We start from the raw sequence: 57671 nt of genomic DNA, 5'->3' as shown, positions 1-57671 counted from the left end.
CAGCTGCGACAAGCTGGGTTCCTGGTATCAAGGAAGCACATTTTATACGGGCATGGACGGGAATCAGACCATCGACTCCGGATGGATTGCCGTATATAGGGGCTTGTGAAAGTGTTCCTGGCCTATTCGCTGCCTTTGGGCATTATCGAAATGGAATACTGCTTAGTGCGATAACGGGTAGTTTAATGGCTGACCTGATTGATGGTAAAACTTCGGAAGAGTTAGGAGTTCAGGAGCTTTGTCCAGAACGTATGAACAGAAAGGAGATGCTGCAGTGAACATCATTGTCAACGGGCAAAACATGCACATTGAAGACAGCTTAAATCGTGTGGACAAATTGCTCCATTCCTTTAATCTGCAAGTGAAGACCGTAGTGGTTGAATTGAATCGACAAATTTTAACGCGTGAATATCATGAGACAACGGCGTTAAGAGACGGAGATCGTATTGAGATTGTACATTTTGTGGGAGGCGGTTAAAACATGTTGCAGATTGGAAAATATACGTTTGAATCAAGATTGTTGCTGGGTACTGGGAAATTTTCGGATTTGGACGTGCAAAGTCAGGCTGTTGAAGCATCTGGAACGGAGGTGCTAACGTTTGCTGTTAGGCGTTTAAATCTGGAAGATCGAAATAAACAGCACTTTTTGGACACGTTGGATCTGAAGAGGTATACCCTGCTTCCTAACACGGCAGGTGCTTCGACTGCAGAAGAGGCTGTGCGGATCGCCGAACTTGCTCGGGCTTCAGGACTTTGTGATATGATAAAAGTGGAAGTCATCGGAGATGGAATCACATTGCTTCCTGATCCGATCGAAACGTTCAAGGCATGCGAGATCTTACTTGAAAAAGGTTTTATAGTACTGCCTTATATTTCAGATGATGTTATTCTGGCCAAAAGATTGCAACTGCTCGGCGTACATGCCGTAATGCCGGGAGCTTCACCTATAGGAGCGGGTAGAGGAATCATCAACCCTTATAATCTGGAGATCATTATTGAGCAAGCCGTGGTTCCTGTCATTGTGGATGCAGGTCTTCGTGCACCAAAGGATGCTGCCCATGCCATGGAACTGGGGGCGGACGGTGTATTGTTAAACACGGCTGTATCTGGATCGGGTGATCCGGTGAAGATGGCCATCGCGATGCGAATGGGTGTTGAAGCAGGCAGATTGGCTTATGAGGCAGGCATGATTCCCATGAAGCGCTATGCAGCAGCAAGTAGTCCGGTGGAAGGAATGGTTCATACATGACGACAGATCAGATACGTGCCTCCGAACAGGAGGAACGCTACTCAAGGCAGGAACGATACGCACCGCTTGGCAAGGAAGGCCAACAAAGATTGAGTAACAGCAGAGTGGTCATTGTTGGAGCGGGCGCGCTTGGAACCGGAATTGCAGAGACATTGGTTCGTTCAGGAATCGGACATATCTCCATCGCGGATCGTGATTATGTGGAATGGAGCAATCTGCAGCGGCAACAGTTATATGTGGAACAGGATGCGATTCAACGTATGCCCAAGGCGATGGCTGCTGAGAAACGGTTATCAGCCATTAACTCCACCGTTCAAGTGGAAGGCAAGGTAATGGACGTCAGGGTGGATGAACTGGAGGATCTAATCGGAAACGCAGACTTGATTATGGACGCAACGGATAATTTTGATACCCGACTGCTGATTAATGATATGGCACAGAAATATCGCATTCCCTGGATTTATGGTGGATGTGTGGGGAGTTATGGCATTACCTACACGTTCTTGCCTGGAGATACGCCTTGTTTGAACTGTTTACTGGGTGAGGTTCCTCTGGGCGGGGACACCTGTGATACGTCAGGCATTATTCCTCAGGCGGTGCAGATGGTTACAGCTAACCAGACAGCAGAAGCCATGAAGCTTCTCAGCGGGAATTCAGGTGCATTGAGACGCAAGTTGTTATCATTTGATGTGTGGAGAAATGAATACATATCCATTAATGTTGATGGTGCCAAAAAAGCAGACTGTGCTTCTTGCGGAGAAACGGCAACGTATCCATATTTGAAGGCCTCTAACCTGGAAAAAACAGACGTTTTATGCGGTAGGGATACGGTACAGATTCGTCCTTCTAAGCGCATGAATCTGGATTTGCAGCAGACAGCTGATCGTCTCAGGAAGCTGGGGGATGGCAAAGTAGAGGCTAATCCTTTTCTGGTCTCATATACGACTGGAGCGCACAGAATGGTCATTTTTCAGGATGGCCGCATCCTTGTTCATGGAACGAAAGACACAGCAGAGGCTCGTACTCTGGTTCACCGATACTTTGGATAAAAAATGAATATTCCCAGTCTGTTCCTTCCAGGAATGGACTTTTTCATTTTACGGCATGATAAACATACAACAATGCTGCTATGCAGAATGGTATCAAGCATGTGCAAACGTTATAACTTCATAGCAGCGGTACAGAGACAGGCCGGGTGACAAAATGAAAACATCCATATTGCTGGTTGGTGCAGGAGAGCGGGTTACATTCATACAGGAAGTTTTATGTGCTGAAGGGTATCATGTTGAACGGATGAAGTTGGCCCATCTGACCATGGAATCTGAGTTTACCATACCGCATATCAACATGATCATACTTATCAATCAAGATTGTCAGGAAAATGAACTGAAAGCTGGACTTGTGTCCTTGGTACAAATGGGTGTTACTTGCCCACTACTTGTGATAACCCCCAAGATCTCTGCAGAATTAATGGTGGAATGGTTGGATTATGGCGCTAATGATGTGATGGAAGACCCCATTCACTGCAACATTATGATGGCCAGAATACGAAATCTGTTGCGTGTGTTTGCGCACACATCACAGGAAGAGGAGGAAGTCATTGTTGTGCATGACCTGAAGGTGAATCTGCGTTCACGTCGAGTAAGTCGTGCAGGTGAATATCTCGTGTTGACTCCTAAAGAGTACGAATTGCTTGAGTTTCTGGCCCGCCATGTTAACGAGGCATGTGCCCGTAGCGTCATTTTGAGGGAAGTATGGGGGTATGATTTTGCGATGGATACCAACGTGGTAGATGTGTACATTAAACATTTGCGGGTAAAGGTAGATAAGGGAAGAGACGTCAAATTAATTCATACTGTGCGTGGAATCGGCTATATGCTTCATACAAAATAAAGAGTTCGCGAATCCAACTCCATTCACCGATTTCCACATAACGACAGTTTGGCAGTGGGAATTAGCGGGTAAATATAAAAGGACCGGATCAAAAGATCCGGTCCACTCGCTTTACTATTAAAATGGAGTACTAACTACAGTACACGGCGAGCTTTGATATATGTCTTTTTCCAATTTCCCGAGTTCATATCGGAGAGGGTTACACCTGGTGATCCGTAAGTGTGCAGAACTTTACCGTTACCTGCATATACACCAACATGTGTAATGTTGGACCCTGTGGAACGACTACCACTGGAGAAGAAAACAAGATCTCCCACTTGCAGATTTGCTTTGGATACGGCTTTACCTTTTTTGGACTGGCTAACGGACGTACGCGGCAAGTCTACACCATACTTTTTGAAAATATACTTCATAAAAGAAGAGCAGTCAAAATTCTTGGTAGTTGTAGTTGAAGCGCCAAATTTATATGGTGTTCCTGTAAAGGTTTTGCCATAGTTTACAATTTGTTGTCCTGTGGATACAGACGCGCTTGCCGCCTGCGCTACAGGTGCATTAGTCATTAATACAGCTCCAAAACCTAGTGTAGCGCACAACCCGACGGTTACGGCCTTTTGGACAAAGATGTTTGTTTTCATTTGAGTACCTCCAAAATTCGTTTTCGTTTAGTTGCTAGAGCGAGTATAACAGCTTTGTAATAGCCTATAAATTGGATGGATGCCATTAATCCCTTGGGGCACAACGCTTTGGGTTTGTTTATTAAAATACCATTAAAAATGTCAAAAAATTAATCATTGACGAATGTGGAATGTTAGGGACAGAGAAAAGACCCTTGATCATCAAGGGTCTTCGTTGTATAACAAGATTGTTTTCAAGATGAATCATAGTTACAAAAACGTAATAAGTATCTGCGAAGGTTTAATCTTTGCTCTGAATGATGAGTAATAACCCGCTATCGATCAGGACGGTGCCGGACTGTCCAAGCAGTTTGTTGCTTATTCCCAGTGATTGTCCCATACGTATCGTGGCTTGATCCAATGGATACATGAAGCCCTCCAGAGTAATACCTGTTACTTCATTCGTTAGTGGCAGCAAGGAGATGTATTCATAACCACGATCTTCTACAAAAGCTTTGGATGTGGTTAGCATCATATAATTGTGTTCATCTTGAAGGGTACAGGAAATATGGTGCTGCATAGCCCGAACCATGATATGTACATTAGCCAGTGTATGATCCATACGCGTGCCTGTCGCACCCAGCATCAGAATGTGGGTAGGCTCAAGATCCAGTGCCGTTTCAAAAGCCATCTCGGTATCTGTCAAATCTTTCAGGATAGGGTCGCAGATGATCATCCGTTCGCTGTTCTCTCTTACAATCTCTCGTTCATGCTCAGTAATAGAATCAAAATCTCCCACAGCGATATGAGGCTGAATGCCATGCTCAATGAGAAATAATGCTCCACGATCAGCGGCGATAATGATGTCATTCTGACCAATTTCTTTGAGAAACTCAGCAGAGAGGTTTCCACCTGTAAAAATAACAACCCTTTTCATAGTCATTCTATTTCATCCTTCCTTATTAATGAGAAAAAAATCTACATCTTAATATTGTGATGGAATTATACGAATTTCATTCACCAAACCAGTATAATCCACAAAATGTGGTTGCACAATTTCAGTCCTCGCGGATACAATGGGTAGAGCGACATGGAGATGACTTAAAAAGTGAGGTTTGAACAGGTTGGACTTACACATTTTTGAAGTATTCAGCATTATAGGCACCATAGCGTTTGCGATGTCCGGTGCTTTCGTGGCAATGGAAGAGGAATATGATATTCTAGGCGTGCTTGTGCTGGGACTCGTGACCGCATTTGGAGGCGGCATTATTCGCAATGTGCTCATAGGTGTACCTGTAACCACGCTGTGGAGTCAGAGCGGACTTATTATGCTAGCCCTTGCTTCTGTTGCGATTGCGTTTGTATTGCCTCTCAAGTGGATTGATCACTGGAAGCGTACAGAAGCGCTGTTTGATGCGATCGGGCTTGCAGCATTTGCTATTCAAGGGGCGTTGTACGCGGCAAATATGGGACATCCGATTAGTGCGGTTATCGTTGCGGCAGTGATGACCGGTATAGGCGGAGGGATTATCCGTGATCTGCTGGCTGGCCGAAAGCCGCTTGTCCTGCGCGACGAAATCTATGCCGTGTGGGCGATGACAGCTGGTTTTGCGATCGGCATGGGGTGGTTCACCACCAATGTCGGGCTACTGTTATGTTTCGCCGCAGTGGTGTTCTTTCGGATGTGTTCTGTACATTATAAATGGAAGTTGCCACGTCGCTCGTTGGTGCACTCGGAGAATGTTAAGCCGCAGGCATCACAGCCGGCACTTCATGTTACTTTAAGCAGCAAGGGGGATTAACATGATTCACGTTTTGTTTGTATGTCTGGGCAATATTTGCCGATCACCAATGGCTGAAGCCGTTCTTCGTCATAAAATTGTTGAGAAGGGTCTGGAGGGTCAGATTCGCGTGGACTCGGCAGGAACGGGCGACTGGCATGTTGGCAAACCACCGCACGAGGGAACCCGTAAGTTGCTGGATTCATATCAAATTTCATACGCCAATATGGCGGCAAGACAATTCGCAAGTGCAGACTTCACTCAGTTTGATTACATTGTTTGTATGGACGATTCGAATGCAGCCAACGTGCGAAACATTCCAGGTGGAGCCGAAGCGGAAATCATCAAGCTGATGGATCTGCTCCCGGATGAGAAACTCAGGGAAGTGCCAGACCCGTACCATACAGGGGATTTTGAAGAAGTGTACGAGCTGGTTAATGCAGGTTGCGATGTGTTGCTGGAACAGATCCAAAGGGAACATGTATTAACGTAATTATAGTGAAGGTTTCCAAGAAGTTAGCCTCGCTGATACAGAAGAAGAAGCGGAACGTACAAAGCAGGAAATCCTGCTTCTTTTTTGAATAATCATGTAAGCGATATCATTATGTTGCAAAACAATAGCGGCCTTTCAGCCGCTTATTAGCTTGCTATTGGAAGTTTTAGTTTTCCTGAAGAAAATAAAGCAATGCCTCGGGCAGTTCCTTCTGCCAGAAGCCCCATTGGTGATTCCCGTCCTTCTCCTGATAGGAGACGAGAGCACCACGTTTTTCCAGCAAATCACGGGTATCCCGGTTCAGTTGCACAAAATCATACGTACCGGTATCTGCTTCAAAGGCAGTCTCCTGCAAACCAACAATCATCCAGATCGATAGCCAGGACAAGTCCTCAGCAGCCGCATAAATTTCTTGGGAAGCGGAGTAGTAAGCTCCGGACATGCTGATCACTCGTGTGAAAAGATCAGGGTAGAGTAGGGCAAGATGGAGTGAGACGCTGCCACCCAGTGAGTCACCTGCAAGAATGCGCTCCTGGGAAGAGCGGCGTACAGGATATTTCTCTTCTATATAGGGAATAATCTCTTCAGCGAAGCATGCGGTATAGGCCTTGAACCGATCGCCGAAGGGGGCATATTCCTGAGTCCTTACTGACACGTCAACTTGAACCCCTACTATAATGAAAGGTTCAGCACCTTCGTCCAGAATAATTCGGTTAGCCGTTGTGGCAATTCGTCCAAAATTGAAAAACTCTTCTCCGTCCTGGCAATAAACGACAGGGTAGCTTAACAATTCGTTATAGCCTGGGGGAAGATAGATACGCAGTGTGCGTTTCTCTCCGAGATAACGACTCTCGATCTCTTCTTTTACAATCGTACGTTTCAAATAGCGGGAATCCGTCATAAAACGTCACCTTTCTCGGTTTATTTTTGCATTCGACCGCGCAATACGGTAAGATTACCCTTGTACGGGGATAGGTCAAACACGCAAAGATGTATTATGCTGTTATACCAATATTAAGCCCCTGTTATACATACAATCCGGAAGGAAACATAAAAAAATTACGGATATCTTTGACGTATGCAGTGAAACAGGTGTATAATAATATTATAACAGCGGAACTTGATATTCAAATTTTTTGTTGAGGTGAAGAAAAAAATGAGCAAGGTTCCTTATGAAGTGTATACAGAGGATGTAGAAGCTCTGTCCGTGCTGTCTCCTGACGGCGAAATTGTTAATAAAGACATGATGCCTAAACTTTCCGATGATCAATTAAAAGAAATTATGTACCGCATGGTATTTACCCGTACTTGGGATGACCGTGCAGTAAACCTGGGCCGTCAAGGTCGTCTTGGTTTCTATGCTCCAGTATCTGGTCAAGAAGCTACAATGGTTGGTAGTGAATTTGCAATTGAAAAAGAAGACTTTGTATGTCCTGGCTATCGTGACATTCCGCAACTCGTATGGCATGGACTTCCTCTTTATCAAGCATTCCTGTACTCCCGTGGACACCAGCATGGTGGACAAATTCCGGATGGCGTTAATGTATTGATGCCACAAATCATCATTGGTGCACAAATTCTGCACGCAATGGGTATTGCAATGGGTTATAAATTGAAGAAACAAAAACAAGTTGTTATTACGTACACAGGTGATGGTGGTTCTTCTGAAGGTGACTTCTATGAAGGTCTGAACTACGCTGGTGTTTACAAACTGCCTGTTATTTTCTTCGTGCAAAACAATGGTTATGCCATCACAACTCCTTTTGCCAAACAAACGGCAGCTCTGTCCATCGCTCATAAAGCGGTAGCAGCAGGTATCAAAGGTGTTAAAGTTGACGGTATGGATATCTTTGCTGTAATCAAAGCGGTTCAGGAAGCTGCTGAACGTGGTCGTAATGGCGAAGGCGCAACATTGATCGAAGCAGTAACTTACCGTTTCCGTCCGCACTCCCTTTCTGACGATGCTTCCAAGTATCGTACAAAAGAAGAAGAGGCAGAATGGAATGCTAAAGATCCAATCGCACGTTTTGCTAAATATCTGGAGAAAAAAGGTCTTTGGACTGAAGAAGATACAGCACGTGTGAAAGAGGAAGCAAAAGCAAAAGTAAACGAAGAGATCAAAAAAGCGGAAAAAACCGAGAAAATGACGATTTCAGGCTTGATCGACAGCATGTTCGAACAAACGCCTAAGCACTTGGAAGAGCAAAAAGCAGACTTCCAATAAGTTTTTTCCGATAAAGCATAAACATCCGGGGCGGATTCCGGTGTCCTGGTATACATGTATGAATCATTTTAATGTGAACTGTCAATGTTTAAGGAGGAAATGAAGCAAATGGCACAAATGAACATGAAAGAAGCAATCCGTGATGCGCTTCGCGTTGAATTGAAACGCGACCCTAACGTTCTGCTTTTCGGTGAAGATGTAGGTAACGTGGGCGGCGTTTTCCGTGTAACTGAAGGTTTGCAAAAAGAATTTGGCGAAGAGCGTGTATTTGATACTCCACTCGCTGAGTCCGCTATTGGTGGTCTGGCTGTAGGTCTGGGTGTGCAAGGCTTCCGTCCGGTTGCTGAGATCCAATTCATTGGTTTTATCTTTGAAGCTCTTGACCAAATGGTAGTGCAAGCTGCTCGTATGCGTTTCCGCTCCGGCGGAAAATACAATTCTCCAATCGTATTCCGTACACCATTCGGTGGTGGAGTTAAAGCTGCAGAATTGCATACAGATTCCCTGGAAGGTCTGCTTACGCAAACACCAGGTATCAAAGTGGTAGTTCCTTCTAACCCTTACGATGCAAAAGGTCTGATGATCGCTTCGATTCGCGATAACGACCCTGTATTCTTCATGGAGCACTTGAACCTGTACCATGCTTTCCGTGCAGAAGTACCTGAAGAAGACTACGTTGTTGAGTTGGGTAAAGCGAACGTTGTTCGTGAAGGTTCTGACGTAACTATCATTACTTACGGTATGATGGTTCACACTTCTGTGAAAGCTGCAGATGAGCTTGAAAAACAAGGAATCAAAGTTGAAGTTATCGACCTTCGTACGGTTAGTCCTATCGACATCGATACGATCGTTGCTTCCATTAAGAAAACAAACCGTGCAATTGTTGTACAGGAAGCTCAAAAGAGCGCAGGTGTTGCAGCTGAAGTCATTGCACAAATCAATGAAAAAGCAATCCTGCACTTGGAAGCTCCGGTTCTGCGTGTAGCTGGTCCGGATACTGTATATCCTTTTGCACAAATCGAAGATTCATGGCTGCCTAACCCGGCGCGTATCGTTGCTGCGGTTAATAAAGTCGTAAATTTCTAATTTAATCATCTGACATGCCGCAAGGCGCAGTATGGTGATTCACACCGCAGCGCAAGCTGCACTGTAAACAGCCATTAGCCCCTTGAGTAACCGTTATTTGCATTTGCAGTAACAGTTGTTTTATGGAGTTAAGGGTTGTTTTCAGGATTGAGCAGATAATCAAGGAGGTTTTTCAGTTGGCTAAATTTGAATATAAATTCCCTGAACTAGGCGAAGGCCTACACGAAGGCGAAATCATCAAAATGCACATCAAAGTCGGTGACAAAGTAACTGACGACGATATCATCATGGAAGTACAGAACGACAAAGCGGTTGTTGAAGTACCTTGTCCGGTTAACGGAACAATTACTGAAGTGTTCGCAAAAGACGGTCAAATCTGCCACGTAGGCGAAGTTGTAGCGATCATCGATGCTGAAGGCGAACTTCCTGAACAAGACGACGCACCTGCTGGCGATCAAGGCGAGCAAGAAAAAGATGCAGCTCAAGGTGGAGCTGATACAAGTGGTTCTTCTGCAGCAGCATCCAGCTCGGATTCAGCTAAAGAAGGCGGCAACAACAGCGTTCCGGCAGTACCTGCCAAAGACGTTTTGGCAACACCAAGCGTGCGTAAATTCGCTCGCGAACAAGGTGTAGACATCGCTCAGGTTAACGGTACTGGCAACAACGGTAAAGTAACCAAAGAAGATGTTGAATCCTTCAAAAACGGTGGCGGTTCATCCGCAGCGCCCTCTTCCGAAGCTCCAGCTCAAGAAGAGAAAAAATCCGCGGCACCAGCAGCGGCTGCAGCTGATCAACGTGTTGAAGAAGAGCGCGTACCATTCAAAGGTATCCGTAAAGCAATCTCCAACGCAATGGTTAAATCGGCTTACACAGCACCTCACGTTACAATCATGGACGAAGTGGACGTAACTGAACTGGTTGCTTTCCGTACTCGCATGAAACCAATTGCAGAGAAAAAAGGTACAAAAGTAACTTATCTGCCATTCATCGTTAAAGCACTGGTTGCGGCTTCCCGTGAGTTCCCAGCTTTGAACGCTATGATTGATGAAGAAGCTAACGAAATTGTATACAAAAAATACTACAACATCGGTATCGCTACAGATACAGACAACGGCCTGATCGTTCCTGTTATCAAAGATGCTGATCGTAAATCCATCTGGATGATCGCTGATTCCATTCGTGACCTGGCTGCTCGTGGCCGCGAAGGCAAATTGAGCGCAAACGAGATGAGAGGAAGCACAATCTCAATCAGTAACATCGGTTCTGCTGGCGGTATGTTCTTCACTCCGATCATCAACTTCCCTGAAGTTGCAATCCTCGGAACAGGACGTATCAGCGAAAAAGCGGTTGTTAAAAACGGCGAAATCGTTGCTGCACCTGTAATGGCTCTTTCCCTGAGCTTTGACCACCGTATCATCGATGGCGCAACTGCACAAAACTTTATGAATTACATTAAACAGCTGCTTGCTAACCCTGAGCTGCTTGTTATGGAGGTGTAAGATATGGTAGTAGGCGACGCTTCTCTAGATATCGACACATTAGTAATTGGTGCAGGACCTGGCGGCTATGTAGCTGCCATCCGTGCTGCTCAACTGGGCCAAAGCGTATTGATCGTAGATAAATCCGAACTGGGCGGCGTATGTTTGAACCGCGGATGTATTCCATCCAAAGCCCTGATCTCGGCTGCACACCAATATGAGTCTGCACTTCACGGTGAAGCTTTTGGTATCTCTGCAGAGAACGTAAAAGTGGACTTCAGCAAAACTCAAGAATTCAAAAACGGTGTTGTTAAGAAAATGACTGGCGGCGTAGCTGGTTTGCTCAAAGGAAACAAAGTTGAAGTTTTCAACGGTGAGTGCATGTTCATCAATGAAAACGAAGCGCGTGTATTCAATGATCACGAATCTCCGCGTTACCGTTTCAAAAACTGCATCATTGCAACAGGTTCCCGTCCAATCGAACTGAAACCTTTCCCGTTTGGCGGACGCATTCTGTCTTCGACAGAAGCACTGAACTTGCCTGAAGTTCCAAAAAGCATGATCGTTATCGGTGGCGGTTATATCGGTGCCGAGCTTGGCCAAATGTACTCCAAATTCGGTTCTAAAGTAACAATTATCGAAGGTTTGGATACAGTACTGCCAGGTTTCGATAAAGACATGACTAGCCTCGTAGCTAAAAACATGAAGAAAACAGGCATCGAAATCGTAACGGGTGCAAAAGCAGAAAGTGCTGAGCAAACGGACAAAGACGTAACTGTTAAATATTCCGTAAATGGTGAATCCAAAGAAGTAACTGCAGATTACCTGCTCGTAACTGTTGGACGTCGCCCTAATACGGACGGAGAGCTTGGTTTGGATATGATTGGTGTTGACGTTGACGAGCGTGGATTTGTCAAAGTTGATCACCAAGGCCGTACCAGCATTCCACACATCTTCGCAATTGGTGATATCGTATCTGGTCTGGCTCTGGCACACAAAGCTTCTTACGAAGGTAAAGTGGCTGCTGAAGCAATCGCAGGTCAACCATCTGTAGTTGACTACAAATGTATGCCTGCAGTTGTATTCACAGATCCTGAGTGCTCCAGCGTAGGTTACACTGAAAAAGAAGCGAAAGAAAAAGGCCACAAAGTTAAAGCTGGCAAATTCCCTTATGCGGGTAATGGTCGTGCTGTATCTTTGAACCATGCTGAAGGCTTCGTGAAAATCGTAGCTGACGAAGAAAGCGGCCTGGTATTGGGTTGCCAAATCGTAGGTCTGGAAGCTTCCAACCTGATTGCTGAGCTTGGCTTGGCAATTGAGATGGGCGCTACTTTGGAAGATCTGGCTCTGACTATTCACGCTCACCCTACTTTGGGCGAAATCGTGATGGAAGCTGCGGAATTGGTTATGGGTCACCCGATCCACATCATTTCCCGTTAAGATTGTCTAAGCTTCGGATTCGTCCGGCATTATACGTAAATCAAGAAGGGATGAATAACGCTAATGCGTTATTCGTCTCTTTTTTTGAGTGGAAATTGAAAAAATCAGGATACCGGTGTACATGATATGCGTAACGTTACACTCACCAAATTGTTCAACACGTTTTATCCCGATGCTCAGTGTGGTAAACTGATATAATGATCAGTCATGATGTGGCTTCAAGCCAATCACGGTCTATGTATGAAATTAAGAAGTGTGAGGAGACACCAACATGAAAAACTATCTCGATTTATTACAGGATGTCCTGGACACGGGTGTGCATAAGGGAGATCGCACCGGAACCGGAACTCAGTCCGTTTTTGGCAGACAGCTGCGTTATGATCTCTCCGAAGGATTTCCGCTTGTGACAACCAAACGAATCCATTTAAAATCGGTTATTCATGAGCTGTTATGGTTTTTGAGTGGCGATACAAATATCTCCTACCTGAAGGAAAATGGTGTGAAGATTTGGGATGATTGGGCCGATGAAAATGGGGATTTGGGTCCGGTCTATGGTTCTCAGTGGCGTACATGGGAAGCACCAAGCGGAGAAAAAATCGATCAGATCGCTGCTGTTATTGACTCCATCAAAAACAATCCGGATTCACGCCGCCATCTGGTTAGTGCATGGAACGTGGCTGAGATTAATAATATGAAGCTGCCACCATGTCATTTCGCGTTTCAGTTTTACGTATCTGAGGGTAAGTTATCTTGTATGCTTACGATGCGTTCCGTGGATACATTCCTCGGCTTGCCATTTAACATTGCCAGCTATGCGTTGCTAACACATATGATTGCTCAGCAGTGTGACCTTGAAGTGGGCGATTTCATCTGGTCTGGAGGCGATGTACACATCTACTCGAACCATGTGGAACAAGTGAAAACCCAGCTGGAGCGCGAACCTTATGCGTTGCCTAAATTGGTGATTAAGCGTAAGCCGGATTCCATTTTTGATTATAAGTTTGAAGATTTCGAGTTTGAGAACTATCAGCATCATCCGGGCATCAAAGCGCCGATTGCGGTGTGAACAGATACGGATTAAAGACGGATTGAAGGAGTGTTTATCTTTGAGTATTGAACTTGTATGGGCGATGGGTGAGAACGGCGTAATTGGACTGAACAATTCAATTCCATGGCGATTGCCTAAGGATATGGCTTTTTTCAAGCAACGTACATTGAACAAAACGATTATTATGGGACGAAATACATGGGAATCCTTCGGTGGTAAACCGCTTCCTCAGCGTCGCAATATTGTAGTAACAAGGGATTTGAATTACACAGCAGAGCAGGCTGAAGTCGTGCACACGATTGAAGAGGGGCTTAAGGTTACCAAAGGTGAGGAACTTTGCGTCATTGGCGGTTCCCAAGTGTATCTTGAGTTTTTGCCACTGGCAGATCGTCTGGTAGTGACCCGAATTCATGAGAATTTCGAGGGAGACACTTTTTTCCCTGAAGTGGATTGGTCAGAATGGGAACTGAAAGAACAGATTGAAGGCGAGCAGGATGAGAAAAATGTTTATGCGTATACCTTTGAATTCTATGAGCGCAAGCGCTAAAATTCATATATGTTGATATAAAAGAGCTCAATCATATTATACTACGAATCGAAATAGTGAGACGCTGATTACGAGTTATTCGTGAACAACGTCTTTTTTTTATGGAAATTAAACCATGTGTAAAATAAACAAAGCATAATTAACATAAATATAACATTAATTAGGCCCATGATGAATATTATACATAGATTGAATTACATTTTAGTGAAAAAGTATAAGTGATATTGGAATTCACCGTTATAAAGCCCTAAATCAAACGCAATATTCGGAAATGACGGCATGAAGTAGGGCAATATGTTGTATACAATGATAATTTATCTGACATTTACATAACGTTTAAGTTTTTTGTTTTATGATTGAACGTCTAATATTGTATATCTCAGCTTGTTAAAGGACCAAATTAAGGGTATTGACCATGGGTAGACTTGAACGATATGATGTATAAAATACAAAGAATTATGCGGATAATCCATTTAATATTTAACAGGCAAAGTGCTACTATTATTGAAATATCTTCGAGAAGATTTTGTGATACAATAGACAAAAACTCTATGATGAGTAATCCATTTCATATAGAACCATGCAGATGAAGGGATTAAGACAAGAACGGATGGGGGAAAACGTAAGATGTCTACACCTACTGGATTTATGGAATACAAACGGCAACTGCCTGCGGACCGCCAGCCAGCGGAGCGAGTTAAGGATTGGGAAGAGTTTCATAAACATATGGCTGAAGAAGAGCTCAGAACACAAGGTGCACGATGCATGGATTGTGGTACACCGTATTGCCATACAGGTATAGATATGATTGGCGGAACATCGGGTTGCCCTGTGCATAACCTGATTCCAGAATGGAATAACCTCGTATATCGCGGATTGTGGAGAGAGGCTCTGGATCGTCTGCACAAAACGAATAATTTCCCTGAATTTACAGGTCGCGTCTGTCCTGCTCCTTGTGAAGGATCATGTACTGTTGGACTTATCGGTGAGCCTGTAACGATCAAAACGATTGAAGAAGCTATAATTGAAAAGGGCTTTGAAGAAGGATGGGTTGTTCCCCAACCTCCAGAGAAGCGGACGGGTAAACGTGTAGCGGTTGTAGGTTCAGGTCCTGCGGGACTGGCTACAGCGGCTCAGCTGAACAAAGCAGGTCACTCGGTAACGGTATACGAGCGTTCTGATCGTGTTGGCGGTTTGTTGATGTACGGTATACCGACGATGAAATTGGATAAAAACGTGGTTCAGCGTCGTGTGGATTTGCTTGAAGCAGAAGGCATTCAATTTGTAACAAACACGGAGATCGGCAAAGATATTGCTGCGCAGCAACTGGTAGACGAGTATGATGCAGTTGTCCTGTGCGGCGGTGCAACTAAACCGCGTGAATTTAACATTGAAGGCAGCGACTTGAAAGGCGTTCATTACGCAATGGATTTCCTGAATGGCAGCATCAAAAGTTACCTGGATTCCAATCTGGAGGATGGCAACTATCTTTCTGCACAGGACAAGGATGTTATCGTTATTGGTGGTGGCGATACAGGTTCTGACTGTGTGGCTACATCGCTCCGTCACGGTTGTCGTACGATAACTCAATTTGGTACACATACACAAGCGCCTATGGAGCGTGATCGTATGAACAACCCTTGGCCGCAATTCCCTAATGTGTATACGCTTGATTATGCACAAGAGGAAGCCAAAGCACTGTTCGGTCAAGATCCGCGTGAATTCTCCATCATGACGACCAAATTTGTCGGTGACGATGAGGGGAACCTCAAAGAATTACACACAGTGCAAATCGAGCGTATTGTGGATGAGACAGGACGTAAGATCTATCAGCCTATCCCGGGGACGGAGCGTATATTCCCAGCGCAAATGGCGATGATTGCTATTGGTTTTAATGGACCAGAGCAGACATTGGTGGAACAACTGGGACTGGCAACAGACCGTCGTACCAACGTTAAAGCGCGTTATGGTAAGTACAACACCAATGTGGATAAAGTATTTGCAGCAGGCGACATGCGTCGTGGTCAAAGTCTGGTTGTGTGGGCAATCAATGAAGGTCGTGAGGCTGCCCGTGAAGTGGACAAATATTTGATGGGTGCTACAGTTCTGGCGTAACGTGTCGAACAAGCATGATGGGATTAATGTTATCCATAATCCATAAATAGTTGTATAAGATAAACAAACAACTCTCACGACTAGCGGGGGTTGTTTGTTTTTTTATCATGTTAAGAATGGAGTCAGGTCGTGTAGCCTACAGTTAATTATTTTATGCAAGTGTGATGTATAGCATTGCTTTTTCCTCCATAAAGATTTACTATTATATTATAATCATTCTAAATAAGAAGCATAAAGACACTCAATTAAAATTAAACGAATAGACAATATAATAAAATCCGGAGGTGCAACCTTATGGCAAGTGACCGGGGCAAATCCATATCAGAACAGATTTATCACATTAAAAATCAATTGGTTGAAAAAGGTTATAAGTTGACACAGCAACGAGAAGTTACTGTACGTGTTTTACTAGAGCATGAGAAGGATCATTTTAGTGCAGAGGAAGTATTTCTGCTGGTTAAGGAACAGTTTCCCGAGATTGGATTGGCTACGGTCTATCGTACGCTTGAGCTGCTCAGTGACCTTCAGGTGGTAGAAAAGATTAACTTTGGAGACGGCGCTGCGCGCTTCGATCTGCGAAGTACGGATGGCTCGCATCACCATCATCATCTAATCTGCACAGATTGTGGTCGTGTGGAAGAGATCATGGAGGACGGTTTGCTTCGTCTGGAACAACAAATTGAGCGGCAATATGGTTTTGCTGTAACGGATCATCGCCTTGATTTTCAAGGTGTGTGCAAAGAGTGCAGGGCAAAGCAGGCATTGAATGAACAGGCAGCTGGTTAAATGATCTGGAGGATGCTCCAGGAATCAAAATCTGATATAATAAGTTTCAGAAGCAAGGGGCTTCCGTGGGCGGAAGGCCCCTTTTTGCCGTCATGCGGACGGTGAAGGAGGAGAGATGGACGGATGAAGACACTGGTTATAGCGGAAAAGCCCGACATGGGACGAACCATTGCCGCCGTCATAGAACCAAGGGCCAAGAACAATCGCAATTATTTGGAAGGTGAGCATTACATTATCACTTGGGCGATTGGTCATCTATTGGGACTTGCAGAACCGGATGCCTATGATACGAAATATAAGCGCTGGAATATAGGTGACCTGCCGATTATTCCAGATCAGTTCAAAATTGTGCCCAATCCGAGAACGAAAGACCAACTGAAAATGATCGGAGAACTTGCCAAACGGGCGTCAGCTATCGTTAATGCTTGTGATGCGGGGCGTGAGGGGCAATATATCTTTGCCTTAATTCAACAACAGCTGAAGCTGCGTCAGCCCGTGAAGCGTCTGTGGATATCGGATTTGACCGCAGAAAGTATTAAACGTGGTTTCGACGGATTGAAGGATGCCTCGGAATTTGAAAATTTGACCCATGCTGCCAGGGCACGAAGTGAAGCGGACTGGCTAATTGGCATGAATGCATCACGGGCGTTTACCACGCGTCATAACGCTTTGCTGTCTGTAGGACGAGTCCAGACTCCGGTATTGGCCTTGATCTATGACCGGGAAATCGAGATTGAAGCGTTCCAATCCCAGACCTTTTATGAAGTGGCTGCATGGTTTCGTCAGGAAGGGGTGGAATACAGGGGATTACGTCAAGGGGACAAGCTGACCGGCCCCGCAGTAGCAGAATCTATTGCTGCCAGTGTGAAGGGGAAGACGGGGCAGATTGCCAAGTACGAAGCAAAAAATACCAAGGAGTATCCATACCGATTGTATGATCTGACCCTTTTGCAGCGAGAAGCGAATGCCAAGTTCGGTTATGGGGCGAAGAAAACGTTGGATATTGCTCAGGCTTTGTACGAGAAACATAAAGTAATCTCTTATCCACGGACCAATTCAAACTATGTTACGGAACAGAATATCGAAGGCATGCACAAGACGCTGAATTTGCTCAAAAATGGATCTTACAGTGAACTTGCGCAGGGGGCAAAGTCTGAGCTTGTACACAAGAATAACAAGGGCGTATGTAACCCCTCCAAAGTCGAAGATCACCATGCCATTCTTCCTACATTGAAGCGACCAGGGACGTTATCGAAGGATGAACAGAACATCTATGATCTGATCGTAAGACGTTTCTTGTCTCATTTCTATCCGCCAGCCGAGTATAAGCAGCATACTGTGCTCACAGAAGTGGAGAAACACCAGTTCAAGACCTCTGTAAAAGAACTGTTATCGCTGGGATGGAAAGTGGTACTGGGTTCCGGAGATCAAGAACAAGGTAGCTCAGGCAAAAAAAAGACGAAGAAAAACAGCAATGAAGAAGAGGAAGCGGAGGAATGGACGGACAAAGCATTCTCCGTACAGCCTGAATTGCCTGTTCAATGTACGAAGAGTGAGTTCAAGGAGAAGGCGACCCAGCCTCCCAAAAGTTATACGGAGGGAACATTGCTGAAGGCGATGGAAAGTGCAGGTAAGCAGATTGAAAATGAAGAGTTGCGTGATGCGATGAAAGACAGTGGGCTGGGAACACCGGCTACACGCGCAGCAACGATTGAACGTCTCAAAAATGTGGGTTACATTACAATGCAGGGTAAAAAAATGCAACTGACGTTGAAGGGCCGAACTGCCATCGAATTGATCCGCCGAGCGGGTGTAGATCTCTTAACTTCCCCTGAGATGACGGGCCAATGGGAGAGAAGATTGGTTCAGATTTCCAAAGGCGAAGCAGAACAGGAAAAGTTTATGGAGAACGTCAAAAAATTCACCATGTCCATTATTGATAAAGTACGTGTTCAAGCCCCGGCGCCAGCGGATGCTTTTGGTGAAGATAAACGTGGGGGACGTGGCAAAGGCAAGGGAGCTAGAGCCCAGACATCCAGTACAAGAACTTCCACCAAGGCATCAGGTACAGGTTCAAATGGGGGGACAAAAACGTTACGTCAACCATCTGCAACTTCGTCCAGGACTGGCGGTATCACAAGCTCCAATGCAAAAGCACAATCTGCGAATTCGAGCCAAACGGGAGTCCGTGAAACATTGGCATCCTGTCCATCTCCGGGTTGTTCCGGTCAGATTATTGAAGGTAAGAAGGGGTATGGCTGTACACGTTTCAAGGAAGGCTGCGGATTTGTCATCTGGAAAGAATACGTTGGCAAAAAGATTACCAGTACAATGTTGAAATCGTTGATTGAAAAGGGGAGTACTCAGGTACTGTCTTTCAAGCGAAAAGACGGGAGTACAGTAAAGGCACGTATTATTCTGCAAGATGTGGCAACAGGCAAGCTGTCTGCCGAGAAACAAGAAGCTTAAGCTCTCCTGATTGGAAAGAACGAAATCGTGACACGTTGTAGCGACGCTGTAACATACGAGACAACTAAGAGTAACCGTAAAATAAGTGTAACAATAAGAAAAGGACCCTTTAACCTAGGGTCCTTTTTTGTTGATGTTGTTGTATATTTTCGTGTATGACCTTCGGTACCTCTTCCAGTGCAGTGATGGTGTACATCGATGTTTCGGGATTAGGCTGAAGCTCTACAATATTGTACTGCCACTCATTCGGCTGTTTGATATATATGCTATGGATTCCAGCCGTCACTGCTGGCATGATATCTGTTCGTAACGAATTTCCAATCATCCATGTTGCACGACGCTCAAACGGGCCATTAGACAATATACCTTCAAGCGCCTCAACGTTCTTGTGTTGACGGATGTAGATCCGGTCATCGAAATAAGCGGAAAGCTTCATCTGATCAATCTTCCGTTGCTGGATTACGGTTTCACCACCCGTATACAGGTAGAGGGAATGTCCAGCCGATTTAAGATTCTCTAGTGTTTCAACCATGTGAGGATATGGCTCAACTTCTTTGTCATACACGCTCATTCCCAACTTGCTTAGATAGGACTCTTCCTGAGCAGAGGTGGATTTTGCGAATTTTTGAGAGAAGTAGCGGTAGGTATCAATTAGGGATTGTGGGAAGTGATGACTTGCAAATCCCAATTTGTTCACTCCGGTGACATCGATCTCAAGCTGTTTCTCGCGAATCTGTTGAATCGTCAGGGCATGTCCATCAAACCATTCTTGCATACTCTCGAAGAATTCACCCAGAACCAGGTTGAAATATTTATTACAATAAACGAGTGTATCATCAAGATCAAACAAAATATGTTGTTTTATAATTTTCATATTGAAATCACTCCTTGCAGCCGGCAAGTATACAGTTAGTCACATTTTTATATGCGAATATAGGATTCAAGAAACATGTTCAATTCAGACACGCCATCCGGCCGGATACTGTATTTCTCTTTGCGGTTACTGCCGAGCAGATGGGTCCGTAACAGACCAGCGATACGCAGAGCCATGACCTGATCTTTAACCATATCCTCGTCCTTACCCAGTTCTTCACACATCTCGGCAAGAGACTTAGGCTCACCAGATACATAACGCAGAAGACGAAGTCTTTCCGGGTCAGCCAGAGCATGTGTGAAACGAAGCAGACAGGTTGGCGGCTGGTCTTCATCTTCTTCAGGTGTATCCACGGGATACTGCATAATCATCATGCCCTCATAGAAGCAGTACATATTAATGGGGCGGTTGTGAACCGTTGGAAAGAGGATGACCTCATCCAGTCCAGGCATAGGTTCAACCAGCACGCCAGCGGTAGCATACTCAATGAGTAGCTCAGATCCCATTTTCTCAAGCAATATGCGTTTCTCTTCAGCGTCCTCTTCCAACCAGATTCGATAATCTTCACTCATATGTTGGCAGTAATGCTGATCCCAGAGTCTAAGCAGAGGAACATAACTGTCCCGAATACGTGTAGATTCTTCTATTGTAAGATTCGGAAGCAAAGGCGATACCCGTGCGAACAGCTCATCGGCTGTCTGCTCTGCAAGCATATCCAGAAATTCGCGATTCTCTACAGACCCATTCCGGTAGGCAGCCCATGCAAACAATACGTCAAAGTCATCAAAAGGCCAGGTGGCGGCAGGTGCGAGCGCAGCTCGTACATTGGAGCTTAGTTTGCCTTCCACTTCAATAATCCATTCCGGACCGACATCCAGGTGTTGAATCCACTTCTTGGTTACATAGACAAGAAAGCTATTCAGCATTTCATATATCGGTGAAACATCAATTTTAACATGATAAGCCATAACGATGCAGAATCCTCCCGTCACATCTAAATGTACGCAGCGACTTAAGTACTATTATGGCTTGTTTTGCAGGGCGTTGTCCACTATAATGTTCAAGTCCAGGACAAAGGCACGGGTATAACCATGCACGATGAAAAGAATATTTATCACATGCGGAAGGTCGTCAGTGATGGCGATTTTTCTTTGTATGCTTGCAGGAGGAATGAATTTCGTGTCATCTGTAACCGCTCCAAAATGTTCACATTCTACATCAAACTATCTCATTCTGATTACCGTTATTGTTGTAGCGGGTATCAGTCAGGGGCTATTGCTGCCAGTGTTGTCTATATTTTTGGAGCAAAAGGGAGTTTCACCAGGATTAAATGGTTTAAATGCAGCTGCGTTGTATGTTGGCTCTTTTGCCATGACCTTGGTCGCTGAACGACTATTGGGAGCGATTGGGTTTAAGAAGCTGATTGTTGGCGGACTGTTATTTGTGATGTTCCCCTTGATCCTGTTTCCTTATTTTCCAGATATCAAACTATGGTTTATTCTGCGTATCGTTGTCGGAATCGGTGATAGTGCGCTCCATTATGCGGCCCAGCTTTGGGTTCTTCTAGTCACCGCACCGGAGAAACGCGGACGATATATATCGCTATATGGCATGTCCTATGGTTTGGGATTTAGTATTGGGCCTTTGGGAATCAAGCTGTTAGGGTATGGTGATGCTGTACCATTCTGGGTGCTGTTTGTTTGTATGGCGGCCGTACTAATCCTTGTATTAATGAAGCTTCCCGATACCAAGCCTGAAAAAGCAGAACAGGGTCAACTGCCTGAACGCCGGTTCCGTCAAAGTTTCACTTGGGCCTGGTATGCACTGCTACCTGCGTTATTGTACGGGTACATGGAAGCCGGAATGAACAGCAACTTCCCGGTATACGGACTGCGTATTGGTTTCGATGCGAATCAGATTTCCTCTTTGCTGCCCTTCGTTGGAATTGGAGGTCTGTTTCTGCAATTACCTCTGGGTATGTTAAGTGACCGTTATGGTCGTAAAAAGACGTTAATGTTTGCCGGTATAACGGGAGGGATTGTCTTCATGTTGGTTCCTTTGGCGGGAACGCATTTCTGGTGGACACTCGCGCTGTTGACGATAGCAGGAGGTCTGGTAGGATCATTTTTCTCGTTGGGCCTTGCCTATGCGGCAGATATCTTGCCTAAAGTGCTGCTGCCGGCAGCAAACGTAGTGGCCTCATTTCATTTTACGATTGGAAGCATTATCGGACCGAATTTGGGCGGTCAAGTGATCAACTGGAGCTCCCCCGGAAGCATGTTTACCTTGCTTGGATTCATGTATCTTCTCTTTGGTGCAGCAGGTGTATTATTTCGTCGTCAACCTGTGCTCGAAACTGTGGTAAAATAGAAGCTGGTGTTCGCATGGAAATTGATGTCCATTTCCGAGTACACTAGTGGTAGGGAAATACATGGACAAGAGGAGACATCGCGATGATCAGAGTGGAGAACTTGAGCAAATCCGTTGGAGCGGACCGGATTCCGGTTCTGCGGGATATTCGATTTGATATGCAACAGGGTGAAATGATCGCTGTAGTTGGTTCCAGCGGGAGTGGAAAAAGCATGCTGCTCAAATGTCTGGCCATGATGGAGAAGTGGGATAGTGGCCGATTTACGGTGGATGGGGCCGAGATTCTAAAAGAAGGCTGGTCCGGAAAACGGAAAATTAAACGGGAATGGGCATACTTGGAACAGAATCCGCAATTGTATCCGAGACGTACAGCGTTGAAAAACGTATTGATCGGTCGGGTTGGTCAGACCCCTTTGTGGAGAATGGTAACAGGTATGGTTCGTTCCGATGATTATATGGGTGCCATGGATTACCTCGAAGGATTGGGATTGCTTGATAAAGCGCACCAAACTGCAGAGAAGCTGAGTGGTGGAGAGAAGCAGCGTGTGGCAATTGCTAGAGCTCTTGCCCATGGTGCCAAAGTTGTTTTGGCAGATGAACCTGTTGTCGGGCTTGATCCGCATACGGCAGATACGGTACTGGAAACGTTGCGCAAATTATGCGAGGAGGAACGTGCTACCATTATAGCGGTATTGCCCATTGAACTGGCGGAGAAACATGCGACCCGCATCTGGGGGCTTGCGGAAGGCAAGATTGCTTTTGATATACGTGGACGGAGACTGACACAGCAAGAAAAAAATATGATTTAAACTATCGAAAAGAGTGATGAAATTGCTTAATTCACGATGGGGACGCTACATAGCAGGTGGAGCAGTCAGTGTCTTGCTTGGGTCTGTTCTTAGTGGATGTACGGTTATAAGCGACCCCAAGGGCTTGATGCGAAAACCGATAATGTCGTTGGATAAAGAGAAATTGTACACGATTGTACAGAAGGAACAACCACCCGAAAGCAAATTGATCCGCCCCAAAGACATGAACAACACCAGCATGATTCGTGTCGAGGACTTGAACGGAGATGGTACGCGAGAAGCCATCGTTTTTTATGAAACCCCTAATGAAAATGTGCGGATTCATGGCATGTTACTGGAGGAGCAGGGGGATTCTTGGGTGAAAAAGCTGACATTTGATGTTCCGGGAAATGAACTGCAATCGTTCAAAGTTTTGGACATTACAAATGACGGCAATCCAGATATCATTCTCGGTGTAAGTTTACAAGAACAGAAAGCGTTAACCGCTTATTCTTATAAGGGTGGGGCACTTGAACAAGTGCTAGGCGGTGTGCCGTATAACCAATATATTATAGATGATGTTCAAGGGAACACACTGGATCTAAACGGGGATCGAAAAAATGATTTTGCTATCGTATCCCTGAACAACAGCGGATTTGTATCTATTGCCTTATATCAATATGACGAAGGCAGCTTCAAGGAAGTGGACAGGATGCAAACGGACTACACCGTAAAAGAGATTTATAATGCTGTCGGAGGGCAGATTGCCAAAAATAAAATAGGGATCGTGCTGGATGCGGAGCTGGATGACCGGAGTACATTTTCACAGATTGTGTACGTGAAAGATAATAAGTTAGTCAATGCTTTTAAATCACCTGATCAAACCTACAGAGATGACAAAATTTTAAGCGTTGATGTCAATAATGATGGTATTATTGAGTTTGGATTGAAGGAAACGCCCAAAGGCTGGGAGCATTACGTATTTGATTCCCGGATGTGGTTTTATACTTTTTATCAATGGGATGGCAAGGATGGAAAAGATTTTGTTTCATTCCAATATCGAGATGATGCTGATCTATTTCACTTGAATCTGAAGCCCGAGTGGTATGGAAAGATTACCATTGATACCAAATCGGAAAAAGAAAAATACATTCGCTTCAAAATGATGGATACTGATGAAACCGTAGGTGAAATTAAATATTTCACACTTTCCCAGTGGGAACAGGAAAAAAGTAAAAACTGGAAAGAAATAACCCGGACAAATGATCGGGTCATTGCTTCACGTGGTGCAAAACTGGATGCGGATGAGGGATTGTTGGACAATATGTCGCAACTGAACAGAAAGGAAGAACTTAATGAGTAAAGTGCTTATTCTTGAGGATGAGGAATCCATACGCAGTTTTATTGTTATTAATTTGAAAAGAAATGGGTTCGAAGTGCTTGAAGCAGGGGACGGACATGAAGCACTTCGCATTCTGCAAACTGTTCCAGATATAGATCTGGCTTTGCTGGATGTTATGGTTCCTGGCATTGATGGATTTGAAGTATGTCGCCGTATTCGTGAAACCAATGAACGTTTAGGTATTATTTTTCTTACCGCGAAAGTACAGGAACAGGACAAGGTATATGCATTGTCTGTTGGAGCGGACGACCATGTAAGTAAGCCATTTAGCCCAACGGAACTCATTGCACGTATTCAGTCTTTGCTGCGTCGGGTGAACGTTCACCGGGAAACAGCCGCCAAGGTTACATTCCAGTCAGGACCATTTTCGCTGGATCTGATCTCCAAGCAATTCAAGAAACAAAATGAAATAATTGAGTTAACACCAACCGAGTTTTCCCTGATTCAATTTTTCCTGGAAAAAGAAAATACACCGCTTAGCAGAGATGTGCTGCTGGATCACGTGTGGGGTAAAGAGTACATGGGTGATCCAAAGATCGTGGACGTGAACATTCGCCGCTTGCGTCAGAAAATTGAGAACAATCCTTCCGAACCTGAATACCTGCAGACTGTATGGGGTCACGGGTACAAATGGAAGGGCAGGGAGCAATGATTAAAAAAGGCATTACACGGCAGATCGTACTACATTACTTCTTTGTAGTGTTTCTTGCTCTGCTGTTGGTTGAATTCGTATTTATGCTGGCGGTGCAAAGATATTATTATGAGAGCATCTATAATACGATCAGTACTCATATCTCCAATTCAAAGGATTTTTTCGAGCCTCTGGCACGTGAGAGTAATTCGGAAGACGGGAATAATCTGTCCAGACTACTCGTTAATTTGGAATTATTCAATACCGAGCTAGAGATTCTGGATCTGAACGGCAAAGTGTTAGCTAGTTCAACTGCTTTTGAATCTGACCGTGCCGTTCTACAGACCAGCGATATTCAACAGGCATTGAGCGGCGGTATGGGGCGGTGGGTAGGCAGACAGCCTGCCACAGGCGAGCAGGTCATGGCCGTTTCACATAAATTCGACCTGGGCGGCGAAAATACTTATGTTATTCGATACTTAACGTCACTGGAAGATGTTAACTCCAAGCTGGTGAATATGGGAATGCTAGCGATTGCGGTCGGTGTTGCCGTGCTTGCAATTGTCTTGATCATCAGTATTGGTATGGCGAATTCCATTGTACGTCCCATCAACAACATCACTGCGGTATCTGCTCAAATGGCTAGAGGACGACTGGATGTCAGGGTCAAAGGGAACTACAAGCATGAACTTGGCGAGCTGGCTTCCACACTGAACTTCATGGCGCATGAAATCGTCAGAAGTAATCAGATCAAGGATGATTTTATCTCTTCCATATCCCATGAACTGCGGACTCCGCTAACGAGTATCAAAGGCTGGAGCGAAACGCTGGACTCTGGGGGCTATGATCCTGACGAGACAAGAATTGGAATGAGCATTATTTCCAAAGAGACTGAGCGTCTGATTGGTCTTGTTGAAGAGATGCTGGATTTCTCCAAATTACAGCAGAATCAAATGAAACTGGTCAAAGGATCAGTCAGCATTCGTGAGATTGTGCAGGAAACGATGCTGAATGTCTGGGCCAAAGCGGAACAAAAGCAGATACACCTCAAGCTGGAAACCGATGAAACTCGTGCGTTCAACGTTCATGGGGATGGTAACAGACTGAAACAAGTCTTCCTGAACCTCGTGGACAATGCAATTAAATTCTCACATGAAAATTCCTGGATCTTCCTGACTGTAAAAGAGGAGGATGGGCAGATTATAGCTGCTGTTCAGGATACGGGCATTGGAATCAGTGAAGAGCATCTGATTAAGGTACGTGATCGTTTCTTCCAGGTCAATCACCAGAACGGGGGAACAGGTCTGGGGCTTGCGATTACGCAGGAACTGGTAGAACTGCATGAAGGTACTATTACCATACAGAGTGAACTTGGATCAGGGACTACGGTTACGGTTGCGTTACCGGCTTTACCGGAGGAAGAGATCGTGGAGGAGCTTACAACGCAGAAGGATGAGGATGGAGTAGCTCTGGAACCTAATATCACTAAGACGGAGTCTGATCAGGATAAATCTTAGTTTTGTGAAAGATTGATCCATACTAATACTCCTCCAATAAGCTTCAATGTATGCGATCCAAAAAGAACATATCAAAAAAGGCGAGCCATTAACGGCTCGCCTTTTCTTTATCTTATGAGGAAAGCTCACCAGCACGCAGGCGTCCACTTTTCTCATACACTTCTTTCAGCATGCGTACAGGTTGTGTGCGAACTGCCGGTTTGGCAGAAACAATCTCATGGGGTCCAACAACGATAATTTCATCCGCTGTACCTTTGACGATGGCGCCATCTTTAATAATAGCACCTTCACCAATAATAGCGCGTTCGATGTGAACACCGCGACCTACGCGTGCGTTTGGCATCACAACGCTATCCTTCACTTCAGAGCCTTTACCAACTTCCGCACCGCAGAAGATAACGGAACGTTCAGCGCGCCCTTCAATGGCGCATGAATCATGAATCATGGAAGCTACATGGCCGGTATGAGCATGGCGTGCCTTATGAGCACTTGGCTTGGAGCGCCATTCACGGGTAAACATGGGCCACTCTTCTTTGTGTAGGCTCCAATCTTCCTCATTGTGCAATAAATCCATATGTGCATCCCATAGACTTTTTACGGTACCTACATCTTTCCAATAGCCGTTAAAGTTATAGACGAAGAGATCATTGTTTTCTTTCAACATTTGAGGGATCACATCTTTACCGAAGTCATGACTGGATTCCGGATTAGCAGCATCTTCAATCAAGTGACGCTTCAGATAGTCCCATTTGAACATGTAAATACCCATGGAGGCCAGATTACTTTTGGGTTCAGCAGGTTTCTCGGCAAACTCCGTTACACGCAAATTGGCATCAGCAGCCATAATCCCGAAGCGATGAGCTTCATCCCATGGTACTTCCATCACTGAAATCGTCGCTACAGCTTCATTAGCCGTATGAGCATCCAGCATTTCACGATAATTCATATGATAAATATGGTCACCCGACAAAATCAGCACATTTTCGGGGTTTTGTTGGTCAATATAGTCCATATTTTTATAAATAGCATCCGCCGTTCCCAAGTATTCGTCATTTCCTGTATGATAAGATGGAAGCAAGGAGATTCCTGCCTCACTTGAATTTGAATGTCCCCATGGTTCTCCTCCACCAATATGATCATGCAATGAATCAGCTTGGTACTGCGTCAGTACACCTACAGTGTCGATGCCTGAGTTAACGCAGTTGCTGAGAGGAAAATCGATGATCCGGTAGTGCCCGCCAAACGGTACAGCGGGTTTTGCGATACTTGAAGTTAAGGGAGCTAATCGTTTCCCTTCTCCTCCCGCCAACAGCATTGCGATGCAATCTTTTTTAAACATAATCGTTTCCCTCCCAAGATAATTGTCCAGTGTAGTACATACATAAACGCAATTTGGAGCTATTGAAACGATGTATACTGTAAATATTCTGAAAAAATACAACATTTTTTTAAACACGTCATTTTTCTTTTCAACTTGGCTAGAATGGGGTAATGGTAATGTAAAGTCAATTCTCTAGAGGAAGAAGGTGGTCTCGTGGCCATTCAACCGTTGCCAAACCCGGTCATATCGCCGGAGCATATTTATTTGTTTCATGAAGGAAACCTTCATCACAGTTATCGAATATTGGGCGCTCAGCCTGCGATAGAGGATCATCGTCAGGGATATCGTTTTACCGTGTGGGCTCCGAATGCCAAAGAAGTAGGTTTGGCTCTGGACCGTAATGATTGGAAAGGTGAACAGGAACCTTTATATAAGATACCCGATTCTGGATTTTGGACTCGTTTTTTTCCGGAAATCAGTGAAGGAACTTTATACAAATTCCGTATATTAACGGAAGAGGGTACAGAAATCCTCAAAGCAGACCCTTACGCGTTCCAGGCAGAGGTTCGCCCTCAGACGGCTTCTGTCACCAGTTCAATCGAAGGATACCAATGGAATGATGGGGCCTGGAGACGCAAACAGCGAACCATGTATAACAAACCTCTACATATTTACGAAATGCATATAGGCACCTGGAAGCGCAAAGAAGATGGGTCTCTTTACAGCTATCGTGAGATTGCTGACTTGCTCGTTCCTTACTTATTGGAAATGAAGTATACCCATGTTGAAATGATGCCCCTGAGTGAGCATCCGTATGACCTCTCGTGGGGATACCAGAACACAGGGTTTTATGCGCCAACGAGTCGTTACGGACAGCCGAAAGATCTGATGTACCTAGTCGATACGTTGCATCAGGCCGGAATTGGCGTATTGCTGGATTGGGTACCCGCCCATTTTGCCAAGGATGCACACGGCTTACGTATGTTTGATGGATCGCCTTTGTATGAATATGAAGATCCGTTGTTAGCTGAGAGACCTGGCTGGGGCACACTTAGCTTTGACTACTCGAAACCTGAGATTCGTTCATTTCTCATCTCCAATGCACTGTATTGGATGGAAATGTACCATTTTGACGGACTTCGCGTCGATGCTGTGACCAGCATGCTGAAATTGGATTTTGAGAAACAGCCAGGACAGTACCGAACCAATGATGAAGGGGGTCTTGAAAACAAGGAAGCTATTGCCTTTTTGCAGCAGCTGAATGAGACAGTGTTCAAGTATTTCCCTTATGCATTGATGATGGCAGAAGAGTCCAGTGCATGGCCGATGGTTACTTCGCCTGTGGATCAGGGTGGTCTTGGTTTCAACTATAAATGGAACATGGGCTGGATGAATGATACGCTCGATTATATGAAATCGGATTTTCACCAGCGTCCTTCCAAACATCATTTACTGACATTCCCGGTCGCATACTCCTTTGCTGAAAATTACGTGCTTCCACTGTCTCATGACGAGGTTGTTCATGGCAAAAAGTCGCTCCTAGACAAGATGCCAGGAACATACGAGCAGAAGTTTGCCGGCATGCGTGCCTTTTTGGGTTACTTTATGACCTTCCCAGGTAAAAAGCTGCTGTTTATGGGGGGAGAATTCGGTCAGTTTATCGAATGGAAAGATGAAGATCAACTGGACTGGTTCTTGCTAAACTATGACAGTCACCGCAAACTGCACAAGTTTGTGCGCGAACTGTCCGACGTATACGTGGGCGAAAAAGCTTTATGGGAGCTTGATCATTCCTTTGACGGCTATGAATGGATCACTCCGGATGATCAGGGCCAAAGTGTCATTTCATATGTTCGCAAAGGAAAAAAACCTGCGGATACACTCCTTGTGTTAGTTAACTTTCAGCCGGTCAAACAGGAGCGTTACCGGATTGGTGTCATGCGTCCCGGTATGTATACCGAAGTGCTGAACAGTGATCATTCCGATTACGGAGGATCAGGCATAATTAATGATATGCAGATCCCCACCGAAAAGATTCCTTTTCATGGGCAACCACATAGTCTTGAAGTGGTTTTACCACCGCTAAGCGTAGTCGTTCTAAAAAAGAATCCACGTCGGAAAACGGATGAGTCGTCTACTGAAATCACTTCCGTCAGACCAAAAACCATAAAAACAAAAGATAGCACCACGGTTAAATCGAAAAGGAGGACGAAGGCATGAATATTTTATTTGCTGCTGCTGAAGTACATCCATTTATCAAAACAGGAGGTCTTGCTGACGTTATCGGTGCATTGCCTCAGGCACTGAAGAAAAGCGGAGCGGATGTTCGTGTCATTTTGCCCAAATATAAAGGCATACCTGATGAGTATAAAGACGCAATGGAGCCAGTGATCATAACAGATGTGCCACTGGGTTGGCGCAGAGCCTATTGTGGAATCGAGATGCTGGTCCATGACGGGATTCCTGTCTACTTTGTGGACAATGAGTACTACTTTGGACGAGACGGTGTGTACGGGTATATGGACGATGGTGAGCGTTTTGCCTTTTTCAATCGTGCTGTTCTCGAAGTGTTGCCGCAAATTGAGTTTAAGCCTGACGTGCTGCACAGTCATGACTGGCATGCGGGAATGATTCCTTTGCTCTTAGAGGCTCATTATGCCCATGATTCGTTTTACAGTGAGATAAGAACCGTGTTCACGATACATAACCTGTTATATCAAGGTGTGTTTCCACATGAGCTATTCAGTGATTTGCTTGAACTGGACGACCGTTATTTCACGATGGACGGAGCAGAATATTACGGCAATGTGAATTTCCTGAAAGCAGGGATTGTCTACTCAGATCATGTGACGACAGTGAGTCCCACTTATGCACAGGAGGTACAAACCGAGTATTATGGCTATGGTATGGATGGCTTGCTTGGATCACTTGGAGATCGTTTCAGTGGAATCGTAAACGGTATCGATACCAAAAGCTACAACCCGGCAGCGGACAACAAAATTGCTGTGAAATACAGAACAAGCCTGTCCAAGAAAATAGAGAACAAGATTGAGCTGCAGAAGGAATTGGGCCTGCCCGTACGTCCGGATGCACCACTTATGGTCATGGTAACCAGGCTTGTGGACTCCAAAGGGCTAGATCTGGTTTGCCGTGTATTGGATGAATTGCTGTATTATGATGACATTCAGTTTGCATTGTTGGGTACGGGTGATCCGGCCTATGAACACTGGTTCCGTGAAGCTGCTAATCGTTATCCTCTGAAGATGTCCGCCCAGATTACATTTAACGACGGATTATCCCGACGCTTCTATGCAGGCAGTGATTTGTTCCTGATGCCGTCCCGGTTTGAGCCATGTGGTATTAGCCAGTTGCTTGCGCTACGATACGGTAGTGTGCCACTGGTGAGAGAAACAGGGGGGCTGAATGATACAGTGCAGGCATACAATGAATTCAATGGTGAAGGGAACGGCTTCTCCTTTGAAAGCTTTAATGCCCATGACATGATGAACACGATTCGTCGTGCGGAGGCGTTATACCGACAACCGGAACACTGGAAGAAAATCGTGAAAAATGCGATGAGTGGAGATTACAGCTGGAACGTATCGGCCCAAGAGTACCTGAATATATATCGCCGTATTACTCTTGAATCTGTGAAATAGATCGCACAAATGAGCCGCAGTAGAGGATACTGTGGCTTTTTGTTCTTTTTTGCAAATGAGAAAATCCTGAAGTGCAGATGAGAATACAAAATCATCTGAAGCAAACTTCAGGATTTATCTTCTTCATTTTTCTTTTTTTCAAAGGATTGAAGTTCAAGCTCAAATCGGATCAAGCTGTCTGTACAAAATACGGTAGCCATAGGGGTCCAGCTTGATATTCATCATACCATCGGTTGGAACTACGGGATCTTCGGTTAAGGCATCTTTCCAGTCTTTTGTTTCCATGGGGTGCGAGAGGGTACGTTCTTGCGGTGTATTATTCATCCACACTGTAAAGTGAAGCTGGTCATCCACACGTTCATAAATAATACATGGATCATTGTGATCAGCCTTCAGGAAACGGAAGCGACCTTTGCGCAGTGCTTCATTACTTTTCCGCAAATCAATCATCAACCTATAGAAATCGTAAAGTTCCCGATCTTGCTTGGATGGGTCCCATTCCATACATTTTCGGCAATCCGGATCACCTTCACCACTTATACCCACCTCGTCGCCATAGAATATACAAGGTGTACCGATATAGGTGAAAAGAAACACAACAGACAATTTTAATCTTCGCTTATCTTCTCCAGACCGAGTAAGCAGGCGAGGGGTATCATGACTGCATAACATATTAAAAATCACTTCGTTCGTCTGCTGCGGATAACGCATGATCAGTGAGCCCATCTCGTTAGCAAAGTTATACCCATCCATAGAGCCGCAGAAGAACTCAAGCACTTTGTCGGCAAAAGGATAGTTCATGACGGAATCAAATTGATCCCCCATAAGCCAAGTAAGGGAATCGCTCCATACCTCGCCCACAATATAGGCCTCCGGATTCGCGGTCTTGACCACTTTACGGAAGTCGCGCCAGAAGTGGTTATCCACTTCATTGGCTACATCCAGTCGCCACCCATCGAGCTTGATTTCCTTGATCCAGTATTCTGCCACGTCGAGTAAGTAATCTTTGACCTCAGGATTGGCTGTATTAAATTTGGGCATATTTCCATAAAATCCAAACGTATCGTAGGTGGGTATTCCCTCCTTAATCTGTACGGGATATTCATTGATATGAAACCAGTCGGCATATTTGGAGTTTTTTCCATTCTTGAGCACATCCTGAAAAGGGGGGAAGTCTTCGCTGCAATGGTTGAATACGGCGTCCAGCATGACACGAATTCCAAGACGATGGCATTCTTCTGTCACTTGTTTGAGCATGGCGTTGTCGCCGAAATGGGGGTCGACCTTTTTATAGTCAATGGTGTCGTATTTATGATAGGAATTGGCTTGGAATAGCGGGGTAAAGTAAAGGGCATTAATACCGAGTTCAGTCAGATCATCCAGATGATCGAGTACACCTTGCAGATCGCCGCCGAAGTAATTATCAAGTTCGGGCTTACCACCCCAGTCATGTGTCCCTTCGGGACTCAGGTTGGGATCTCCGTTAGCAAACCTTTCTGTCATGATTTGATAAAAGACGGCCTCTTTTGCCCACTCCGGCACCTTAAATACATCGATTTCATGTATGTAAGAGAATTCATAATATCCTCCGGTAGGATAGGGGACTTCATGATGAATTCCGTTATCCGCCAGAAAAACATCCTCGTAACCAGCAGTTATTCGAAATATATAGGTTAGGCGTTTGAATCGCGGCTTAACTGGAGCCTCCCAATAATCAAACATGCTGTCAGAAGCAGCTTTCTCCAGTTGAATTTCCTTGTATGTTCCGTTCCAATCATACTTATCACCGGTCAGTGCAGTCACATATTCTACATCATTTCTCTTCGTTCGTACACGCAGATGAATCGTAGACGGGTTATAGGCATAAGCCCATTTGTCACGGGGGACGTGATACATCGCTTCGAGCAGCATGACAGCACCTCCTGAATTAGGATAAGTTATAGAAGTTGTTCAAAAAGTCCGCGTTCCATCTTCTTGGCACTGAAAAACAGACTTTTTGAACACGCACTTATAGCTATAAGTAACCAAGTTAGACAGCAAATGAACCACATAAACTGTCATAAAATGGTTTATTTTAAGTGTTTTCAAGGTTTTATTTTCACAGCATCTCCAGCTTCTGACTGGATATACTTATGCTTCATAAACAAAAGAAGTGCTCTGGACCGCTTGAAATTCAAGTCTGCCCGAAGCGCCCCTAGATATATGTTTTGTAATGGAAAATCAGCGAATGGCTTGCTCAAACTCTGTCCGAATGCTTTGCAGCAGTTTCGGCTGGGTCAGAATATCGTAGGCTGTTGCAGCAAGTGCTTTGGCTCCCAGAATCATGCCATCCAGGGCCCGGTCTTGCAGTGCGAGATCACGGAATTCAATGGAATGAAGCGTATGAACTTCGTCCACGACACGAATATAGGGGTGGATTGCTGGACAACGCAAGGAAACATTCCCGATATCCATGGAACCATGGTCGTTACCGCTCACAATCTCCTCCTGAGAAATGCCGAGTTCGAGCAGATTTTCACTGAAAGCAGCAGATAGTGATTCATTGGTGACCATTTCATCATAAGAAGTCTCATAATTGGAGGTAACCAGTCGGCAGCCGGTTTGAAGGGCAGAACCTTCCGCGATCTGAATCACACGCTGGGTGAGGATATTTAGTTCTTTCCTCGTTGAAGCTCGTACATAAAACTGAGCCGAAGCATAGTCAGGGATGATGTTGGCCGCCTGACCTCCGCTGTTAATGACACCGTGAATCCGAACCGTACTTTTTACTTGCTGGCGGAATGCGTTAATTCCGTTAAATGTCTGAATCACGGCATCAAGTGCATTAATGCCCTCATGCGGACTTGCAGCAGCATGTGAGGATTTTCCATGGAATTCAAATTGCACTGCATCGATCGCTAGGGAACTGCCTGACTTCTCGTAAGCGTAATAAGGATGAGCCATAAGAGCGATATCACAATCATCGAAGAAACCAGCTTCAGCCATAGGCACTTTGGCTCCCCGTGTCTCTTCCGCAGGTGTACCGAACACTTTCAATGTTCCGCCCACTTCATCCAGTATGGATTTCAGGCCAACGGCTGCTCCTAAGCTCATCATGCAGATCAGATGATGACCACAGGCGTGACCGATCTCCGGCAATGCATCATATTCACACAGCAACGCAATGGTCGGCCCTGGCTTGGGAGCCGAATACGTACCGATAAATGCAGTATCCAGCCCAAGCACAGGTGCTTCTACGGTGAAACCGTGGTAGGCAAGTTCTTCCTTCAGACGAGCAGAAGCGAGAAATTCTTCATTCCCAAGTTCGGGATTCGCACCAATGTATGATGAAATCTCCTTGAAACGGGAAGCATATTGATCAATAACCGTTAGAATTTGTGTTTTGTTAATTGTCATCATTGTGGACTCCTTATGAAAAAATGAAAATAATTCGATAATTATATCATATTGGCCTATTTATTTCAGAAACAAGTCAGGAATTGTAATGTCAAAATGCATTGCATAATCATGCATTGTACTTTATAATGACTCAGGCATCAACTTGAGAAAGCACACAAACACAAAGTATTATAAGGGGAGAACAGGGTTGAAATTGATTAGTCGTTACACCATGATGCTGTTGGCCTTTGTGGTCTTGCTAACAGTAGTCGCACCTACTGCGCTGGCAACCGGAACCACAGGCAATTCAAGCAGTAAAAAGCTGGTGCTCGGTACAAGTGCCGATTTTGCACCATATGAATTCCATAAAGTGATTGATGGAAAAGACGAAATTGTTGGATTTGATATTGCCATTGCTAAAGAAATTGCTGCCGACCTCGGCGCAGAACTTGTCATTGAGGATATGGGCTTTGACGGGCTGCTGCCTGCATTGCAGAGTGGCCGCGTGGACATGGTCATCTCAGGAATGACTCCGACAGATGAACGTAAGAAAAGCATCGACTTTTCGGACACCTATTATAAATCAAAACAAGTCATCATGATTCGCAACACGGATAAAGACAAATATCCAACGATGGCTGAGCTGGAGAATCAGAAAATTGGTGTGCAAAAAGGCTCCATTCAGGAAACAATCGGACAGAAGATTCCGGGTGCGAAGCTGACCTCGCTCGATAAAATTTCCGACATCGTGCTGCAACTGCAAACGAAGCGTGTGGACGCTGCAATTGTGGAAGATACGGTCGCTGCTGGTTATCTGGACGATATCATTGGACTGGCTCCTGCTGTTCCTGATGAAGAACAGGTGGAAGCTGCAATCGGTATTCGCAAAGGTAATACGGAGCTGCTGATTGCTGTCAACGGAACGCTTGAACGACTGAAAAGCGAGAATAAAATCGAGCAAATGGTTACGGAAGCGAGCCAGTTGAATGCGGACAGGCTGGACAAAAATCAGAACATTTTTGAAATCTTCTGGCAATACAAAAGTTTCTACGCAACGGGCGTAGGCTACACATTGTTATTATCTGCACTTGGCGTACTCTTCGGGGTTATTATCGGTTTGATCATCTGTTTGTTCCGTCTGCATGACGTGGCCATTCTGCGCTGGATTGGAACAGCCTATGTTGAGGTCATTCGGGGTACACCAATGCTGGTGCAATTAATGATTATCTACTATGGTGTTTCCTTGACCTTTGGTATTAATTTCTCTGCTCTACAGGCTGGTATTATGACACTTTCCATTAATAGCGGTGCCTATCTGGCGGAGATTTTCCGTGCAGGTATACAAGGTGTGGATCGAGGTCAATTGGAGGCGGCTCGTTCTCTGGGTATGGGGAGAGGCGCGGCAATGCGATATATCGTGCTTCCACAAGCTTTCAAAGCCGTATTGCCGGCAATTGGTAATGAGTTCGTGACCATCATCAAGGAATCCTCCATTATTTCGGTTATCGGTATGGTGGATATCATGTACCAGGCAAGTGTAGTCAAAAACATTACGTACCAGGGAATGAATCCATTCCTTATTGCGGCAGCGATCTACTTTGTGTTGACATTCATATTGTCCAAGCTGCTCGGTCGATTGGAAAGGAAGTTGAGTGCAAGTGATAGACGTTAGACAATTACACAAATCTTATGGAAACAACGATGTGCTTAAGGGCATTAACGTTACAATCGGCAAAGGCGAGGTTGTTGTGGTCATCGGTCCATCTGGATCGGGAAAAAGTACCTTCCTGCGCTGTCTGAATCTGCTGGAGCAGCCTACTTCAGGTGAAATTGATTTCGAAGGCGTGTCGATCACGGACCCGAAACACAATATTAATGCAACGCGTGAAAAAATGGGGATGGTGTTCCAACATTTCAATCTGTTCCCGCACAAAACGGTGCAGCAGAACATCACGATTGCTCCTATTAAAGTGAAAAAACAATCGTCACAGGAAGCGGACCAAATTGCAGCGGACCTGCTAAAAACGGTTGGCTTATCTGATAAAAAGGATACATTCCCGAATCAACTGTCTGGTGGACAGAAGCAGCGCATCGCCATTGCACGGGCACTTGCCATGCAACCACATGTAATGCTGTTTGATGAACCTACCTCGGCGCTGGACCCTGAGATGGTCGGGGAAGTGCTCGATGTCATGAAACGGCTTGCTGAAGGCGGTATGACGATGGTTATCGTAACGCATGAGATGGGTTTTGCTCGTGAAGTGGGTGACCGTATCTTGTTCATGGATGGCGGAGTTATTGTTGAAGAGGGAACACCGGCAGAAGTGTTTGGTCAACCCAAACATGCACGTACACGTGACTTCCTTGCCAAAGTGCTTTAATTAATTTGTTACGATTACTCATGCCATTTTGGTATATGCATTGCTTGAGATAGTATCAAAAAAGAGCCTTTACTGACTTCAAGTCGGTAAGGCTCTTTTTTATGGGTAGCATAAGAATGAATTTACATAAAAAGTAACGTTTTTGTTACCGATATTAATCATTTTTTATAGACAATTTCTTGAAAAACCTTTATTTAATCCACATGGATTAAACGCTGTACACGTATTTGGTAACATTTACTACAACTATAGGTTACAATATTGTGATATATTGTTCCTGCCGAAACTTTCAGAGTGGGAAGTGTGGAGGATGTAACGATGCAGATTGTGCAGGGGAAGATCTATAGCACGCTGCTTGGGGTGAATTAGGTCGTACATAACGTATGGAATGTGATTTAGTACCTATAGGGTGGGTCTCCTCTATCCGAATCCGACAACTAACTTCGCAGGCATAATGAGGGAGGAAGACCATGATTAACAAGAAACGTATAGCCAAAACAGCAACAGCATTGCTGACCGCAGTAATGCTCATTCAAGCCGTTCCGGCTCACGCAGATTCAGTTCATGTGGCCAAAGAAGGGGATACCTTCTACACCTTATCGAAGACATATGGAGTAGCACTTAACACACTTATAAAAGCTAATAATGACATTTCGCCTTACAACATTTATGGTGGTGTAAAAATTACGATTCCTGGCAAAGCAAACACGGTATCTGCAGCTGCTGCGGCTCCTGAGGCTAAATCACAGGCCAAAACAGTCACGACAGCAAGTCTGGATGTCAACGCAGATAACAAGGTCGTTCAAGCCTGGGGGAAAACGTTCGATTACAGCAAGGCAGTGGATGTGAAAGCAACGGCATACTCTGCAGATGCATCCGAAAACGGGGGATGGGGTGCGGTGGATTACTTCGGTAATGCACTAGAATTGGGCACGATCGCAGTAGATCCATCTGTAATTCCACTGGGTACTAAAGTGCTGGTGACAGGTCATAGTCATCCCGGACTGCCGAAACAGGCATTTGTAGCCACAGCACGTGATGTGGGAGGCGCTATCAAAGGCCATCGGATTGATATCTTTATCCCTGGAAGTAAACAGTCTGTGAGCACATTTGGCTTCCAGAATGTAGAGTTGTATATTTTGAAATAACACAGAGATAGGTCTTGCATCCATCCAAGAAAAAAAAGGTGTCCATCGGTCACGGTTAAAGTGATTGACGGACACCTTTTTTATACCCGATGGCAGCGAAGCTGAAAGAGCCGAAGGACGCAGTAGAATCTGAACGAGTGATGTTATTATCCGTCAGTACACACCTGCTTCTAGTGCTGATCCATGCGAGGATACCCGTAAAGGAAGCTTTCTAATTCTTGCCCTTTGGCAGCCCCAACATTTCGTCCAAGGTTACCAGATCATACCCGTGGTTACGCAACTCCTCAATGATTTCAGGAAGTGCCTCAATTGTACCGCTCAGATTCGATCCCACACCGCCTCCTGCATGTTGCAGAACGATTGAACCGGGTTTCACGGCGGATAGGATGTTTTCTTTCACCTTGTCTTTGGAAAGACCTTTCCAATCTAGTGAATCAACGTTCCAGTTCACAATGCTGTAATGTTGTCTGGCAGCCCATTGCAGCTGTTGTTCATTAATGTCCCCATAGGGTGGGCGAATCATCTTGGGCGTGTAACCTGTTAGATTGCGAATGATATCTCCTGTATGTAGGATTTGTTTACGAAATGCATTCATGGTCAGCTTGCTGAACTCGGGATGATTATAACTGTGATTGCCTACGATATGTCCTTCCTTCACCATGCGTTTCACCAGATCCGGGTGTTTCTCTGCACGGCTTCCCACAATGAAAAAAGTAGCTCTTACCTTATATTTCTTCAAAATATCCAGAACCTGCGGGGTGAACCGTGGATCAGGGACATCATCAAACGTCAGTGCGACCTGTTTCGTAGAGGGACCATTGGTTTTGAATGTATCAGCATATTTTTGTCGGAGCTGTCCAAGTGTCAGCTGTTCTTCTTGTGAAGAATTGGAATTCGAAGCGGGTTCACTTTGCAGGCTTGAAGCAGCCCATAACAAAGCAGGAGAATAACTCCCTCCAAGAAGAATAATTATGACCGATAACATAATGAGGCGTACACGCATGATAGCGGCCTCCTTTTCCCAGTTTGCGTTCTCTATGGTATGCCCGAAGAATCCAACGAATATGCGTGCTGTGAGATGTTTCATTGCTCATTTTTTCAATCCCAGCGATAATTCCACCATAGATATCATATATAAAAAAGGATAGGTGGATTAGATGAATACATATGACTTGAAATCCGTTCGTTTGCAGGTAATTGAAGCTGGAGAAGATAAGGTTTTTCTGGTGACTGGAGGAAAATCGCATATCGGAGCGGTTGCGACATTTTACTCCGATCGTGATCGAGTGAGTGGGGCTACGGTTCAAATTCCAGGGCACAAAGAACAAGAGCTGTGTGAACGTCTTGCTCGCAAGGCAGCGGCTCACTTGCAGGTAACAGTGACCGTTATTATGGGTATTCATTTTGATACAATTACACGAATGCAGATTGATGAGATTGTGCAGACTGCAGAGAAGTTGCTCGATGAGCATTTGAACAAAACCGATCGGCCTGTTCAATAGTTCCATAAGGGGGATAATCGTCTTTCATGATTTTTTTTGTTAAAATTGAAACGAGAGGCAACTTCCTACGTATGTATGATTATATACAAGGATGTACTATCGACTAGGAGGAATTCCATAATGTCCATTTTCAAACGATTGCGTGACTTAACCATGTCTAACATTAATTCCATTATTGACAAGGCAGAAGATCCGATCAAGATGACCGATCAATATATCCGTGATATGCATGAAGATCTAGAAGATGCGGAGAAAGCTGTTGCTGCTCAGATTGCCATTGAGAAGAAATTCAAGCAACTGTTCGAAGAACAGGAAGCTCTCGTGAAGAAGCGTGAAGAGCAAGCACACACAGCTGCGCGTGCACAGAACCTGGAGCTTGCTCGTCGGGCATTGGAAGAGAAGAAGGTCGCTGAAGAGAAGATGACCGAGTACAAAACAAGCTATGACCAGAACAAGGCATCTGCTGATAACCTGCGCAGTAAGCTGGACGAAATGCGCAAACAGTTGAACCAGATGAAAAATAAACGTGAAACATTGGTTGCGCGTTATAACGCAGCAAAAGCACAAACTGAAATCAACAAGGCACTGAGCGGATTCGGCTCCGATACAGCTAGTGCTGGTATGAAGCGCATGGAAGAAAAAATGATGCAGATGGAAGCTCAAGCTGAGGCAAGCAACGAAATGTCATCCAAAGGGAAATCGTTGGATGAAGAGTTCGAGAAGATGGGTAAAGACCAGGCAGTTGAGGATGAATTGGCTGCGTTGATGAAGCAGTATGATAATAAGAACTAGAACCTTGTAATTGATCAGGGTTAACCAGCGAAGGAGAGACCGGCTTTCTCCTTCGCTTTTAAATGCGGTTCATGTTGAAATGTGGGGGCTATGTAAATGGATTTGAACATTTTGGCAATGCTGGTCTGGGCATTATCAGGTTCGGTTTTGTTGTTTGTTTTGATGTATGTGGATTCTTTGTTCACGAAATATAAGGATTTTGCTGAAGTGAAGGCAGGCAATATGGCCGTTACGACACGTATGGTTATGAAGCTGTTTGCTCAGGGATATGTATTGGCAACCTCTATCTCGACAGCGGGTCATCTTGGAGAAGCATTACTGGTGTCCGTCGTTTCATTTATCATTTTGCTGATTTTGGAGAGTGTTGTTCACTTTATCATCCGCAGATGGGCCAACCTGGATCTGGATACGGGCATTCAGCAGGGAAAAACAGGATACGGTTTGTTCTCTGGTGCACTTCACATCGTGGGCGCATTAATCATTGCAGCTTGTTTATAAGATAAAGAACAGGAGTAATCGGTATGAGTGTATGGAAACGAATTAAAGGAATACTAACGAAACCCGAACCGCCGCAGGCAGAGAAAACTATGCTTCAGCTTGCACCTGGTGATATCTGTGAGGTTTCTCTGGTAACTTATGAAGTCGTTGGTCGGGTACAAAATCGCGCTCGAAATGCAGTTGTGCTCACGCTTCAGGATGGTACCGCATTTCGATATTTGCATATTGAAGAGCGGGAAATCACTCGTTACGCCCTTTATACACCCATTGATGGCAGGCTTGATGCGCCTGACGAGGTGCCTACTTTGCTGGATCTGGATGGACGCGCATACCATCTGGAGGAAGAATACGGAGGAATGGTCACCACTGCAGGCAGGACACCCTATGGTCAGGCCGGGGAGCAATTGGTATGGCAATATCAGTCAGATGATAACATGCTTCTGCGCGTAGAGTGGCAAGACAGAAGATTTTCACTGTATGAGGGTGAGTCCATTCTTCCTGCGGATATCAAAGTGATTCGTTCGAGCTAGGAGAGGTTCCAATGAAAAAGTGCTTGGCACATGGATTAAAATTAATGCTGGTCCTCAGCCTTGTGATGTCCCTGTTGTCCGCGTGCGGAGCACCTTCCGTTCAGGACACCTACCCGCTTGAATCGGTTAGCGGCAGTGGTAATATGACATCCTACGTGTACCGAGCTGCTGATCAGACGGTACCTGAGGTAGCTCAGGAACTGTCTGATCAGCGCAAACCGGATCAGATCTCAGCGGAAAATACAGAGCGGATGTTCCTGGTATATCAAGACCAGTATTATCATTTGCAACAGGACCCCAACAAAGCGGAAGACACACTAGTTGAGGTGGATTCCAAGGAATATGTTCGCCAGAATTATGATTCATCCTTTTTGCAAGGGTACTTGACCGCAACGTTAATCGGTAACTTATTTGATTCTTTTGGTGGTAGAGGGTCCGGAAAGTATCGAGGTTATACAAACAAGGACACGTACAAGCCAAGAGAGGGTACTTATCGGACACCAACAAGTAAAGACAAAAAAGTGGCTCCGCCGATTACCGTTGATCGAAAAGGTTCGATTACACGGCGTGGAAGTGATAAAGATTCGAGCGTAGGCTCAGGTGGGGGAATATTTAACCGCAACAAAGATCAGAGCAAGGGAACCATTGATCGCAATAAAAGCAGTGGTGGCCTGGGCGGGTTGTTTGATTCACCAAAGAAATCCTACAAAAAGCCGAAAACAAGAGTGGGCGGCGGCCGGATTAAGAGGCGAAGATAATAAGCATATCAGAAGCTTGGCTGCCAATCGAATAGTTCAACTAAAGAACAGTGAAAAGGTAAGGTGGAGCGAGCTCTGCCACAGTCATATTACCTTGGATGCTGTTCTTTTTGTTATTTTATGATTTACGGACACGATGGGATTTGCGTACACGCGGAATAGTTGTGGTCGGTTGTTTGCGAATCCAGTGAATATAAGGTGCTATGCGCTCGTCGTGTCTCAAAGCTGTAAGCTCAGTCAAACCGAGTGTTATAAGATCGCGATTGGTATAAAGCGAGTGAATTTGTTTGTGACAAGGTATACATAAATCGGCAGTAGGCATAAAAGCTCCACCCATTTCTTTGGGCGTCAGGTGATGGATGGTTGTGTCGACAGGTTCCCTTCCACATAATTCGCATCGCTGGTTCATAGATCGTCAGCTCCTTTTCTCGAATATAGTATGGTCCATCCATCTAGCTTTCATGTTCAATAGCATGTTTGTTGGCACTTGTCACCAAACAGCTTTCCGGCTACACTTTTTAACATACAATCAAATGCTCAAGGAGGTATGAACACTATTGAAATTGAACTCACATTCTACGGATATGACAACTGCCAAGTTTAACCGCACTGCTATACAGGTACCGGATGCTCAAGCGAAAGTTGCGGCTCATGTCACCTTAGGTATGATAGAAAAGGTATCACTTGAAGCCGCGCATGGACGAACACTGTCCGAAACCATTCATGCCCCACATCCGTATCCTTTCTTCCGTCGTTCGGGGATGGATGGCTTCGCTATACTAAGTTCAGACACGATCGAAGCATCAAGTGATCAGCAAATTTGGTTGCGTATCATAGATGAAATTCCATGCGGGTATACATCGGATCATACGATAACATCTGGCACAACTGCACGGATCATGACAGGGGCTCAGGTACCGGAAGGTGCAGACGCTGTGGTGATGATGGAGATGACGGAGAGCAAAGAAGAGAATGGGGAACAATGGATTGCACTCAAGCGGCATATTCAGCCGGATGCCAACATCACACCGATTGGATTGGAGGTTCAAGAGGGACAACAGTTGATTGAGAAAGGAACCATTATTCAGGCTGGTGAGCAGTCGGTGCTTGCAACATTCGGGGTAGCCGAAGTGCCTGTATATAAACGTCCCAAGGTTGCCATTTTTGCAACAGGTACAGAATTACTGGAAGTGGACGAGCCGCTGCAGCCAGGGCGCATTCGGAACAGCAATAGTTACATGCTACGTTCTCTTGTAGTCGAAGCGGGGGGTGAGCCAGTCATGTATGGTTCGATTGCAGATGATGTAGATACCGCACGTGCGAAGCTAGGTGAGGCAGTTGAGCATAATGATATTGTGGTAACCACAGGTGGGGTATCGGTCGGAGATTATGACATTATGGGTGATCTTGTTCGGGAAGGCAATATGGAGATGCTGTTTAATAAGGTGACCATGCGTCCTGGTAGTGTAACCACGGCAGCAGTGGTCAGTGATAAGTTGCTCTTTGCACTTTCCGGTAATCCGGGAGCTTGTTTTGTCGGATTTGGCTTGTTTGTTCGCCCGACGATTCGTTCCATGCAAGCCGATGCTCATCCATATCTGGAAGAATGGACAGCGATTTTGGATGAAGAGTATTCGAAGGTCAATAATTTCACACGATTTGTACGTGGACGTACAGAGATCCGTAACGGGATGGTGTATGCAAAGCCTGCCGCTTCGCGTGTAGATGAATCCAGTGTCATGATTACGATCAAGGATAGCGATTGCCTGATTATCGTACCGCCGGAGAAAAAGGGTATTCCTGCTGGAGAACCGGTTCGGATACTAAAACTTCCCACAGGTCAGGTAAGGTAGAACTCATATGGTGAAAATAAGTGATGGTGATAAACCACATGTAATGCAAATTGTGGGCTACAAAAATACAGGAAAAAGTACTTTGGTCGTTGCACTAACCCGTTATCTTTCCTCAATTGGACGTAGAGTAGCTGTAATTAAACATGATGGTCATGATCATTTTGAGATGGATCGTGAAGGAACGGATTCCCATCGCTTTGCTCAGGCAGGGGCGGATGCGGTTGTTGTCATGTCGGAGAAACGTACCGCAATCATAAAGCGACAAGCGACGAGTCTGGCGGAAATGCTGAATTATCTATCAGGTTATGATTGGATTCTCATTGAGGGGTACAAACAAGCTGCTTATCCCAAAATAGTCATGATTCGTGAAGAGGGAGACCTAACTCTGGTGGAAGAATTACAGGGCGTACTTGGTATTGTTTCATGGCTGCCGCTTGAAATAAACAATTTAACAGAAAAAAGAGAGAGTATCAGCTGGCATTCTGTCCATGAGACGGAAGATATAGGAAGATGGTTAATATCACTTGAGTAGTAGGTCGGAAAGAGTGATTGCATTACGAATACGTAATATATATTATGTAAACCGATTGATAAATTGATCTGAAATGGAACTATAGACGACTTAAATCATATCTAGAATAAACAAAAAAAGAGATCTTTATCTAAGCTAATAATGGGATAAAGATCTCTTCTTGTTATATGCTTTTATGAAATTCGTGCCAGCTAAGTATGAAATAAGGTCTACATTCCCTCATCTGTACGGCGTTCAATCGCTTCAGACATCGTTTTATCTGTGAGGTGAGCATAAATCTCGGTAGTTTCCGTAGAAGCGTGTCCAAGCTGTTCCTTCGTTTTATAAATATCATTTTGTAAGTAATAGTCAGTTGCGAAGGAATGGCGCAGTTTATGCACAGTGAGATACGGTTTGCCAAAGCACTTGGCGTATTTCATAATCATGGCCTGTATGGCACGTTTGGTCATCCGGCTACCCTCGGAATCACCATTACGCAGAGCGATGAACAGACCCTTTTCCCGTTTGGGGGTGCGATAACGTGTCTGCCGCAGATTCATATAAGTTGCAAGCTCATCTTTGGCTTGCTCTCTGAAATAAACAGGGGTCTTAAAGGTCTCGTCATTATTACCCTTACGATATACATATAGCAGTTTATTGTTCAGATCCAGATCATCCACGTTCAGGTTCACCACTTCCGATACCCGCAAACCCGAGTTCAGAATGAGACTGGCAATGCAGGCATCCCGTTCTTTGTTTAGTTCATGGGAGTACAGCGCCTGCTTGTTCTTCTCCATATCGACGGCGTAGCCCTCCAGGATATATCCGACAAATTCCAGCAGTTCTTCTTCTTCCAGAAGCTTGCCTTTCAATTTTGCTGCTGTATCCTTCGGTTTATGCGTACGTTTGATCTCAATCTTCGCCATAATATTTCGTTTCAGTAGAGGATAGAACTCCTCATCTTCGGCAATCTGACTCAGGTAATGAAAGAGCGAGCGTAAGGAAGAAAGCTTACGGGAAACCGTGATTCTGGAATTGGCTCCTTCACGTTTGGTGGTCAGAAACAATCGATAGGCCGTCACTGAGTCCATACGAAGGACTTCCAGTTCAATCAGCTTAACTTCCTTATTGGAGCTTGCTTGGGATAAGCCTTCTGCGCGCAACCAACCAAAAAAGGCATCATAATCCCTTAAATATTCAAGCAAGGTAGATGGCGATAAATCGGGTAGCTTATAGTCAATGAATTGCTGAACGAACCAAGGCATGGAAGGCAATTTTTCATCCAGCTTGCGTCGGTCAATTTCTTTTTGCACATTGGTCAAGTTCGGCACCTCCATGTAAAATCTTTTTGATTTTTAAGAGCTTTTTAAAAAAAAATATTCGATAATCTAGCATGCTATGCGTTGCAAACTATATTTTAGTGTACCATAATTTACATGCTTTGAGCCTCTTTATTCATAACAATGAACGGTAATAAACAGATCGCAAAGGTCTTGGGGTATCCTTGCCCTTCTGCACGCAAAGCTTTAAAGTAATGAATATACGCACAGTAGAGGAGGCGGACCGGATGAATATGCAGATTGAACTGGTTCCCCACGAACGCAGTCAGGTGATTCGGCATTTAATGCAATTTTATCTCTATGATTTTACCAAATATCTGAATATTGATGTGAACAGTGATGGCATTTTCCCTGAATATCCCGGTCTGGATGCATTCTGGATAGAAAAAGGGCGCAAGTTTCCTTTTTTGATTACAAGCGATGGTGCACCAGCAGGTTTCGCTCTCGTGGAGAAGCTGGAACCGGGAAGCAAGGACAATGATTACTATTTAACCGAGTTTTTTGTCATGCAAAAATATAGGCGCAGCGGTGTAGGGACCCGGGCGGCTTATGAATTGTTCCAACGTTTTCCGGGCAGATGGAAAGTGACCCAGGTTCGCAATAATGTGATTGCACAGGCATTCTGGCGGAAAATTATAGGGGAATACACCGGAGGGCGTTTTCGGGAAAAGTTCCACCCGGAGCTAGGCAATCCCAGTCAGTATTTTGTAACCTGATCCGATATCGGATTCAATTTACATAATCGGCCTGGCCCAATCGGGCAGTGATGTTGTACTTGTATCCCCGAACAATGAAAGAAATTGAGGAGACAGCAAAAGTGGGTGGAACCGCCTGGAAGAGGGTAATAACATACGGGAAGTAATTTGTAATTCTATTGATCTATACCAATATAAGAATTTGGAGGAAGATAACGATGGAACTACGCAATTACGGTAATACAGGCATGAAAGTAAGTACACTTGGATTCGGCGGAGCAGAGATCGGCAAAGATGTATCAAGGTCCGATGTGGACAATTTGCTGGGCAGCGCGCTGGATGCAGGTCTGAATGTGATTGATACGGCGGAATGTTACGGTGACAGTGAGGAATTAATCGGTGAGGTGCTGTCACACCGACGTGATGATTACTATTTGTTCACCAAATGTGGACATGCTGCCGGGATTGAAGGTCCGGATTGGAATGCCAAGGTACTGGAACAGACCATTGATCGTAGTCTGAAACGGTTGAAAACAGACTATGTGGATGTCATTCACTTGCACAGTTGTTCTGAAGAAGTGCTGAGGCAAGGGGCCGTTATTGAAGTGCTTCAGCGTGCCAAACAGGCAGGGAAAACCAGATTTATCGGTTACAGTGGGGATACGACAGATGCGCTGTATGCCATTCAGATCGGGGTATTTGACAGTCTGGAGACTTCATTAAATGTCGCAGATCAGGAAGCGATTGAACTGACCTTACCTGAAGCGAGAAAGAGAAATATGGGTGTAATCGCCAAAAGACCAATAGCCAATGCGGCCTGGACGTATGAGACGCTTTCGGAAGAAGCCTATCCACATGTATATTGGAAACGCTTAAATGAGCTTAACTATGGTTTTCTGGGCGAAGATGCCCAGGCAGCGGTAGAAACAGCACTTCGGTTTACGCTAAGTACAGCAGGTGTAGATACGGCTATTGTAGGAACAGCTAAGCCAAATCGTTGGCAACAGAATGCCGACCTTGTGGCTAAAGGCGCGCTTCCACAGGAACTGTACGATGAGATCAGAGCACGATGGAAGGAAATTGCTAGAGCGGACTGGACTGGCCGGACCTGACATTTGGACTCAAAAACTGCCGTTAAGGCAGTTTTTTTCTTCTAAGGTTAGCCAATTCATTCATGGCTGGCCTTTTTTATGTTTTCATGATTGCCATCTAGCAGCGAGGTAATTAATACTATTTATTTTCAACATATGAAAAATTCAGAATAGAAAAGGCGCAGAATCGCGTCCCAATGGTGGTTCTCCGCAAAGGCCTCTTTCAACCGTTTACTTATACTCTCATGGGAGAAGCGTGCCATTTTCGAATAACCCAGTACATACCACAAACAACAAGCCCCTTAGGGGGCTTGTCTTGTCTATGCGTTTCGTTTACAAGGCTTTATTTCTGGAGTGATTTTCCTTATTCAAAGGAACCGCTGTGGGACGATCATTGGTTTTGCCATAAGTCAGCTTACGCCATATCCATTCCATCGGGCCGTACTTAAAGCGTTTCAACCACAAGGTACTGAAAATGACGAGGACAAGGTACACGGCCAGGCTGATCATGAACGTGCCGGCTGACTGAATGTGATCAGCAAGTCCGAATCCATATCCGAGGAGCAGAATAGTTCCGATGATGGAGTGCAGAAGATAACAGGTTAGCGACATGCGGCCCACTTTGGTGAAGATCATCAAGGCGCTGCGCAGCTTGGGAACATACAGGAACAACATGGCAAGGGTACTCAAATAGAACATACTGCCGGTTAATCCGCCATTTTGTCCGAGGGCAGAGGAAATTTCCATCCACATCAAATTCTGAAAAGGAATCAGCATGCCGAGCATCATACTGCTCTGTGTAATCAGAAAAGCGATTGTGCTAATAAACCAAATTTTCTTCCACACCTGTTTTTTTGATTCCATATTTTTGAATAACTCCATCTTAACAAAGTACATGCCGAGCAGAAACATCAGAAACATGGAATAGACGGTGGAGAAAGAGCTGGCTACCATTGTTCCCATATCTGCCCAGCGAGCTGTGATGGATTCCACATAGGTAAGTCCACTATTATGGCTTGAGAGAGCAAAATCCGCGAAATTCGGTTCTGATGCTGCAGTATTTATGGTATTGTACAGCATCATGAAGACCGGAGACAGGAATTGAACCACGATGAGTACGATGATCCAGCGCAGCATCGTTTTTGGCGAGCGATTGTAGAATGCGAGCAACAGGAAGCCGATTACGGCGTAAAAGGCTAATATGTCGCCGACCCAAACCAATGTGATGTGCAGAACGCCAAAACCTAGCAAGATGGATAACCTGCGTGCAAACAGCTTGTTTGGACTCTCAACTCGCTGCGCGGCTCGATCCATAAAAATGATGAATCCGACACCAAACAAGAATGAGAATAACGTAACGAATTTGCCTTCAGCAAACCAGGAAACGAGATTGTGCACCACATCATCCGAGGACATTTCGAATCCCTTTACGGAATCCGCGATCAGAAAATAATTGACAATGATAATACCTAACATGGCGAATCCACGAACAATGTCCAGAAAATGAACCCGTTCATTCAGACTCATGGGTTGTCCGTGTCCTTCTTTTTGTAGACTCATATCAATGCTCCTTTTCAACTTATAATTGCTAACATAGGGTACGGATCGGAAAAACATGCATAAACTTGATCCTTATAATGGATAAATATAATGAACGAATCTTAACGGTTTATGAAGGGCAATCATTTTCTTAAATGATGTGACAAAAGTGTGTCGTTCAACTGCTTTCATAAACTGTTAAGATTTAAGTCTTATCTTTATAACGTAGGTGCTACTTATGGACGATATATAGTAAGGGCATACGAGAAATGAGTGGGGCATAATGGATTATTACTCGCCACTAATCATTAACATCAAGAATCAAGAATCATGAGGTGAAAGGAATATGACCCATCGTATTTTAGTGGTAGAAGATGATCAGGATATTGGTGACTTGCTTGAGGAATCTCTAATTCGCGCAGAATATGAGGTATTAAGAGCCAAGGATGGGCAGCGGGCATTGCAACTTGTAGATGAGTCCTTGGATTTAGTCATTCTTGATATTATGATGCCTGGCATGTCAGGGATTGAAACTTGCCAGCATATCAGGCAGTATTCTAACGTTCCTATTTTGTTCCTGACTGCTAGATCCAGTACATTCGACAAAACAGAAGGACTGCTCGCCGGCGGTGATGATTATATGACGAAGCCTTTTTCGGAAGATGAACTTCACGCCAGAGTCATTGCTCAACTGCGAAGGTACAAAATTTATAAGGAAAAAAAGGAACACGGAGAAATTTTTCTGGTTGGGGCAAGCTTAGAGTAAATGAGCAATTTAACGACGTTTGGAAAGAGGGTCGGCAAATGAAGCTATCCGATTTGGAGTATCGCATCTTGAAGCTGCTGATGAGTAAGCACAACAAAATATTCTCGGCCCAAAATATATATGAAAGTGTTTGGAGCCAGCCTTATTTTTACAATTCTAACAATACCGTTATGGTGCATATTCGCAAACTGCGCTCCAAAATTGAGGATGACCCGGCACGTCCGGCTTATATACAGACTGAATGGGGAAGAGGATACCATTTTGGCGCGTCGTAGATTCATGCTTACCCAAAAACTGGGATTGCTTATCATACTCGCTGCTACGGTAAGTGGTGTAGTATTTCTGACGTTACAAAAGATCACGAATGAACTGATCGACGAATATCTTAATTCGGAGGCGTATTATCAACAAGAGTCTGCCAGATATATTCAAAAATTTAGTCATTATGTTTCAGCGAATCAACTCTCTGTTACTGATCGACGAGCATTTGCAGATTGGGTCAGAAAAGAAAATTATGTGATGCTCACCATATTCAAAGACCAATTGCTGCAATACGATTCAAACTATTTGCGTGAAGATGAATCTGGATATGGAGTGGAGAAGGAGACCCGATACGCTCAAAAACATTCCTTTCCGGTCAAGTTTAGCGATGGGGAAGGAAGAGTCATTATTGATGGTTTCTTTTCTTCACGATATTACGATCTTGCCTTCACGTTTGAGCTTCTTGGGGCAACAATGATTTTTTTGTTGATCGTTCTCCTTGGCATTCGGCGGAGTCTTGCCTATCTAAGAACAATTCATGAAGAAATTCATATTCTTGAGGGTGGGGAATTGGAATATGAGATGACCATTCGAGGACATGATGAACTGGCTATGATCGCAGAGAGCGTTGAGGAACTTCGTAAAGCTTTTCTGGACAAGCTGGAGGCTATTGAAGGATTGCAGACCGAAAGCCGCAGCCTGGTTACCGAAATGTCTCATGATATGCGCACGCCGCTCACATCCTTAATCATGTATCTGGAATTTGCAAAAAAGAACGAAGCGAACTGCATACCAAGAAAGATCATTATGTAACCAATGCGTATGGGAAAGCTATCCAGTTAAAAAGCCTGTCTGATAATCTGTTTGCATATTTCCTTCTGGATAAGGAACATGAGGCAGATTTGGAGAACGTTGCTGTGAAAGAAGCAATCTATGATTTGGTATCGGATCAGATTGCTATACTCCGTCAAGAACAATTCCATGTTCATATCACAGGCGAGTTACCCGAGACCTATATTCAAGTAAATATGGAGGAACTGGGAAGAGTATTTGATAATATTCTGTCTAATTTATTGAAATACGCAGAACCGCAAGATGAAATCAGTATTTCGTTTATCTCCGATCAAGAGATATTTGAAATTCATGTCTGCAATACTATAAAAAATACGGATTCATCTCCGGAAAGCACCGGCTTTGGCGAAAGAATCATTGCTAAAATGATGTCCCGGATGCAAGGGGAATTTTACAGCACTCAAGAAAAGTCGAGATACTACACGGTTCTAAAATTCCGGAACACCAAGGTGTAAGGAACTGACTGTATTATATATCAACACTCACCAAGAATATATCACAACAGGAGCTAAAATAATGAAGCTATTCGAGAAATTTAACAAAGTCCCTCATCTGTTACAAACCCTTCTCAACATCTGCCTGTTCTGTTTGGCCATAGCACTAAGTGCACTTCTTATTAGTGAGACGTGGTACATTGTGCAATTTGTGTACAAATCATTTTTCAATAAAGTCGATAGCTATTACGAAATGATAGCGGAATTACTCGTATTCTTTTTATACTTTGAGTTCATTGCGTTAATTATTAAATATTTCAATTCAAACTTTCATTTTCCGCTGCGTTACTTTATATATATTGGCATCACCGCGATAATTCGTTTGATTATCGTCGATCATGATGAAGCTGTTTCAACGTTCTGGTGGGCGATGGCGATCCTGGTTATGATCTGTGCTCTATTTATCGCCAATAAACGCAAAGCACATCCAGAACAATAAACTACATTTTTACAGCAGGAGTTCTATAGGATGAATAAAATTATGATACGCGGCAAAGAAATTACAAGTGTTGAGGAAATGCAGTGTATTCTTCAGAAGGAAACGGGTCTGGATTCCTCTCACTTCAAGGACCTGGATGCACTGCGAGAAGGTATAATGTGGCATACAGTCATGCCAATCACACTTGAATGGGTGAATTTCAACGAGAGCAGATATGCGCTTGGAGCATATGCCGACCAATTAATGAATGTATTATATGAGGTCGATGAACAACTTGAGGAACTTTTTACGTTAATTCTAAAATGATAAACGGAAACATCGATGGGATGAAGCGACGAATTACAGAGCTTCATCCCTTTTTCATTGTTCCTCAGTAGAGTAGAACCAACAATGTAAAATTTCAACATATGAAAAATTCACAATAGATAAGTATAGCGCTCCTTCGTTTCTTTATTCCACCAACACTCTATCCAGCACCCACATCGTATCAACGAACTGCCATATAAGCAAATCCACTTCAACCTTTTTTTCCAGAAATGCGGTAAACAAGCGAAAAACAAAAAAAGAAAACAGAAATAAAACCAAGCTGCTCCTCGAAGAGAGAGGGGGAGCTTGGTTGAGATGGACAAAGGACGTTTAATACATATACTGCCACACCGCCAGCACGAATTTATACAAAAAGTAAAAGGAAAAGCCGAGCAAAAGCACACCCGCCAATGCAGAGACAACCTGGATCATTTTCTGGCTCATCACTTTTCGTGTCACGGAGACGATCGAGAGCAGGCCCAGATCATGAAGGAGAATGCCGCATAACACGCCGATCGCTGACACCACAAAGCTCAGCTTTCCCGAGGATTGATAAGAGTCTGACAATACAGCACCAAAAACGGATATCCAAAAAATAAGATTGCCAGGGGAGATCGCCACCAATAAGCCATTTCGGTATGTTCGGCAAAACGATTTGTTCGTCTTTCCATTTTTTCCATCGGACACCGCAATATTCAGATCTGAGTTCCGGATAGAATCGTAACCCAAAAACGCCAGAAATGCTGCACCTGCAAGCCATAGTGGAATCTGGACGTAAGGCAGGGACAAGAAGGAAGCAAATCCAAAGTACATGGCAAGAATTAAACCGGCATCGACCGTCATACCTCCCAGCCCGACTGCCCAACCGTGAATGAATCCGTTTCTTAATCCCTGCTTGGTCATCTCTACGGTGATTGCTCCAACAGGCATGGCGATTGCCAGACCAATCAGAACGAATTTGATATAGATCTCCATAGTCATTTCCTTTCATTCGGGAATGGATGTGTAGCGATAGAAGCTTGTCTCATCTGAAAAAATGCATTTTGATAGTCCAGAGGTCTGGTGAATTCTGAGGGGTGATCCAGATGCTTGTACAGATTTATGTATCGCAACCAATGAGTCCAGTGCTCTCCTCCTGTTACGGCTGGTATACAGCTTATTCGGAGGAGAGCACTTTTAGAATCAGGCTTGTTCTATTCTTTTCCTTTTTCCAGCTGCAGTGAGCGGAGGAAAGGACACTTGGAGGGAGCCGTATCATCATCTCGCAAAAAGTACTGTTTATATTCCAGATTTCCTTGTGCTCCGTACTGTTTTAACTCAGGATGAGCTGGTACTGTATCGTAGGCGGCCAATCGTTCACGAATTTTCGGAGCAATGGCCTCTGCTTTCTGCGGGTGTGCATTCCATATGTCCAATACCCACCGTGGCGTCATTGCGAGCATGAAATAAGGGAAGCTCCGACTCTGACGTGATGTATGCGCAGGAGTACCGCAATAGACGAAATAACGTTCATCGCTAAAACAGAACTCCCACATGGATTGCTCCGGATCTTCCGGAATATCTTGCGGCCAAGGTTTATCGTCCAGACTCCTGATCTGACTTAACAAATCCCAGAATAGTGTTTCATAGCCTATGACATCTCTGATCTCTTGCTCCTTTTCAAAAAAGATCACCAATGATGAATATTGCCCGAAGGAACGCGAAGATTGGCCATATTCCGTAATGATGTTGGACAGAATACGGCTTGCCGATTCGCTTCCAGGCGGTGATACAAAACCATATCGGAGGTGACCCAAGGCAAAGGCCTGTGTGGCCGGAATACAGGGAAACCGGGCTTCTCGGTCACTCATTTTGGAAGCAAACAAACGGTAGGCATCCCTCTTCCAGGCTTCCAGAGGTGCCTCTTCATTCTCCATTTCAGAAGCGGTGAATAACAACGACATGAACAGTCCTCCTTTTACCTATAGGATATAACCTAAGCGCAAATTGGTGACAGTCCATATTTCTTTTAAAAACAGAAGCAGATATCCATCATACAAATGATGACCACCCAAAGATTGTTAACCGTACGATTACATAATATTAGGAACCTCGTAGAAAAATAGAATTGTAAGTTAATCCAGAATGGAGGACAACCATGTTTTTCTATCGTGAAGACCTGATTAATATGATCGTACCGGACAAGCCTGATCCCGCTGCTGCAAAAGTATTGCAAGAGACCCTCGGTGGTCAATTCGGTGAAATGCGGACCATGATGCAATTTTTCTTCCAAAGCAGCAATTTTCGGGGTAATGCTACGCAGTATAGAGATCTGATTCGTGGGGTATTTCTTGAGGAATTAAGTCATATTGAACTTGTACAGCACACCATTAATCAGTTATTAACCGGTGCGGGAGCGGAAGGAGCTGGAGATGCAGGGGTGGATGGTGCTCCACTGGATGAAGCGATTAAACATGCCAACCCGCATCATTACATCATGGGGGCCCAAAGCTCATTGCCGGTAGATGCTGCCGGTAATCCGTGGCTTGGGAATTATGTATACGACCACGGGAATCTGATAAGCAATTTGCTTGATAATATTGTGTTGGAATCTACGGGTGTGTTGCAAAAGTCACGAATATATGAGATGAGTACCAACAAGGCGTTCCGGGAAACGTTAGCGTTCCTGATTGTTCGCGATAATGCTCACCAAAATGCATTCGCTAAAGCGCTGGAGAGCCTGGGCGTTAATTGGGGGAAAATATTCCCGATACCGAATTATGATATCAACAAGTATCCGGAATGCCGAAAATATGTGGATATGGGCTTCCATAATGCTCAGTTTAATTTCCGCTTGGACAATACGCGCATCGCTGAGATTTTTAGTGGTCAAACGCCAAGTCGTAATGGTGGCGAACTGCAAGTAGTTGACCCGCCGCAAGGACATCCACTGCCTTATATGCCCGAACTTCCGAATGAACATAGCCCAGGGATATATGATCTCAATGCTTAAAATATGAACCGGCAACGCATAGAATAGGAGCGATTTGAAGCTGAAGGTGAGACAAAAAAGAGACACTTGTGGTCTCTTTTTTTGATATAGATACGAAAAAGGAACCCAATGATGAGTTCCTCCATGAGTTGTTGCATGACTATGTTATTGCGGGCGATGTTGGTTTGAATACGTACCAAAAGAAGATTGACCATTTGTTGTAATGTTAGGGTTATTATAGGGCTGCTCCAGGTAAGACACGTGCTGTGAAGAGGTATTGGCAAGTTGCTGTGCAAGGCTAGAGATTTGTTGCAATTGTTGGATCGCAGTTTGATGTCCCTGCAGAGCTGTTTGAATAATGTGAGCTGCTTGTTGCTCGCGTTGTGCCAATTGCTCCAGTTGTTGAGCGTTGCTTTGTTCTTGTCTCAGTAGTTGTTGGTATTGCATCGAAGCCTGTTGTGTTTGTTGGGTAAGTTGTTGAGCCAATTGTGTATTTGCTGCGTCTGTGAGAATTGATTCACGTGTGAAAACCTCCTATATGTTTTGATTTACCTGTGTAGTATGTAAAGAGGTTCTGAGAAATATTCAAACCTGCTTTTTCTGAAATCTATTTCTTTTATTATCCTATACGTTCAAGCTTCACAAAATCTTTTTACGAACATGTTTCCCTGTAAATTGGGAAGGCTACCATAAGAAACGTAAAATTGATACAGAAAAGGAATGACAACATGAGTAAAGCATCAACTAACTCTACAGAAGAAAAGAAACTAAAATGGTGGCAACTAAGTCTGCTGGGTGTGGCAGGAACGATTGGCACGGGATACTTTTTGGGTTCCAGCCTTGCAATCTCGATTGGTGGTCCTGCTGTGTTGCTGGGCTATATCTTGGCGGCTTTGGGTACATATGTAGTTTTTGATGCGCTCGCGAGAATGACAGCAGATCATCCGGAGGAAGGATCATTCCGTTCTTATGCAAAGAAGGCTTTTGGAAGCTGGGCAGGCTTTGCCAGTGGATGGTTCTATTGGTTCTCCGAGTTGCTGATCATGGGGAGTCAGTTAACGGCGTTGTCCATTTTCTCACGATTCTGGTTCCCGTCTGTACCACTCTGGATCTTTGCTGCCGGATTTGGGATCGTGGGTCTTTGCATTGTGTTCTTCGGCAATAAAGGATTTGACCGAGTTGAAAATGTATTGGCAATCATTAAGATTGCAGCCATCATCATGTTCTTGGTCCTTGCCATTGCGCTTCTAGCAGGATGGATTGGGGGAACCAAGTACGAACATAAAGTACCGTTGGATATGGCAGCGATTTTTCCAAAGGGTGGAATTGGCTTGTGGTCTGCGTTTCTATTTGCGTTCTATGCCTATGGAGGTATTGAAGTGCTTGGAATCATGTCATACCGGCTTCAAAAACCGGAGGAAGCACCCAAGGCAGGAAAGGTCATGCTTATCGGGCTATCAGCTGTATATGTAGTATCCATTGGACTGGCATTAACCATGGTTCCTTTGAATGCATTCAATCCCAAAGAGAGTCCGTTTGTTCTTGCGCTCAGCAGTGATCATCTGGCATTCGTTCCACATGTGTTCAATGGGGTGTTAATTGTGGCGGGCTTTTCAACGATGACAGCTTCTCTCTATGCGGTTACCTCCATGATCATTACACTGGCAAAAGAGGGAGATGCTCCACCGTTGTTCTCCAAGAAATGGAAGGAGAAGTATCCCTTATTTGCACTCAGCCTTATTGGCTGCGGGTTGATTGGCACCATAATCATGTCGCTATTA

The 57671-nt window shown here is 44.6% G+C and carries 54 protein-coding genes, 2 pseudogenes and 1 riboswitch (2 of these 57 cut by a window edge); of the genes and pseudogenes, 41 read left to right on the top strand and 15 right to left on the bottom strand.

Features of this window, described 5'->3' with window-relative positions; genetic code table 11:
- The 5 genes from thiO to ACR32F_RS18050 form a co-directional block, all read left to right on the top strand.
- On the top strand, window positions 1-278 hold the final stretch of the coding sequence (thiO, locus tag ACR32F_RS18070) for a glycine oxidase ThiO (protein ID WP_440109339.1). It extends 952 nt beyond the left edge of the window; 278 of the gene's 1230 nt are visible here — the last part of the coding sequence; its start codon lies off the left edge, out of view; it ends in the stop codon at window positions 276-278.
- Entirely contained in the window at window positions 275-478 is a 204-nt protein-coding gene (gene thiS / locus ACR32F_RS18065; RefSeq protein WP_440109337.1) for a sulfur carrier protein ThiS, read from the top strand. Before thiO ends, thiS begins: the two co-directional genes overlap by 4 nt.
- A gap of 3 nt (window positions 479-481) precedes the next feature.
- A complete protein-coding gene (locus ACR32F_RS18060; protein ID WP_440109335.1) occupies window positions 482-1249 on the top strand; it encodes a thiazole synthase in 768 nt (255 codons plus the stop codon).
- Window positions 1246-2298, top strand: a complete 1053-nt coding sequence (locus ACR32F_RS18055; RefSeq protein ID WP_440109333.1) for a ThiF family adenylyltransferase — start codon at window positions 1246-1248, stop codon at window positions 2296-2298. Before ACR32F_RS18060 ends, ACR32F_RS18055 begins: the two co-directional genes overlap by 4 nt.
- Window positions 2299-2452: 154 nt before the next feature.
- Window positions 2453-3142: a winged helix-turn-helix domain-containing protein gene (locus ACR32F_RS18050; RefSeq protein ID WP_440109331.1), complete on the top strand. Its 690-nt coding sequence runs from the start codon at window positions 2453-2455 to the stop codon at window positions 3140-3142.
- Between the two features lie 134 nt (window positions 3143-3276).
- Here ACR32F_RS18050 and ACR32F_RS18045 read toward each other — a convergent pair whose 3' ends face one another.
- Window positions 3277-3777 (bottom strand): C40 family peptidase, encoded by a 501-nt coding sequence (locus ACR32F_RS18045; RefSeq protein WP_440109329.1) that lies wholly within the window; start codon window positions 3775-3777, stop codon window positions 3277-3279.
- Window positions 3778-4057: 280 nt separating this feature from the next.
- Window positions 4058-4699, bottom strand: a complete 642-nt coding sequence (locus ACR32F_RS18040) for a thiamine diphosphokinase (protein ID WP_440109327.1) — start codon at window positions 4697-4699, stop codon at window positions 4058-4060.
- A 181-nt stretch (window positions 4700-4880) separates the two neighbouring features.
- Between ACR32F_RS18040 and ACR32F_RS18035 the strand changes: the two genes are divergently transcribed.
- Window positions 4881-5558, top strand: a complete 678-nt coding sequence (locus ACR32F_RS18035) for a trimeric intracellular cation channel family protein (RefSeq protein ID WP_440109325.1) — start codon at window positions 4881-4883, stop codon at window positions 5556-5558.
- Between the two features lies 1 nt (window position 5559).
- Window positions 5560-6030, top strand: coding sequence for a low molecular weight protein-tyrosine-phosphatase (locus tag ACR32F_RS18030; protein WP_440109323.1), 471 nt, complete (start codon window positions 5560-5562; stop codon window positions 6028-6030).
- A gap of 166 nt (window positions 6031-6196) precedes the next feature.
- Here ACR32F_RS18030 and ACR32F_RS18025 read toward each other — a convergent pair whose 3' ends face one another.
- Window positions 6197-6931 carry an alpha/beta hydrolase gene (locus ACR32F_RS18025; RefSeq protein WP_440109321.1) on the bottom strand — a complete coding sequence of 245 codons (735 nt, stop codon included), beginning with the start codon at window positions 6929-6931 and terminating at the stop codon, window positions 6197-6199.
- Between the two features lie 255 nt (window positions 6932-7186).
- On the opposite strand from ACR32F_RS18025, the gene pdhA reads away from it, so the two are divergent.
- The 9 genes from pdhA (at window position 7187) to ACR32F_RS17980 (ending at window position 19223) form a co-directional block, all read left to right on the top strand.
- Window positions 7187-8254, top strand: coding sequence for a pyruvate dehydrogenase (acetyl-transferring) E1 component subunit alpha (gene pdhA / locus ACR32F_RS18020; protein ID WP_062325382.1), 1068 nt, complete (start codon window positions 7187-7189; stop codon window positions 8252-8254).
- A 108-nt stretch (window positions 8255-8362) separates the two neighbouring features.
- Window positions 8363-9340: an alpha-ketoacid dehydrogenase subunit beta gene (locus tag ACR32F_RS18015; protein ID WP_440109319.1), complete on the top strand. Its 978-nt coding sequence runs from the start codon at window positions 8363-8365 to the stop codon at window positions 9338-9340.
- 176 nt (window positions 9341-9516) lie between these two features.
- Window positions 9517-10839 (top strand): dihydrolipoamide acetyltransferase family protein, encoded by a 1323-nt coding sequence (locus ACR32F_RS18010; protein ID WP_440109317.1) that lies wholly within the window; start codon window positions 9517-9519, stop codon window positions 10837-10839.
- 3 nt (window positions 10840-10842) lie between these two features.
- Window positions 10843-12258: a dihydrolipoyl dehydrogenase gene (gene lpdA / locus ACR32F_RS18005; protein ID WP_440109315.1), complete on the top strand. Its 1416-nt coding sequence runs from the start codon at window positions 10843-10845 to the stop codon at window positions 12256-12258.
- A gap of 271 nt (window positions 12259-12529) precedes the next feature.
- Window positions 12530-13324: a thymidylate synthase gene (thyA, locus tag ACR32F_RS18000; protein ID WP_440109313.1), complete on the top strand. Its 795-nt coding sequence runs from the start codon at window positions 12530-12532 to the stop codon at window positions 13322-13324.
- Between the two features lie 40 nt (window positions 13325-13364).
- The gene (locus ACR32F_RS17995; protein WP_440109311.1) at window positions 13365-13853 is read left to right on the top strand and encodes a dihydrofolate reductase; all 489 of its coding nucleotides are present in this window, start codon (window positions 13365-13367) and stop codon (window positions 13851-13853) included.
- A 627-nt stretch (window positions 13854-14480) separates the two neighbouring features.
- Complete coding sequence (locus tag ACR32F_RS17990; RefSeq protein WP_440109309.1) at window positions 14481-15968, top strand: glutamate synthase subunit beta; 1488 nt, start codon at window positions 14481-14483, stop codon at window positions 15966-15968.
- A 318-nt stretch (window positions 15969-16286) separates the two neighbouring features.
- Window positions 16287-16754, top strand: coding sequence for a ferric iron uptake transcriptional regulator (gene fur / locus ACR32F_RS17985; protein ID WP_440119940.1), 468 nt, complete (start codon window positions 16287-16289; stop codon window positions 16752-16754).
- A gap of 123 nt (window positions 16755-16877) precedes the next feature.
- Window positions 16878-19223: a DNA topoisomerase 3 gene (locus tag ACR32F_RS17980; protein WP_440109307.1), complete on the top strand. Its 2346-nt coding sequence runs from the start codon at window positions 16878-16880 to the stop codon at window positions 19221-19223.
- A 109-nt stretch (window positions 19224-19332) separates the two neighbouring features.
- Here ACR32F_RS17980 and ACR32F_RS17975 read toward each other — a convergent pair whose 3' ends face one another.
- Both ACR32F_RS17975 and ACR32F_RS17970 read right to left on the bottom strand, forming a co-directional pair.
- On the bottom strand, window positions 19333-20097 hold the full coding sequence (locus tag ACR32F_RS17975; RefSeq protein ID WP_440109305.1) for an HAD family hydrolase: 765 nt from the start codon (window positions 20095-20097) through the stop codon (window positions 19333-19335).
- 47 nt (window positions 20098-20144) lie between these two features.
- Window positions 20145-21065, bottom strand: a complete 921-nt coding sequence (locus ACR32F_RS17970) for an ArsR/SmtB family transcription factor (RefSeq protein ID WP_440109303.1) — start codon at window positions 21063-21065, stop codon at window positions 20145-20147.
- Window positions 21066-21267: 202 nt separating this feature from the next.
- On the opposite strand from ACR32F_RS17970, the gene ACR32F_RS17965 reads away from it, so the two are divergent.
- From ACR32F_RS17965 to ACR32F_RS17945, 5 genes are all read left to right on the top strand, one after another.
- A complete protein-coding gene (locus ACR32F_RS17965; RefSeq protein ID WP_440109301.1) occupies window positions 21268-22467 on the top strand; it encodes an MFS transporter in 1200 nt (399 codons plus the stop codon).
- Window positions 22468-22550: 83 nt separating this feature from the next.
- A complete protein-coding gene (locus tag ACR32F_RS17960) occupies window positions 22551-23276 on the top strand; it encodes a phosphonate ABC transporter ATP-binding protein (protein ID WP_440109299.1) in 726 nt (241 codons plus the stop codon).
- Between the two features lie 22 nt (window positions 23277-23298).
- Window positions 23299-24618: a hypothetical protein gene (locus ACR32F_RS17955; protein WP_440109297.1), complete on the top strand. Its 1320-nt coding sequence runs from the start codon at window positions 23299-23301 to the stop codon at window positions 24616-24618.
- Complete coding sequence (locus tag ACR32F_RS17950) at window positions 24611-25309, top strand: response regulator transcription factor (protein WP_440109295.1); 699 nt, start codon at window positions 24611-24613, stop codon at window positions 25307-25309. Before ACR32F_RS17955 ends, ACR32F_RS17950 begins: the two co-directional genes overlap by 8 nt.
- The gene (locus ACR32F_RS17945; RefSeq protein ID WP_440109293.1) at window positions 25306-26805 is read left to right on the top strand and encodes a sensor histidine kinase; all 1500 of its coding nucleotides are present in this window, start codon (window positions 25306-25308) and stop codon (window positions 26803-26805) included. Before ACR32F_RS17950 ends, ACR32F_RS17945 begins: the two co-directional genes overlap by 4 nt.
- 112 nt (window positions 26806-26917) lie before the next feature.
- On the opposite strand, the gene ACR32F_RS17940 is transcribed toward ACR32F_RS17945, so the two are convergent.
- Window positions 26918-28144 carry a glucose-1-phosphate adenylyltransferase gene (locus ACR32F_RS17940; protein ID WP_440109291.1) on the bottom strand — a complete coding sequence of 409 codons (1227 nt, stop codon included), beginning with the start codon at window positions 28142-28144 and terminating at the stop codon, window positions 26918-26920.
- Between the two features lie 195 nt (window positions 28145-28339).
- Here ACR32F_RS17940 and glgB point away from each other — a divergent pair, with 195 nt between their 5' ends.
- Window positions 28340-30346 carry a 1,4-alpha-glucan branching protein GlgB gene (gene glgB, locus ACR32F_RS17935; RefSeq protein ID WP_440109289.1) on the top strand — a complete coding sequence of 669 codons (2007 nt, stop codon included), beginning with the start codon at window positions 28340-28342 and terminating at the stop codon, window positions 30344-30346.
- Window positions 30343-31785: a glycogen synthase GlgA gene (glgA, locus tag ACR32F_RS17930; RefSeq protein ID WP_440109287.1), complete on the top strand. Its 1443-nt coding sequence runs from the start codon at window positions 30343-30345 to the stop codon at window positions 31783-31785. Before glgB ends, glgA begins: the two co-directional genes overlap by 4 nt.
- A 159-nt stretch (window positions 31786-31944) precedes the next feature.
- Here glgA and ACR32F_RS17925 read toward each other — a convergent pair whose 3' ends face one another.
- Together ACR32F_RS17925 and ACR32F_RS17920 are read right to left on the bottom strand one after the other, a co-directional pair.
- The gene (locus ACR32F_RS17925; RefSeq protein WP_440109285.1) at window positions 31945-33696 is read right to left on the bottom strand and encodes an alpha-glycosidase; all 1752 of its coding nucleotides are present in this window, start codon (window positions 33694-33696) and stop codon (window positions 31945-31947) included.
- Window positions 33697-34005: 309 nt separating this feature from the next.
- On the bottom strand, window positions 34006-35181 hold the full coding sequence (locus tag ACR32F_RS17920; RefSeq protein WP_440119938.1) for a M20 family metallopeptidase: 1176 nt from the start codon (window positions 35179-35181) through the stop codon (window positions 34006-34008).
- Window positions 35182-35371: 190 nt separating this feature from the next.
- On the opposite strand from ACR32F_RS17920, the gene ACR32F_RS17915 reads away from it, so the two are divergent.
- From ACR32F_RS17915 to ACR32F_RS17905, 3 genes are all read left to right on the top strand, one after another.
- Window positions 35372-36835 carry an ABC transporter substrate-binding protein/permease gene (locus ACR32F_RS17915; protein WP_440109283.1) on the top strand — a complete coding sequence of 488 codons (1464 nt, stop codon included), beginning with the start codon at window positions 35372-35374 and terminating at the stop codon, window positions 36833-36835.
- Complete coding sequence (locus tag ACR32F_RS17910; protein ID WP_440109281.1) at window positions 36822-37544, top strand: amino acid ABC transporter ATP-binding protein; 723 nt, start codon at window positions 36822-36824, stop codon at window positions 37542-37544. Before ACR32F_RS17915 ends, ACR32F_RS17910 begins: the two co-directional genes overlap by 14 nt.
- Window positions 37545-37812: 268 nt before the next feature.
- A riboswitch (cyclic di-AMP (ydaO/yuaA leader) is annotated at window positions 37813-38012 on the top strand.
- Between the two features lie 2 nt (window positions 38013-38014).
- Window positions 38015-38692 carry a 3D domain-containing protein gene (locus ACR32F_RS17905; protein WP_440109279.1) on the top strand — a complete coding sequence of 226 codons (678 nt, stop codon included), beginning with the start codon at window positions 38015-38017 and terminating at the stop codon, window positions 38690-38692.
- A gap of 211 nt (window positions 38693-38903) precedes the next feature.
- On the opposite strand, the gene ACR32F_RS17900 is transcribed toward ACR32F_RS17905, so the two are convergent.
- Window positions 38904-39695, bottom strand: coding sequence for a polysaccharide deacetylase family protein (locus ACR32F_RS17900; RefSeq protein ID WP_440109277.1), 792 nt, complete (start codon window positions 39693-39695; stop codon window positions 38904-38906).
- A gap of 154 nt (window positions 39696-39849) precedes the next feature.
- On the opposite strand from ACR32F_RS17900, the gene ACR32F_RS17895 reads away from it, so the two are divergent.
- The 5 genes from ACR32F_RS17895 to ACR32F_RS17875 all read left to right on the top strand — a co-directional run bounded on the left by ACR32F_RS17895 (window position 39850) and on the right by ACR32F_RS17875 (window position 42772).
- The gene (locus ACR32F_RS17895; protein ID WP_440109275.1) at window positions 39850-40194 is read left to right on the top strand and encodes a hypothetical protein; all 345 of its coding nucleotides are present in this window, start codon (window positions 39850-39852) and stop codon (window positions 40192-40194) included.
- A gap of 120 nt (window positions 40195-40314) precedes the next feature.
- Complete coding sequence (locus tag ACR32F_RS17890) at window positions 40315-40986, top strand: PspA/IM30 family protein (RefSeq protein ID WP_440109273.1); 672 nt, start codon at window positions 40315-40317, stop codon at window positions 40984-40986.
- A 96-nt stretch (window positions 40987-41082) separates the two neighbouring features.
- Window positions 41083-41484: a DUF350 domain-containing protein gene (locus ACR32F_RS17885; RefSeq protein ID WP_440109271.1), complete on the top strand. Its 402-nt coding sequence runs from the start codon at window positions 41083-41085 to the stop codon at window positions 41482-41484.
- 23 nt (window positions 41485-41507) lie between these two features.
- Window positions 41508-42014 (top strand): DUF4178 domain-containing protein, encoded by a 507-nt coding sequence (locus ACR32F_RS17880; protein ID WP_440109269.1) that lies wholly within the window; start codon window positions 41508-41510, stop codon window positions 42012-42014.
- A gap of 11 nt (window positions 42015-42025) precedes the next feature.
- The gene (locus ACR32F_RS17875) at window positions 42026-42772 is read left to right on the top strand and encodes a DUF4247 domain-containing protein (RefSeq protein WP_440109267.1); all 747 of its coding nucleotides are present in this window, start codon (window positions 42026-42028) and stop codon (window positions 42770-42772) included.
- Between the two features lie 118 nt (window positions 42773-42890).
- Here the strand turns inward: ACR32F_RS17875 and ACR32F_RS17870 are convergent, their stop codons facing one another.
- Window positions 42891-43181 (bottom strand): HNH endonuclease, encoded by a 291-nt coding sequence (locus tag ACR32F_RS17870; protein ID WP_440109265.1) that lies wholly within the window; start codon window positions 43179-43181, stop codon window positions 42891-42893.
- 175 nt (window positions 43182-43356) lie between these two features.
- On the opposite strand from ACR32F_RS17870, the gene ACR32F_RS17865 reads away from it, so the two are divergent.
- Entirely contained in the window at window positions 43357-44625 is a 1269-nt protein-coding gene (locus ACR32F_RS17865) for a molybdopterin molybdotransferase MoeA (protein ID WP_440119936.1), read from the top strand.
- Between the two features lie 7 nt (window positions 44626-44632).
- Entirely contained in the window at window positions 44633-45157 is a 525-nt protein-coding gene (mobB, locus tag ACR32F_RS17860) for a molybdopterin-guanine dinucleotide biosynthesis protein B (protein WP_440109263.1), read from the top strand.
- 209 nt (window positions 45158-45366) lie between these two features.
- On the opposite strand, the gene xerS is transcribed toward mobB, so the two are convergent.
- On the bottom strand, window positions 45367-46473 hold the full coding sequence (gene xerS, locus ACR32F_RS17855; RefSeq protein WP_440109261.1) for a tyrosine recombinase XerS: 1107 nt from the start codon (window positions 46471-46473) through the stop codon (window positions 45367-45369).
- A gap of 230 nt (window positions 46474-46703) precedes the next feature.
- Here xerS and ACR32F_RS17850 point away from each other — a divergent pair, with 230 nt between their 5' ends.
- Window positions 46704-47192 (top strand): GNAT family N-acetyltransferase, encoded by a 489-nt coding sequence (locus tag ACR32F_RS17850; RefSeq protein ID WP_440109259.1) that lies wholly within the window; start codon window positions 46704-46706, stop codon window positions 47190-47192.
- 197 nt (window positions 47193-47389) lie between these two features.
- Window positions 47390-48283: an aldo/keto reductase gene (locus ACR32F_RS17845; protein ID WP_440109257.1), complete on the top strand. Its 894-nt coding sequence runs from the start codon at window positions 47390-47392 to the stop codon at window positions 48281-48283.
- A 312-nt stretch (window positions 48284-48595) separates the two neighbouring features.
- Here ACR32F_RS17845 and ACR32F_RS17840 read toward each other — a convergent pair whose 3' ends face one another.
- Window positions 48596-49822, bottom strand: coding sequence for a DUF418 domain-containing protein (locus ACR32F_RS17840; RefSeq protein WP_440109255.1), 1227 nt, complete (start codon window positions 49820-49822; stop codon window positions 48596-48598).
- Window positions 49823-50147: 325 nt separating this feature from the next.
- Between ACR32F_RS17840 and ACR32F_RS17835 the strand changes: the two are divergent.
- The 4 genes and pseudogenes from ACR32F_RS17835 (at window position 50148) to ACR32F_RS17820 (ending at window position 52919) form a co-directional block, all read left to right on the top strand.
- Window positions 50148-50842, top strand: a pseudogene (locus tag ACR32F_RS17835) (response regulator transcription factor).
- 4 nt (window positions 50843-50846) lie between these two features.
- A pseudogene (locus ACR32F_RS17830) lies at window positions 50847-52135 on the top strand (histidine kinase dimerization/phospho-acceptor domain-containing protein).
- Between the two features lie 61 nt (window positions 52136-52196).
- The gene (gene psiE / locus ACR32F_RS17825; protein WP_440109253.1) at window positions 52197-52613 is read left to right on the top strand and encodes a phosphate-starvation-inducible protein PsiE; all 417 of its coding nucleotides are present in this window, start codon (window positions 52197-52199) and stop codon (window positions 52611-52613) included.
- Between the two features lie 30 nt (window positions 52614-52643).
- Window positions 52644-52919: a barstar family protein gene (locus ACR32F_RS17820; protein ID WP_440109251.1), complete on the top strand. Its 276-nt coding sequence runs from the start codon at window positions 52644-52646 to the stop codon at window positions 52917-52919.
- Window positions 52920-53249: 330 nt separating this feature from the next.
- Here the strand turns inward: ACR32F_RS17820 and ACR32F_RS17815 are convergent, their stop codons facing one another.
- Both ACR32F_RS17815 and ACR32F_RS17810 read right to left on the bottom strand, forming a co-directional pair.
- Window positions 53250-53894, bottom strand: coding sequence for a LysE family translocator (locus ACR32F_RS17815; protein WP_440109249.1), 645 nt, complete (start codon window positions 53892-53894; stop codon window positions 53250-53252).
- A 218-nt stretch (window positions 53895-54112) separates the two neighbouring features.
- Window positions 54113-54862 (bottom strand): YqcI/YcgG family protein, encoded by a 750-nt coding sequence (locus ACR32F_RS17810; RefSeq protein ID WP_440109247.1) that lies wholly within the window; start codon window positions 54860-54862, stop codon window positions 54113-54115.
- Window positions 54863-55056: 194 nt separating this feature from the next.
- Between ACR32F_RS17810 and ACR32F_RS17805 the strand changes: the two genes are divergently transcribed.
- The gene (locus tag ACR32F_RS17805) at window positions 55057-55911 is read left to right on the top strand and encodes a manganese catalase family protein (protein WP_440109245.1); all 855 of its coding nucleotides are present in this window, start codon (window positions 55057-55059) and stop codon (window positions 55909-55911) included.
- A gap of 144 nt (window positions 55912-56055) precedes the next feature.
- Here ACR32F_RS17805 and ACR32F_RS17800 read toward each other — a convergent pair whose 3' ends face one another.
- On the bottom strand, window positions 56056-56337 hold the full coding sequence (locus tag ACR32F_RS17800) for a hypothetical protein (protein WP_440119934.1): 282 nt from the start codon (window positions 56335-56337) through the stop codon (window positions 56056-56058).
- Between the two features lie 281 nt (window positions 56338-56618).
- On the opposite strand from ACR32F_RS17800, the gene ACR32F_RS17795 reads away from it, so the two are divergent.
- A protein-coding gene (locus tag ACR32F_RS17795; protein ID WP_440109243.1) for an amino acid permease crosses the window boundary here: on the top strand, window positions 56619-57671 show its 5' portion. 390 nt of this gene lie beyond the right edge of the window; only the first 1053 of its 1443 coding nucleotides appear in the window; it begins with the start codon at window positions 56619-56621; its stop codon lies off the right edge, out of view.

The sequence above is a fragment of the Paenibacillus hebaui genome (assembly GCF_051934385.1).
In the GTDB taxonomy this organism is placed as follows: domain Bacteria; phylum Bacillota; class Bacilli; order Paenibacillales; family Paenibacillaceae; genus Paenibacillus.
The sequence above is the reverse complement of the archived record's forward strand: the minus strand, read 5'-3'. Positions and strand labels throughout refer to the sequence as shown.

What these genes read in the sequence shown, in the direction of transcription:
- ACR32F_RS18060 (WP_440109335.1), top strand. Translation starts at nt 482, where the DNA reads ATGTTGCAGATTGGAAAATATACGTTTGAATCAAGATTGTTGCTGGGT.
- ACR32F_RS18055 (WP_440109333.1), top strand. Translation starts at nt 1,246, where the DNA reads ATGACGACAGATCAGATACGTGCCTCCGAACAGGAGGAACGCTACTCA.
- ACR32F_RS18050 (WP_440109331.1), top strand. Translation starts at nt 2,453, where the DNA reads ATGAAAACATCCATATTGCTGGTTGGTGCAGGAGAGCGGGTTACATTC.
- ACR32F_RS18045 (WP_440109329.1), bottom strand. Translation starts at nt 3,777, where the DNA reads ATGAAAACAAACATCTTTGTCCAAAAGGCCGTAACCGTCGGGTTGTGC.
- ACR32F_RS18040 (WP_440109327.1), bottom strand. Translation starts at nt 4,699, where the DNA reads ATGACTATGAAAAGGGTTGTTATTTTTACAGGTGGAAACCTCTCTGCT.
- ACR32F_RS18030 (WP_440109323.1), top strand. Translation starts at nt 5,560, where the DNA reads ATGATTCACGTTTTGTTTGTATGTCTGGGCAATATTTGCCGATCACCA.
- ACR32F_RS18025 (WP_440109321.1), bottom strand. Translation starts at nt 6,931, where the DNA reads ATGACGGATTCCCGCTATTTGAAACGTACGATTGTAAAAGAAGAGATC.
- pdhA (WP_062325382.1), top strand. Translation starts at nt 7,187, where the DNA reads ATGAGCAAGGTTCCTTATGAAGTGTATACAGAGGATGTAGAAGCTCTG.
- ACR32F_RS18015 (WP_440109319.1), top strand. Translation starts at nt 8,363, where the DNA reads ATGGCACAAATGAACATGAAAGAAGCAATCCGTGATGCGCTTCGCGTT.
- lpdA (WP_440109315.1), top strand. Translation starts at nt 10,843, where the DNA reads ATGGTAGTAGGCGACGCTTCTCTAGATATCGACACATTAGTAATTGGT.
- thyA (WP_440109313.1), top strand. Translation starts at nt 12,530, where the DNA reads ATGAAAAACTATCTCGATTTATTACAGGATGTCCTGGACACGGGTGTG.
- ACR32F_RS17990 (WP_440109309.1), top strand. Translation starts at nt 14,481, where the DNA reads ATGTCTACACCTACTGGATTTATGGAATACAAACGGCAACTGCCTGCG.
- ACR32F_RS17980 (WP_440109307.1), top strand. Translation starts at nt 16,878, where the DNA reads ATGAAGACACTGGTTATAGCGGAAAAGCCCGACATGGGACGAACCATT.
- ACR32F_RS17975 (WP_440109305.1), bottom strand. Translation starts at nt 20,097, where the DNA reads ATGAAAATTATAAAACAACATATTTTGTTTGATCTTGATGATACACTC.
- ACR32F_RS17970 (WP_440109303.1), bottom strand. Translation starts at nt 21,065, where the DNA reads ATGGCTTATCATGTTAAAATTGATGTTTCACCGATATATGAAATGCTG.
- ACR32F_RS17965 (WP_440109301.1), top strand. Translation starts at nt 21,268, where the DNA reads ATGAATTTCGTGTCATCTGTAACCGCTCCAAAATGTTCACATTCTACA.
- ACR32F_RS17960 (WP_440109299.1), top strand. Translation starts at nt 22,551, where the DNA reads ATGATCAGAGTGGAGAACTTGAGCAAATCCGTTGGAGCGGACCGGATT.
- ACR32F_RS17950 (WP_440109295.1), top strand. Translation starts at nt 24,611, where the DNA reads ATGAGTAAAGTGCTTATTCTTGAGGATGAGGAATCCATACGCAGTTTT.
- ACR32F_RS17945 (WP_440109293.1), top strand. Translation starts at nt 25,306, where the DNA reads ATGATTAAAAAAGGCATTACACGGCAGATCGTACTACATTACTTCTTT.
- ACR32F_RS17940 (WP_440109291.1), bottom strand. Translation starts at nt 28,144, where the DNA reads ATGTTTAAAAAAGATTGCATCGCAATGCTGTTGGCGGGAGGAGAAGGG.
- glgA (WP_440109287.1), top strand. Translation starts at nt 30,343, where the DNA reads ATGAATATTTTATTTGCTGCTGCTGAAGTACATCCATTTATCAAAACA.
- ACR32F_RS17925 (WP_440109285.1), bottom strand. Translation starts at nt 33,696, where the DNA reads ATGCTGCTCGAAGCGATGTATCACGTCCCCCGTGACAAATGGGCTTAT.
- ACR32F_RS17920 (WP_440119938.1), bottom strand. Translation starts at nt 35,181, where the DNA reads ATGACAATTAACAAAACACAAATTCTAACGGTTATTGATCAATATGCT.
- ACR32F_RS17905 (WP_440109279.1), top strand. Translation starts at nt 38,015, where the DNA reads ATGATTAACAAGAAACGTATAGCCAAAACAGCAACAGCATTGCTGACC.
- ACR32F_RS17900 (WP_440109277.1), bottom strand. Translation starts at nt 39,695, where the DNA reads ATGCGTGTACGCCTCATTATGTTATCGGTCATAATTATTCTTCTTGGA.
- ACR32F_RS17895 (WP_440109275.1), top strand. Translation starts at nt 39,850, where the DNA reads ATGAATACATATGACTTGAAATCCGTTCGTTTGCAGGTAATTGAAGCT.
- ACR32F_RS17890 (WP_440109273.1), top strand. Translation starts at nt 40,315, where the DNA reads ATGTCCATTTTCAAACGATTGCGTGACTTAACCATGTCTAACATTAAT.
- ACR32F_RS17885 (WP_440109271.1), top strand. Translation starts at nt 41,083, where the DNA reads ATGGATTTGAACATTTTGGCAATGCTGGTCTGGGCATTATCAGGTTCG.
- ACR32F_RS17880 (WP_440109269.1), top strand. Translation starts at nt 41,508, where the DNA reads ATGAGTGTATGGAAACGAATTAAAGGAATACTAACGAAACCCGAACCG.
- ACR32F_RS17875 (WP_440109267.1), top strand. Translation starts at nt 42,026, where the DNA reads ATGAAAAAGTGCTTGGCACATGGATTAAAATTAATGCTGGTCCTCAGC.
- ACR32F_RS17870 (WP_440109265.1), bottom strand. Translation starts at nt 43,181, where the DNA reads ATGAACCAGCGATGCGAATTATGTGGAAGGGAACCTGTCGACACAACC.
- ACR32F_RS17865 (WP_440119936.1), top strand. Translation starts at nt 43,357, where the DNA reads ATGACAACTGCCAAGTTTAACCGCACTGCTATACAGGTACCGGATGCT.
- mobB (WP_440109263.1), top strand. Translation starts at nt 44,633, where the DNA reads ATGGTGAAAATAAGTGATGGTGATAAACCACATGTAATGCAAATTGTG.
- xerS (WP_440109261.1), bottom strand. Translation starts at nt 46,473, where the DNA reads ATGGAGGTGCCGAACTTGACCAATGTGCAAAAAGAAATTGACCGACGC.
- ACR32F_RS17850 (WP_440109259.1), top strand. Translation starts at nt 46,704, where the DNA reads ATGAATATGCAGATTGAACTGGTTCCCCACGAACGCAGTCAGGTGATT.
- ACR32F_RS17845 (WP_440109257.1), top strand. Translation starts at nt 47,390, where the DNA reads ATGGAACTACGCAATTACGGTAATACAGGCATGAAAGTAAGTACACTT.
- ACR32F_RS17840 (WP_440109255.1), bottom strand. Translation starts at nt 49,822, where the DNA reads ATGAGTCTACAAAAAGAAGGACACGGACAACCCATGAGTCTGAATGAA.
- psiE (WP_440109253.1), top strand. Translation starts at nt 52,197, where the DNA reads ATGAAGCTATTCGAGAAATTTAACAAAGTCCCTCATCTGTTACAAACC.
- ACR32F_RS17820 (WP_440109251.1), top strand. Translation starts at nt 52,644, where the DNA reads ATGAATAAAATTATGATACGCGGCAAAGAAATTACAAGTGTTGAGGAA.
- ACR32F_RS17815 (WP_440109249.1), bottom strand. Translation starts at nt 53,894, where the DNA reads ATGGAGATCTATATCAAATTCGTTCTGATTGGTCTGGCAATCGCCATG.
- ACR32F_RS17810 (WP_440109247.1), bottom strand. Translation starts at nt 54,862, where the DNA reads ATGTCGTTGTTATTCACCGCTTCTGAAATGGAGAATGAAGAGGCACCT.
- ACR32F_RS17805 (WP_440109245.1), top strand. Translation starts at nt 55,057, where the DNA reads ATGTTTTTCTATCGTGAAGACCTGATTAATATGATCGTACCGGACAAG.
- ACR32F_RS17800 (WP_440119934.1), bottom strand. Translation starts at nt 56,337, where the DNA reads ATGCAATACCAACAACTACTGAGACAAGAACAAAGCAACGCTCAACAA.